The following is a 43,695-nucleotide window of genomic DNA, read 5'->3' as shown; positions in this document are numbered from 1 at the left end:
ATATTGGATAGATATCACTTAAATAAATATGTACTAAAGGCGACAGGCCACTATCCAAAGCAAAGAAGTAATCTTTGGTTGGGTTTAAATCAAGCTAAAATCAAATGGGTTAGGTCGACCTTTAAAATATTATCTGAGGAAGCGAAAAATGAGGAGCAAAAAGAGAGAGTTAAAGAAGCAAGAAATTATATATATTCTAACTGGGCAGGCATAGAAAATTACGCCAATGAGCCAAATGCTGAAGGATGTAGTGCAGAAGGTCATGTAAGTCATGTATTGGCTTCAAGAATGTCTTCCAGGCCCTTAGCCTGGTCAGAAGATGGTGCAGATCGAATGGCAAGATTAAGAGCATTTAAATATAATGGTGGTAAAAAGGCTGATTTATATCGACTGTATGAGCATAAGGAAAAAGAAAAAAGAATCAAAATGAGAACAGAAAAAATTATAGATCACAGGAAAACACTATTTCCTGTTGCTAAAGAAACAGTTCCTGCCTTACGCAAAGGCAAAGTTGCTGGTTTGCAAAGAGCAATAAAGTCTCTTGCATTCTAAAATATTTAAAGGGAGTCTTAATCTATTTCCAAAAGCTACTTGACACAATCTATCCATTATTTTATTTGACAAAAGGAATTAATTTATATATAATATTTCTTGTTGACAACGGGCTATAGCGCAGCTTGGTAGCGCGCTACACTGGGGGTGTAGAGGTCTCCGGTTCAAATCCGGATAGCCCGACCATTTTAGTAATTAGGCCCTTTTATGGGCTTTTTTGTAGTTATAGAGCTTAAAATTTGGAATTATATGATTTGATTTAAAAATTATGACACTATAAAGGAGTAAAAATGATAAGATATTCTTTAATGACCCTGGGCTGTCCCAAAAATGAAGTTGACAGTCAGCATATGAATGGTTTTTTAAGAGGAGAAAAAGAATTCAAATATACAGATAAGTTTGAAAAAGCAGAAGTGATTATTATTAATACCTGTGGTTTTATTCAGGATGCAAAAGAGGAGTCGATTGAGACAATTTTAGCAGCACTTGAATATAAAAAACATTATAACTGTAAATCAGTAATAGTTACGGGTTGTTTAACCCAGCGCTACAGTGAGGAATTAGAGGCAGATATTCCGGAGATTGATGCAGTCCTTGGTACTTCTAATTTTGATAAAATAGCTGAAGTTATAAAAGAAAGTCTGGAAGGTAAAAAGACTGGTGGAGTAGAAGCAGCCGGTTTTGATTACAGTTCTTCCCTGCCCCGCGAATTAGATAATGAGGTTTATGCTTATTTAAAGATTGCCGAAGGTTGTAATAATAACTGCACTTACTGCAGTATTCCACAGATTAGAGGTGCAGTTAAAAGCAGATCAATAGCTGATATCACAGCAGAAGCTAAAACAATTGCTGAGAGTGGAATTAAGGAGTTAATAATTATCGCACAGGATACAACTCAGTATGGGGTTGATATTTATGGACGTTCTACCCTGGCTCCACTCCTGAGAAAACTGGCAGAAGTAGAAGGTATAAAGTGGATTAGAGTTTTATACAGCTATCCTGAATTTATAAATGACGAAATAATTGAGGTTTTTGCAGAAGAGGATAAAATTTGTAATTATTTTGATCTGCCAATTCAGCATTCTTCTGCAAAGATAAGAAAGTTAATGAATCGTAAAGGAAATGAAGAAGATATCGCTAATATTATTAATAAGATAAGAAATAAAATTCCTGATGCAAAGATTAGAACTTCTTTAATTACCGGTTTTCCTGGTGAAAACGAGCGTGATTTTAATAGTTTAAAAGAATTTGTTAAAAAATATAAATTTGACAGATTGGGTGTTTTTGAATTCTCCAGAGAAGAGGGAACTGCAGCCTATAATTTAGGTCAGAGAGTTTCAGAAAAGATTAAATCCGAAAGAAAAGAAGAAATTATGCAGCTGCAGCAGGAAATCTCTCTGGCTAAAAACAAAGAGTTAGTTGGACGTAAAATTGAGGTAATAATTGAAGATCAGGACCAGGAAAATTATCTGGCAAGATCTCGTTATGATTCACCGGAAATTGATAATCAAATTTATCTTCCAATTAAAGATCACAATCTTGAAATTGGAGAAATTTATCAGGCTGTAATAAAAGAAGCCTTCCATTATGATTTAATAGGAGAGATTGAGGATGAATCTACCAAATAAACTGTCTGTTCTAAGAATTTTACTGGTCCCTATTATTATATATCTACTTTTAATTAATTCCTTAACTACCAGTATTGCTGCTCTTGTTGTTTTTATTTTAGCTGCCTTAACTGATAAATATGATGGTCATTATGCCAGAAAACATAATTTAATTACTACTCTGGGTAAAATTCTTGATCCACTGGCAGATAAATTATTAATTATTGGTGTTTTTACGGCCTTTGTAGAAATAGGTGTTCTTTCTACCTGGCCTTTACTGATTATTGTAGCCAGAGAGCTTGCAGTTACAGGATTAAGAGTTGTTGCAGCTGATCAGGGTTCAGTAATTTCGGCTAATATCTGGGGAAAAACTAAAACTACTATCCAGATGTTAACAGCAGTAGTCTTAATTATAAACCCCCTAATTCTTGAACTGCCGGTGCTTTTAACTGAAGGTTTAGTCTGGCTTACTGTAATTATTACCATTTATTCTGGCTATACTTATTTTGCTGGAGCAGAGGTTGACTATTCTTAGATAATAAATACAGGAGGAAAATCTTATGATTAATAAAATAAATCATTTTTTAGCAACCGGTTTTTTTAGTGGTCATCTTCCCGCCGCTCCCGGTACCTGGGGTTCTTTACTAATGGTAGTACTTCTATTTTTCTTTCCAGTTTTAAATAATATGTACCTAATTTCTGCTGTTTCTATCGGAGGAGCCGCAGTTGCTACTTTTGAACAAAGACAGACAGGAATTAAAGATGATAGTAGGATAGTAATAGATGAGATGGCCGGACAGCTGCTTACATTCTATACTCTACCAACAACTCTGCCGGTTTTAGTTGGGGGTTTTATTTTATTCAGATTTTTTGATGTTCTAAAACCCTGGTTAATAGAAAAAGCTGAGGTTTTACCAGCTGGTCTGGGAGTAATGATGGATGATATTCTGGCCGGGCTAACATCTTTAATTATCTTAAAAATAATAATAATTTTAATTTAATTATTCTAATCAGATTTTAATTCAATCGGCCTTAAATAGGTCGATTTTTTTATTTTAAAATGATATACTAAAATTGAGGTGTTTAGAATTGAAGACAGCCATAATAGCTACTGGATCTGAATTAATTAGTGGACTTGTACAGGACAGTAATTCTAAGTTTTTAGCTGAGAATTTAGCCAATTTAGGTTTTGAGCCTGAAAACATTTTTATTTGTGGAGATGAAAAAGAAAATATTAAAAAAACAATTTTTACTGCCAGTCAGAGTGCTGATTTGATTTTTATATCAGGAGGTCTGGGACCAACTAAAGATGACCAGACAAAAGAGGCATTTGCTGAAGCACTTGATTTAAAGCTGCTTTATTCAAAAAAAATTGAAAAAAAGCTAGAAAATATCTTCTGTAATCATAATTCGAAGATGACTTCCAATAACTTATCTCAGGCATATATTCCTGAGGGAGCAGAAATTATCAATAATGAAAAAGGGACAGCCCCAGCTTTGAAAGTTAAAACAGAACATAAAACTTTTTATTTATTACCTGGTGTTCCTTCAGAATTAAAGTATTTATTTAAAAATAAGATTTTAAAAGATCTTAAGAAGAAAAGCAAAAACACACTATTTATTAAAGAATTCAACTTTATAGGAATTGGCGAGTCAACCCTGGCTTCTAAAGTAGAAAATTTAACCTTAAACCCTGCTCTTAAGATTAGTTATCAGGCTGGACGAGCTGAAGTAAAGTTGAGGCTTAAAATTGATGAGAATAGTCAGTTAGCTGCAGAAGAAAAAAAAGAAGTTATTAATAAAGCTGCTGGCAAAATTAAAGCAGAATTTAAAGAATTTATATATGGAGAAGATCAGCAGGATATATTAGATAAAGTTCACAAATTATTAATCTCTAAAAATTTAAGTATAGCCACAGCTGAATCATTTACTGGTGGCCTAATTGCTGAAAGACTTACTTCCAGAGCAGGGAGTTCAAAATATTTTTTAGGATCGATAGTTGCCTATAATGAAGAAATAAAAAAAGAAATATTAGAAATAGAGTCTGAGCTTCTGGAAAGGTATGGAGTAGTGAGTCGAGAGTGTGCTAGAGCAATGGTCGAGAATACTGCAAGAATTTTTGATTCAGAGATTGCTGCTGCAGCTACTGGAGCTGCCGGTCCAGCCAGTCATAATGGTAAAAGTGCAGGTACAATGTTTGTTGCTCTTTTTTATCAAAATAAAATTAAAGTTTTTAAGTTGCAAAAAAACTATGGTCGGGAAATGAATCGTTATTATGCTTCACAGATTGTGTTATTTGAAATTTATAAATTAATAAAGGAAAGCGAGGAAAATTAAAATGTTCAAAAAAATAATTTATCTAATTATTATTATTTTTTTACTGTTTTCAGTTTCAAATTTTGCTCTGGCTCAGGAAGCCAAGGCAGTTGAAGAAAAAACATCTGCTGAGATTTTTTCTGAGGCGTTAAATGATTATAATTCAGAAAATTTTGCCCTGGCTCAAGAAAAATTTAATCAGCTTCTGGAAACTGAAAATTTAGATGAGGGATTACAATTTAGTGTTTTATATTATTCGACTATGACTGCAGTTAATCGATATCAAACTACTAAGGCAATAGATTCTTTAGAGAGAATGAATGATTTAGGATTTCAGAGTGGAAATTTAAACTGGCAGATTGCAGAACTATTTTTAAATGAAAAAAACCAATTTGATAGTGCAAATTTTGAAGAAGCATTGAAATATCTTGAAAAAGCAAAAAGTCTGGGTTTAAATAAGCTTGACTTTAAAAGAGACCTTGCTTATGCCTATTTAGAAAATCAAGAACTGGAGAAAGCTGAAAATTTATATCTGGAAATAATTAAAAATGAGGCCAGTGCAGCTGATTATCTAAACCTCGCAAAAATCAAAGAAAAACAGGGAAAATTAAAGCAGGCAGTAGAATATTATGAATCTGCTCTTGAATTAAATGGAACTCAATCTTCACTTTATTTGAATCTGGGTAATTTATATCAGCGTTTAAACAATTATAATTCAGCAGTATCCATTTTTAATCAGGGTATAAAAACCAGAAAAGATTTTGCACCTTACTATATTGGACTGGGAGAAAGTTATATCGAACTAGAAAATTATGAGAAAGCTCAAACCGCACTGAAAAAAGCCGTGGGAATTAATAAAAATTCTTATTATGGTTATTATTTACTGGGAAATGTAGAAAAAATAAAAGGTAATTTAAATCAGGCTTTAAATTACTACAGCCAGGCCTTAAAATATAACCCTGATTATGTAGAAGCATATTTAGCTGAAGGAAAGGTTCATTTAGAAAGAGAAGAATATTACCGTGCTATCTCACGTTTTTCACTGGCAGTAGATAAAAATCCTAATTATGCAGAGAGTCGTTATTATTTAGGAAAAGCTTATTACCAGGCGGATATGTTAGAGGCGGCCAGAGCCGAACTTAGAAAAGCTCTGCATATCAATGACAGGTACCAGCAGGCAAGAGAACTTCTGGATAGAATAGAAAAAGAATTAAATATTAATTAAAGGGTGTTATAAATGAGACTTTTTATAGCAGTTAATTTTAATTCACGCAGCAAGAAGTTAATAGAAAAAAAGCTGGAGTATTTAAAAACTAAAATAAATAGTGACATTAAATGGGTCGAAAGAAATAATTGGCATTTAACGCTTAAATTTATTGGAGAAACTTCAGATAAAGATAAGGAAAATTTAATAAAAGCCTTAAAAGAAATCAATTTTAATCAAAAAAATGAGTATATCCAATTTGCAAAGCTTGATGCATTTCCGACTAGTAAAACAGCTAAAGTAATTTATCTTGCTCTGAAGCAGGGAAAAGATATTTTGTCTAAGATGCACGATAAATTGGAAGAGGAGCTGCTTAAATATGATATTGAGAATGATCAAAGGGATTATGTTCCACATCTAACTCTGGGGCGCAACAAAAGTAAGCCCTTTAAAATTAAAGAAGAACTGCTGCAGGAGAACTTTATAAATATTTATGCAAAAATTGAAAGTATCAGCCTTTATAAAAGTGAGTTAAAAGCTAGCGGCCCAGAATATATTGAATTATTTTCCATTAAATAGAAATTAGCCCTTGCAATCATTAAACATCTGTTCTATAATATAATTAAAGACAAAAATTGCAGTTAAAATATATTTGGGGAGGAAGATAAATTTGGCAACTAGTGATAAAGAAAAAGCGCTTGATAAGGCAGTTAAGAGAATTGAAAAACAGTTTGGTAAAGGTTCAATAATGAGACTTGGGGACTCACAGAAGTTAAATGTAGAAGCTATTCCTACAGGAGCTTTACCTCTGGATCTGGCTTTAGGTATTGGTGGGATCCCTAAAGGAAGAATTATCGAGTTATATGGTAATGAATCATCAGGTAAGACAACTTTAGCCCTCCATATAATTGCAGAAGCCCAAAAATTGGATGGTATTGCAGCCTTTATTGATGCTGAACACGCACTTGATCCTAAATATGCTAAAAATTTAGGTGTAAATATTGATAATTTATTAATCTCACAGCCTGACAGTGGAGAAGAAGCTTTAGAAATTGGAGAAGCACTGGTCCGGAGTAATGCTGTTGACCTGGTGGTTATTGACTCTGTTGCTGCTCTGGTACCAAAGGCAGAATTAGAAGGAGATATGGGAGACTCTCATATGGGACTGCAGGCTAGACTAATGTCTCAGGCAATGCGTAAATTATCCGGAGCAATTAGTAAATCTAAGGCAGCAGTTGTATTTATCAATCAGATTAGAGAAAAAATTGGGGTGATGTTTGGTAACCCTGAAACAACTCCTGGAGGGCGTGCACTTAAGTTTTATTCTTCTGTCAGAATAGAAATGAGAAGATCACAAACGATTAAAGACGGAGATAAGCTAATTGGTAGTACAGCTAAAGTAAAAGTTGTTAAAAATAAAGTGGCTGCTCCCTTTAGAAATTGTCAATTTGATATTATGTATGGTACAGGAATTTCACAGCCTGGATGTGTTATTGACCTGGGAGAAGAAACTGGAATTGTAGACAGAGCTGGTTCCTGGTATTCCTATGGTGATGTTCGTCTCGGCCAGGGTAGAGAAAACTCTAAAGAATTTCTGCGTGATAATCCAGAAGTTATGGAAGAGATTGATCAAAAAATAAGAGTAAAAGTTGGTCTTATTGATGGTGAAAATGAAGATGAAAGTGAAAAAGGAAAAGAAAAGGAAGAGGAATAATTCCCAATGGATCAAATAGATAAAGAAGAATTTTCGAAAGCACGTAATAAGGCCTTTAAATTACTGAGCTACCGGGAAAGAACTATTAAAGAAATTGAAGATCGTCTGCGCAAAAAAGATTTTACTGAGGAAGTTATTAAAGCAGTAGTCGATTTTTTATTGGAAAAAGATTATTTAAATGAAGAGCGTTTTGCAGAAATGTGGATCAGGTCGAGAAAAAAGCATCATCCCCGCGGCAGAAAGTTAATATATAAAGAACTTAAAAATAAAGGTGTAAATCAAAAAATAATTAATTCCGCTTTAAATCAGTATTTAAGTGAGCAGGATGAACTAGAAATGGCTGAATATTTAATGGAAAAATGGCTGCGCAGACGGACTGAAGAAGATAGTTCCAGTTATAAATTAAAAAACTATTTAGCTAATAAAGGTTTTAGTTATGATTTGATTTATCAGATAACAGATAAATAAGTATTAAAGCCTGCTTTTAGCGGGCTTTTTCCTTTTTATACCAGATTATAGACTTTTCTTGACATAAGGTGCGAAAAAAGTTAAAATATTATTAGTAAATGTAAATATAAAATTAAAAAATTGAATATTAGACAGGAGGTGAATATTATTAATGGAGCTATGTTATATTTTATAATAGCCCTACCTCTCGGAATTGTAATTGGGTATTTAATTCGAAAATATATTGCGAAAGCACGTATGCAGTCTGCCGAAGAAGAAGCAGAGAAGATACTCCAAGATGCAGAAAGAGATGCCAAGGCAAAGAAAAAGGAAACTATTCTTGAAGCAAAAGAAGAAGCTCATCAGATTCGGGAAGAAGCAAATAAAGAAAGTCAGAAAAGAAGAGATGAGCTGCAGAAATTAGAAAATAGATTGATGAAAAAAGAGGAAAATCTTGATCGTAAAGCTGAAAACTTAGATCGTAAAGAACAGAGCATTAAAGATCGAGATAAGAATTTAGCAAAAGCTGAAGAGGAAATTGAAGAAATTAAAAAAGAACAGAAAGAAAAATTAGAAATGATTTCTAGTTTCTCAGAAAGCGAAGCAAAAAATTATCTTTTAAATAAGGTAGAATCTGAGCTGGATCATGAATATGCTAAAATGATTAAAGAAAAAGAAGCTCAGGCAAAAGAAGAATCTGAGAAAAAGGCTAGAGAAATTATTTCACTTGCAATACAGAGGTCTGCAGCTGATCATGTAACAGAATCAACTGTTTCTGTTGTTAATCTTCCAAATGATGATATGAAAGGTAGAATTATTGGACGTGAGGGAAGAAATATCAGAACTTTAGAGAGTCTAACAGGTATCGATTTAATTATTGATGACACTCCGGAAGCAGTTGTTATATCTGGTTTTGATCCAATTAGACGTGAAATTGCAAGAATTGCTTTAGAAAAATTAATTATTGATGGTCGAATTCATCCAGCTAGAATTGAAGAAATGGTCGAAAAGGCTGAAAAAGAATTAGATCAGCACATTAAAGAAATTGGAGAACAGGCAACATTTGATACAGGAGTTCACGGCTTGAACCCTGAATTAGTCAAGTTGTTAGGAAGACTTAAATTCAGAACAAGTTATGGACAGAATGTATTACAGCATGCTATCGAAGTATCCTATTTGGCAAGCATTATGGCTGCTGAACTGGGTGCTGATGTTACTCTTGCAAGACGGGGTGGCCTTCTTCATGATATTGGAAAAGCAATCGATCATGATATGGAAGGTACTCATGTTAATCTTGGTGTTGATACTGCAAGGAAATATGGTGAAAGTGAAAAAGTGATTCATACAATCGAAGCTCATCATAGTGATGTTGAATTTAAATCAGTAGAAGCAGTCTTAGTTGCAGCAGCAGATGCAATTTCCGCAGCAAGACCAGGAGCCAGAAAAGAAACATTAGATTCATATATTAAGAGACTTGAAGATTTAGAGGGAATTGGTGAGTCTTTTAATGGTGTAAAAAAAGCTTATGCTATTCAGGCAGGAAGAGAAATTAGAGTTATTGTTGAGCCTGATAAAATTAATGACATCGAAAGTACCAAAATGGTCAGAGATATTACTAAGAAAATAGAAAAGAATCTCGACTACCCTGGACAGATTAAAGTTGTTATCATTCGTGAAACCAGAGTAGTAGATTATGCTAAATAAAAATAATTAATTATGAAATTAATGGGCTCCTCTTTTTGAGGAGCCTTTAATAAATTTAGGATATTAATAAAGAGGGAAAGTAAAGTTTAATGTATAGGAGAGATTTTTAATGAATATTTTATTTATTGGAGATATTGTAGGCAGAGCTGGGAGACGTGCTGTCAGAATTTTTTTAGATCAAATAAAGACAAAACACGATATTGAGTTTGTGATTGCAAATGGAGAAAACTCTGCTGGAGGTTTTGGGATAACTAAAAAAGTTGCAGCAGAATTATATGGATATGGAATAGATTTTTTTACAATGGGTAATCATACCTGGGATAATAAAGATATTTTTAAGTTTATTGATGATGATCCTAATCTTATCCGGCCTTTAAATTTTCCAGAAAATAATCCGGGACAGGGTTGGCAGACTTTAAAAGTTAATTCCAAAAAAATTACTCTTGTCAATTTAATTGGTCAGGTTTATATGTCCGGTTATGATTCTCCCTATCACAAATTTATGGGATTATATCCTCAAATTAAGAATTCAGATATTATTTTGGTTGATTTCCACGCAGAAGCAACCGGAGAAAAAATGGCATTTGCCAGAGCTGTAGATGGGATGGTAACCGCAGTGATAGGTACCCATACCCATGTACAGACAAATGATGCTCAAATTTTACCTGAGGGAACTGGATATATTACTGATGCGGGTTTAACTGGAGCAGTTGATTCTATTTTAGGGATGAAACCTGATAAAATGATAGAAAAAATGATAAACTCTCTCCCTGTTAGATATGAAGTAGGAACAGGGGAAGTAAAAATTGAGGCCGTTTTAATTAAAGTAGATGAGAAGACTAACACTGTCAACCAAATCATGGAAATTAAAAAAAATAATTTATAATTTTTTTCTTAATAAGCAGGAATTTATTTCATTTATGGCTAATATATTATATAGAGGGAAATAATATTTTATCCAATCAAGGAGGTAATAGACGAAGATGGAAGTATTAAAAGTATCATCTAATTCTAGTCCTAACAAAGTCGCTGGGGCTCTGGCCGGTGTTCTTCGGGAAAATGGAAATGCAGAACTACAGGCTGTTGGAGCTGGAGCGCTTAATCAGGGGGTAAAAGCAGTAGCTATTGCAAGAGGATTTGTAGCTCCGAGTGGAATTGATTTAATTTGTATTCCTGCTTTCACAGATATCGAAATTGATGGAGAAGAGAGGACAGCAATCAAGTTGATTGTAGAACCAAGATAGAAATTTTATCTGTTTGCCATTCTGGCAGACAGATTTTTTTATTTTTAATCTTATTTTAACTTGTGTTATAGAGGTGTTAAGTTATATAATAGATGTAGTTAGGACTATTTAGTAGACTTGCTTAATTATAACTTATTATATTTTTGAGGTGGCAGAGTGGAAAAAATATTAGTTGTTGAAGATGAAGCAAAAATAAGAAAAATAATTAGAAGTTATTTAAATGAGTATTACGAAATTTTTGAAGCTGATAATGGAGAGGAAGCTTTAAAAATTTTCAAAAATAATTATTTTGATCTAATTATATTAGATTTAATGCTGCCTGAGATAAGTGGGGAAAGAGTATGTCAAAAAATAAGGCAGGTTTCTGAAATCCCGATTATTATGCTTACTGCAAAAAGCAGTCAAGAAAATAAAATTGAAGGTTTCAATTATGGTGCAGACGATTATCTTACTAAACCTTTTAGTCCCAGAGAACTACTGGTCCGTACCAGAGCTATCTTAAGACGCAGCAGCAATCAAGAAAAAGCAGGTATTATCATCTTAAATGATGGAGAATTCAAAATATATTCTGAGGAAATGATAGTAAAAAAAGATAATGATGATTGTCAGTTAACAAATACTGAATTTAAAATACTTATGGTGTTAATTAATAATGCCGGTCAGGTTTTAAGTCGAGAACAGCTTGCTGACAGAGTAATGGGACTGGAATTTAGTGGTTTTGACAGAACTATTGATGCTCATATTAAAAACATACGCAAAAAAATGGAGCTGGAAAAAGACCAGTATATTGTCACTGTGTATGGAGCAGGGTATAAGTTTATAGGTGATATTTAATGTCCAGACTGGGTAAAAAGTTATTTGCTGTTTTTCTGATGTTAGTTATTTTTTCATTACTGCTGGTCGGACTGTTCATTAATTTTTCTATTGGAGAAAGTTTTAATGACTTTATAAATTTACAGAGAGAAGAAACTATTAGTGAACTGGCTGCAGTGCTCAGTGAAAACTTAAAAAATAATGATTTTAATAGTGTACAAACTTTAGTTGATAATTTCAGCAGAACTAATGGAATTCCTATCTGGATTGAAAATAACAAAGGAGAATTTATTTATTTTTCTGCTCAGCATAATCAGATGTCTCAGATGATGAGAAGAATGGGGATGAATGGGAATAGTCCTATGAATATAAGACAGCTACCTGGTGAGCTTCCAGGACAAACAAAGTCTGAAGCAGTTATTGTAGATGGTCAAAAGGTACTGACCCTCTACTGGAAAAACATTAATCCCGAAAACCAACTTGATTCAGGTTTATATAATTATTTTAAGAAAAATGTCTATAAAGCAATAATATTTAGTGCTTTAATTGTAATTTTATTAATTATAATTTTATCATTTGTTTTGTCTAAAAAAATAACAAAACCTGTAATTAAAGTTAAAAATGCTGCTCTTGAAGTAGCTCAGGGAAATTATCAGCAGAATATTGAAAGCAGAGGAGATGACGAATTAGCTGAACTGGTAGATGCTTTTAACTTAATGAGTGAAAAGCTGTTAAAATTAGAGAAAATTAGAAAAGAATCAACTGCTGATTTAGCTCATGAATTAAGGACACCACTGACAACAATTAAAGGTTATCTGGAAGCGATAGAGGATCGAAAAATAGAGGCAAATCAGGAAAACATTACTGAAATGCAGGAAGAAACCCAGAGAATGACAGTTTTGATTGATAAATTAAATGAATTTGCTGATGCTCAAAATAAGATTTTTAATTTAGAAAAAAAACGGGTTAATATAACGCCAATAATAAAAAAAATAATAAAACAACAGCATAAATTTTTGAATAAAAAAAATATAAATGTTAAATTAATGTTGAAAGAAAACCTTTATCTGCGAGGGGATTCAAACAGCTTATTCCAAATTTTTAACAATATTATTGAAAATGCAATTAAATACAATAATGAAAATGGAGAAATTGAAATAAAAGCTATAAAAGAAAAAAATAATTTAGTTATTTATATTCAGGATAATGGGGTTGGAATTAGTGAAGATGATCTGCCCTTTATCTTTGAAAGATTTTACAGAGCAGACAAATCAAGAAATTCGCAAAATCAGGGTACAGGTATTGGTCTGGCAGTTGCCAGAGAATTGATGGAAGCTCATCAGGGAAAAATTAGAGTTGAGAGCGGTGAAGAGGGGACTTTATTTAAGTTGATTTTTCCAGAGACTAGAGATTAATTTAAAGGATTATTATACTTTATATTGAAACTAAAATTAGCGTAGAATATATTAATTATTATTAGATTTAAGAGGAGTGATAGGATTGGATTTAAATCGTATTTGGAATTTATTGACATTAGGTGGACCAATGACTATACCACTTTTAATTGCGTCGGTGTTTAGTCTGGCAGTAATTATTGAAAAAACAATTTTCTTTTACAGGAATAATGATAACAATTTTAGATTAATTAAGCGAATTGAAATTTTAGTTGAAGAAGGAGATATTTTAAGTGCTTTAAATGAATTAAAAGGCAAAAAAGGTACTAATGCAAAACTTTTATCAACTGCTCTGGCACATAATAGTGAAGATCCTTCTCGTTTAAGAGAGGTCTTGCAGGCTGTTGGCGAGGATGAAATAAAGAAAATGGAAAGACATCTGCCTATTTTAGATGTTGTGGCTATGATTTCTCCTCTACTTGGTCTTTTAGGAACAGTAATTGGAATTATTAGCAGTTTTAATATCCTGGGAACAGCTGCTGGGGCAGCAAACCCGGCTCAGATAAGTTCTGGGATTGCAGCAGCACTAATTAGTACTGCTTTAGGACTTATTATTGCTATTCCAACTGCTATCTTTTATTCATATTTTGCTCATAAAGTGGAAAGAAGAGCTCATCAGATGAATTTAAGTATGGTTGAGATTGTTGATGTTGTCAGCAATAATAGAGGTGACAGTGATGTTCAAAACTACTCTTAAGAAAAAAAGTTCAATCAATATTATTCCAATGATTGATGTTATATTTTTTCTTTTAGTATTTTTTATGCTCTTTACTACATTTAGAACAGCTCCTGAAGGAATTGAAATGCAGCTGCCAAAAGCTGTAACTGCTACAGAACAAAATACAGAAAACTTTATTGTACAGATTGATTCGGAAGGTAATTATTATTATCAAGATCAGTCTCTGGATTTAAATCAAATTATTTCGGAAGCGGAAGTTGCAAATAATGAAAATAATAAGTTGACAATTGTAATTAGTGCTGATAAAAATACTCGTTATGAAAACGTGGTGTCTTTAATGGATGGTCTGCGTAATGTCGGAATTACAAGACTGGCACTAGCTGCAGATAAAGAAGATAGTTAATGGGATGGTGAATTTATGCCTAATAACAATAATGATAGGAAGTTACTGGTTTATGTAATTGTTTCAATGATTTTTCATCTCTTAATACTTTATTTTCTTCCAATCGGCTTTCTGCATGGAAGTGCTAAAAGTGAGAGCAAATTAAGTGAATATGGTTATGTACAGCTGGTTGATTATCAACCTGCTCCTTTAGAGGATAAAAATTCGGAAGCAGCGGCAGAATTAACTGAAGATCCAGCCAGAGATGAAAAGGAAAAAATTGTTGAGAAAAAAGTGGAACCGGAGCCGATACCTGAGCCGGTGCCCGAACCTGAACCAGAAGAAGAAATTTCTAAACCGGAACCTGAGCCCGTAATGGAAGAGAAAAGCAAAATGAAAACTGAGGTTGATACTGAAACTGAAAAGGAAAATATAGAGAAGAAGGAATCAGTGCCTGAAGCTGAGGTAAAATCAGCTGAAGAAAAGCCAAAACCTGCTCCTGAACCAGAAGTAGAAAAAGTTGAGCCAGAACCTGAGCCAAAACCAAAACCAGAACCAGAACCGGAGCCGGAACCCGCTCCTGAACCTGAACAGAATACAACAAAAAATGAACAGGAGCTTATGGCAAGTAAGGAAAGTGAGAGCGAGGTTGAGGTAGTCCAGGAAACTAGTTCTGAGAAAAAGGTCGAAACAGAACCTGTTGAGTCCAAAGCTGAAAATTCAAAATTAGATGAAAAACCCACAGAGGAGACTATAAAAGCAGCTCCAGAGAAAAATACGCAGAAGAATATGGAAGAGACCGAAGAGCCTGCGGCAGAAGAAACTACTCAAGATAGTGCGGCAGAGCAGGAGGAAGAAGATGTTAATCCTCCACCTCCACCAACTGCAGGAGATTTAATTGGTTTAATTGAGCCTCCAACTTTCCCGAAAGATTTAGTGGGTAGTCGTTCTGAAGGTACAGTTAGATTAATGGTCCAGATTTCACCTGGAGGTGCTGTTAATAATATTCAGCTTGTAGAATCTTCTGGTCATGATTCTATGGATAGAGTAGCTCAACTGACTCTGGAACACGGATGGGAATTCAAAGAGTATCAACAGTCTTATAGAATTCCAGTTTCAGTAAGATATTATATAGATGAATCTGATAACACTCAAGTAGATGTAAATATTGGTGAAGTTGAATTTGTTTCTGGAGGTGAATGATAATTAATGTATAAGTATAAAAAAATTATTTTAATGGTGCTGCTTTTAATTCTAACTTTTAGTTTTAATACAGCAGCCCAGAACAATTTCTTTCAAAATGAAGATGAGCATAATAACCTTCGTTTTGGAAATGAATATATAGTAATTGTAGTTAATCAAAACCAAAATTCCCAGGGAAGATTTGCTGTAGAAACAACTGGAGGAGCACCAGCAAGAGAAAATGATGATAATAAATCTTTAATTTATGGTCGTCCAAATCCCTGGACTTCATATACATCACTCTGGATTAATGGGGAAAAATATGTGTTTGGTGGCTCAACAGAACGAAGAGCTGGTGATGGAGCAAAATATGGTGAGGTTATTCAGGAACCAACTGTAAAGGATAATCAAATAATTACCAGAACTCGTTTCGGAAATATTGTAGTGGAACAAATTCTCTCAATAGTAAAAAGCTCAACAACCGGACTTGCAGATAGTGCCCAAATACAGTATAGAATTATTAATCAGGGTGATCAGGAAGAAAAGGTTGGCTTGAGAGTAATGCTGGATACAATGCTGGGAGAAAATGATGGAGCTCCTTTTAGACTGGGAGAAGACACTATTTCTACTGATAAATTATATTATAGTAAACAGCTCGATGATTTCTGGCAGGCTTTTGATAGTGTTTCCAATCCTCAGGTTACGTCACAGGGTTCCTTTATTGGTCCGGATGTAAGTACACCTGATAGAGTTTATTTTTCTGACTGGGGTAGTCTGGCTGATGGTGTCTGGGATTTCGATTTTAATCCAGGGCAGGAATTTATTCGCAAAGGTGAGTATGAGATTGATAGCGCTATGGCCATGTACTGGGTCCCTGAAATTATTAAACCTGGAGAAAGCAAAACTTATATTACCAAGTATGGACTCGGTGGAATTACCATTGTTCCTGGTATTTTATCTCTGGGAGTCACATCACCAGCAGAAGTTACTTTAGACGCAAATAATCAGAGCTTTCCTGTTGTTGCTTATTTAGAGAATACATCTGAGATTAATGCCCGTAATGTATCAATAAGAATTGAACTACCTGATAACTTTAGCGCTGAACAGATAAGCAGAAATATTGGTGATATGGCACCAGAAGATATATCTCAAATAACCTGGAATGTGAGAGCTAATAATCGTAATAAACTTCCTGAAGAAATGACCTATCGGGTTAAAGTTGAGGCAGATAATACTGATTCTAATGAGGTGGAAAGAAAAGTTGAATTTTTAGGTCCACCTGAATTAAATGCAAATATTACTTTGTTGGAAGAGGTAGAATCAGTTGAAGGAAAACTGGAGCCAAATCCTTTTAGAATTCAGGCTAAAATTAATAATTCTGGAGAAAGTTCTTTATATGGGGTAGAAGCAGAATTAATTTTACCTCCTGGCTTAGTGACAGCAAGCAGTGAAAAAAGTAAAAAGAGACTTGGTATTTTAAGAAAGGAAGAAAGTATTAATATTAACTGGGCAATTGAAGCTTTAAGAGTTGATGGAACTTTACCTTTTGCCTTAAAAGTAAGCGGCTTAAATAATTATCAGAAAACTATTGTTGAGGAAATAAATCTCCCACAATTAAAACCGTTAATTTTACTTAAAGAAACTATGGGACAGCAGGATAAAGATTATTATGCAGTAGATATTATTGCTGCTAATATTGCTGAAGCGGAAAATATTAGTTTTGAACTAAATTATAATAGTGATAAACTGTTATTGACACACATTTCACGTGGAGATTTCTTTGTCGGTGATAATAATTTGTTACCTTTTAACCGACCGGACAGATCTAAAATCGGAAAAGTTATATTTAATCAGGAATTTCCCTTTAATAAAGCAAATGGTGTGATAGCTACAGTTCATTTCATTTTAAAAGAAGACAGTCCTGGAAGTATAAACATTAGTAATCTAAAGGCTGTAAATGGATCAGGAAATACCTTTCAAATTGAAATTAGAAATAATCTTGAGGAGGAAAATTAAATGTTAAATTATAAAAGTGTTTTTTTGATAACCTTATTATTAATCTTGGTTTTTAGTGCAGGTGCTCTGGCTCAGCAGTTCGATGATGTACCCCGGGACCACTGGGCTTATGATAGTGTTCAGATGCTGGCTGAAAGAGGATATTTAAGCTTATATTCTGGTGAGGATTTTAATGGTGAACAGCCATTAACAAGATATGAAATGGCCGAAATAATTGCCAATGTATTGAAAAATACCGCCGGTGATTCAGCATCTCAAAAACTTTCTGAAGAAGATGTTGATGTAATTAGAAAATTATCATTAGAATTTAGAGATGAACTCGTTAAAGTTGCTGAAAGACAGAAAGAATTTGAACAGAGACTAAATAATTTAGAAGACAAAAATCAGATTCAGGATGAAGATATAGCAAATATTAATGTTCGAGTTTCACAAATGCAGGAAAAAGTTCAAAAAGTTTCAGATTTAGAAGAAAGCGTAAATCAAATTAATAATCAGATTGCCAGTATAGAAGACAAACTAACTACTATCCAGGAAGAAGGACTATCCGGGAAGCAGCTCCAGGCACTGGAAGACAATCAGAGTATTAACAGGACAAGAATAGAGGAACTTGAAAACAGAATTAAAGAATTAGTGGCAGAAAAGGCTGCTGCCCAGGAAACCAAAAAAGATGGTAGTTCTTCTATAAATACTGGCTATATTCTTGGTGGTTTAGCTTTACTGGCCTTATTACTTTAATTTCAGGCTAGTGTTGCAAAAAATTATGATTAAGGAGCGTAGTTTATATGTCCAGGATTCATTTTAAAGAGATAATTATATCTTTAGCTTTAATTATGATATTGAATGCAGTATTCTTACCCTATACGATGCCAGCTGCTGAGCTTAAAGCTGCTTCTATTGAAAAAGAAGATATCTATACCGGGTTGGGTCTTATGTTTTTGTTAGTTGTTCTTTCCGGTGATGGAGATAATAAAAATGATGGTGTGAGAAAAGATGATTATCATAGCTATAAAAACTTTAGTGCAGAGGAAATAGAAATACTGGCCAGCATAATTAATGCAGAAGCTCGAGGTGAGAGCTATAAGGGGAAAGTTGCGGTAGGAGCTGTGATTATTAATAGAGTTTATCATCCTTCTTTTCCGAATTCTATTAGAGAAGTTGTTTATCAATCCGGACAATTTACTCCTGTAGAAAATGGGATGATTAATTATTCTCCCGATAGTGACTCGTTTAAAGCTGCCTATGATGCAGTAAGTGGTCTGGATCCCAGCAAAGGAAGTCTGTATTTTTACAATCCAGCTAAGTCTAAAAACCCATCCTTCTTTGCTGACAGAGAAAAGGTTGTAACTATAGGGAATCATGTGTTTTTAAAATAAATAATTAATAAAGAACCTCAGCCAGTTTAATTATAGGCTGAGGTTCTTTTATACATGATATTACTATTGAGTTAGATTTTTAATCAGTTTCAATGATTTTTTTTACAGCTACTATCTTTTCAAATTTTAAATCTTTTGTTACTTGATACATATTTCCACCGGCTGAAGTTTTGGGTATCTCATTAACTCTAATTTCATTAATCTCTCCATTTTTAGCTGCAATAAGTATTTTATCATCTTTAGCTGCTTTCACAGCTCCTGCTAATTTGTAATTTGTATTGGAAAAAATCCTTATCCCTTTGCCATTTCTTTTCTGAGCTTTAAAACTTTTTAGTCTAATCTTATTAGCTCTGCCATCATCGCTAATTGAGACTAAGAAATTTTTCGGATCAAAAGTGTTAAAGTACAGTACCTCCTCATTTTCTCCCAAATTTATTGCCTTACTGCCCAGAGTATTGCGTCCGGTTGTAGAGAATGTGTCACCACTAAATCTAATCAAATAACCATTTTTACTGACCACAATTAAATCCTGGACAGCATCAGTCTTTTCGACATTAATTAGCTGATCATCATCTAATTTAATTGCTCTAATGTGGCTGTAATTTGTTCTGTATTCATCAGCATTACTTCTTTTAATTAAGCCTGATCTGGTAACAAAAGTGTAATATTGATTCTCAGATTCATCTGCCTCTTTAGCTAAAATATTAAGTGAAATAATATTTTCTTTTATGGGGATCTGAAGATATTTACTTAGATTATCACCGGTAGCAAGCCCGTGATGTTCTTCGATATCATGAACCTGTAAATTATATACTTCCCCGTGATCACTAAAGAAGAGAAGCTGATCTAAAGATGAACCTTCAACAGTTGAGATTAAATAATCATTTTTGGCTGCTCTTAAATTGCTGAATTCATCATTTCTTTTTATAATCCCCCGATAGGAAAGGGAAAGGACTGCATTTTTTTCTTTAATTAAGTCATCTTTAGTAATTTCTGCCTGACTATCATCAGCAATAATATCGGTTCTTCGCTGATCGTTAAAACGTTTTTTGATTTCTTTTAATTCTTCCCGCAGAACATTATTTAATTGATCTTTATTATTCAGGATATTTTTATAATACTTTATTTTTTCAGCAAGTTCCTCTCTTTCAGCTTCCAGTTTTTCAAATTCCATTCCGACCAGCCGCTGCAGCTGCATCTCCAAAATTGACTGGGCCTGTTTTTCCGAAATCTCCAGAGCTTCCATCAATTTATCTCTTGCTTCTTTTTTGGACTGGGAATTTCTGATTACCTGAATTACTATATCCAGTTCGTCAATAGCTCTTTTTAGACCTTCCAGTATATGATACCGATTTTCGGATTTATTTAAATTATATTCAGTATGATTTTTGATAACTTCTTTGCGAAAATCTAAAAAATGATTTAAAATTTCTAAAAGTCCCATCACAACAGGTTTTTTATTATTGAGTGCTAAAAGATTGATTCGAAAGTTATTCTGTAAATTTGTATATTTATATAATCTGTTTAAAGTTAATTCTGGATCAGCACTGCTTTTTAACTCAATAACAATTCTGATACCTTTTTTATCAGATTCATCTCTTAAATCAGAAACAGAAGAGATTTTCCCTTTATTTACAAGTTCAGCAATTTCTTCAATTAATTTAGCTTTATTAACCTGATAGGGAATTTCAGTAATAATTAAATTTCGATGCCTGCCTTCTTTTTCAATTTTACTCTTTGCTCTTAAAGTGATTTTCCCTTTACCAGTCTCATAAGCAGCTTTAATTCCATCATTACCTACTATGGAAGCACCAGTTGGGAAATCAGGACCGGGTAGATGATTATTAATAATTGTATCCAGTCGGGCATTAGGGTAGTCCAGAAGGTGGATCAGAGCGTCTATAACCTCTCCTAAGTTGTGAGGAGGGATAGAGGTGCTCATCCCTACAGCAATACCGCTGGAGCCATTTACTAAAAGATTTGGTATCTTGGAGGGTAATACTTCCGGTTCCTGGAGGCTGCCGTCAAAGTTATCAATAAAATTAACAGTTTCCTCATCGATATTATCTAACAGAGCTTCGGCAATTTCTGTTAGCTTTGTTTCTGTATAACGCATAGCAGCAGCACTATCACCATCAATTGAACCAAAATTACCGTGGCCGTCAATTAATTGATAACGTTGATTAAAGTCCTGGGCCATCCTGACCATAGCATCATAAACAGCACTATCACCATGGGGGTGGAATTTACCTAAAACCTCACCAACCAGGCGGGCTGATTTTTTATGTGGTCTGTTGTGGAGCAGCCCCAATTCTCGGGCAGCAAAAAGTATTCTTCTATGGACTGGTTTTAAACCATCTCTAACATCAGGCAGAGCTCTGCCGATTATTACACTTAAGGAATAATTCAAATAAGCATCTTTCATTTTATCTTCAATTGCAATTGGATAAATTTCTTCTTTCATTATCGATCTCCTCTCAAATTAATCGTTTTCTGCTTATTTATAATACCATTTTTATCATAGATTTTGCAAATTTAAAGCTGAATAGACTGGCATTCTAAGATTCTCTTTGTTATAATAATGAAATGGAGGATGGTGAAGAACGATGGATACACTTTTTGATAATGTAGATTATAATGCTGATCAGATACAGGTGCTTAAAGGTCTGGAAGCTGTTCGTAAAAGGCCTGGGATGTATATTGGTAGTACAGGTATTAGAGGATTACATCACCTTGTCTGGGAAGTAGTAGATAACAGTATAGATGAATTTTTGGCCGGAAATGGTGATCGAATTAAGGTCACTATTCACGAAGGTGAAGAAATTACGGTAGAAGATTTTGGTCGCGGAATACCTGCTGATATTCACAAAGATACAGGTCTGCCAGCGGTTCAGGTAGTTTTAACGACCCTGCATGCGGGTGGTAAATTTAATAATAATAGTTATAAGGTCTCTGGGGGGCTGCACGGAGTTGGGGTTTCAGTAGTTAATGCTCTCTCTTCAGAACTAACAATTACAACTCACTGGAAGGGGAATAAATATCAGCAGCACTATAAAAAAGGAATTCCTGTTGATAAGTTAAAAAAGATAGGGAGTACTGACCGCAGTGGTACAGTAATCCGCTTTAAGCCAGATCCAGAAATTTTTACGGCTACAGAATTTAAGTATGAAAATTTAGCTCATCGTCTGCAGGAATCAGCTTATTTAAATAAGGATTTAACTCTTATTTTGAGAGATGAACGGGGCGAAAAAATTGAAGAAGAAGAGTTTCAGTATGATGGTGGTATCAAGGCTTTTGTTGAATTTTTAAATAAAGATCGGAATGTAATTAATCAGGATATTATTTATTTTGAATCAAAACCTGATGATTATGAGGTGGAGATTGCCATTCAATATAATGACGGTTATAATGAGCGAATTTTTTCCTATGCTAATAATATAAATACGGTAGATGGAGGTTATCATCTGACCGGTTTTAAAACTGCTCTAACCAGAGCTATCAACAACTTTGCTAAAAATAATAATCAGCTGCCGGCAAAGATTTCTTCTTTAAATGGTAAGGATGTCAGAGAAGGAATTACAGCGATAATTAATGTTAAATTACCTGAGCCGCAGTTTGAAGGACAGACTAAGTCTAAACTAGGAAATAGTGAAATCCGCAGTATAGTAGAAAGTGAGGTCTATGAGTATTTAAGCTTATACTTTGATACAAATCCGGATCTGGCAAAAAAGGTAATTGATAAGGCTGTTCAGGCTGTCAGAGCTCGCAAGGCTTCCAAAAAGGCAAGAGAGCTGACAAAAAGAAAAACTGCTCTTTCATCTAATTCACTGCCCGGTAAACTTGCTGACTGCAGCAGTAAAAAGGCCGAAAAAAGTGAGCTTTTCATTGTTGAGGGTGATTCTGCCGGTGGTTCGGCTAAACAGGGAAGAGAGCGCAAATTTCAGGCCATCCTGCCGCTTAAAGGAAAGATCCTGAATGTCGAAAGAGCCAGACTTGACAAAATTTTAAATAATAATGAGGTTGCTTCAATCATTACTGCTTTAGGAGCTGGAATTGGGGAAGATTTTAATCTTAAAAAACTCCGCTACCACAAAATTATTATTATGACTGATGCTGATGTGGATGGGGCTCACATTGCCACCCTGATTTTAACACTTTTTTATCGTTATATGCCCGAACTAATTGACAATGGACATATTTATCTGGCTAAGCCACCTTTATATAAGGTCACAAAGTGGGGGAAAAGTCATTATTTATACAGTGATCAGGAATTAAAAGAGTTTAGATCTGAGAATGAAGGCAGCAGTTTCTCTCTGCAGAGATATAAGGGACTGGGAGAAATGAATCCGGAACAGCTCTGGGATACAACAATGGATCCAGAAAATAGAGTTCTGCAGAAAGTTGAAATTGATGATGAAATTGAAGCTGATGATATTTTTACCCGTTTAATGGGTTCAAATGCTTCTTTAAGAAAAGAATTTATTTTTGAAAATGCAGAACTGGCTCAGACTATTGATGTTTAAGGCTGTTTACAATTTAATTGTTATTTAGGGCGGTGATTTTTTGTCAGTTAACAAAAAATATGTCAGCAGATATCTAAAAATATTTTTAGCTTTTTTAATAGGTTTTATTGTAGGACTAATTGCTCTACTTTATAATAATCTTTTAGATTTTTTCACTTTTTCCCTAATTGATATCGGGATGGAGCTGACAATTTATAACCGCCTAACCTTTTTATTCTTACCGGCAATTGGGGGACTTATCGTTGGTTTTATAATAAAATATGGAAGTATGACTGCTAAAGGACATGGAATTCCTGCTATTTTGTCTTCAATTGAGAGCAAAGAACGTCATTTAACTTATCGTGACCTTTTGACAGAAGGTTTTGCTTCTGCAATTACTATTTCCAGCGGAGGTTCAGGAGGTAGAATAGGGCCAATTGTAGAAATTGGAGCCGGAATTGGGGATTTAATTGCTTATAAACTTAATTTAAAGCTTTTTGATTATCAGACCTTTTTAGGTTGTGGTGCTGCTGCAGGAATTGCAGGCTTATTTCACGCACCTTTAGCTGGAATTATGTTTGTAAGTGAAATATTATTTAATAAGGTTGAAAAAAATCGTCTGCTGCTGGTTGCGATCAGTGCTATTTCTGCTGATATGGTTGTTCGCTGGAGTGGGAGAGAACTTTTTCTGGCAAATTTAAATCTGGGGCAGGTGGGAAGTGCATATAACTTTCTGACAGCGGCAGTAATCGGGATTTTTGCAGCTTTTTTTGCTGTAGCCTTTGTCCATACTCTGCGTAAACTATCTAATTTATTTGATAATTTAAAAATAAATATTGTTTTAAAACCTGCTTTAGGTGGCTTGCTGCTGGGAATGATTGCTTTTCAACTACCGGAAATTATGGGGTCAGGAAATAGAATAATTGCTTCTTTATTTAACCAGTCAGAATTTAATCTTGGTTTTTTATTTCTGCTTTTAGTATTTAAAATTATTGCAACTTCAGTAACTCTGGGTTCAGGTGGTTCAGGTGGAATATTTTCTCCATCACTATTTATCGGCAGTCTGACCGGAATTATTATTGGTACTTTATTTAATCAATTTTTTCCTTTTTTAAGCGGTTCAGCTTCTTTATATGCCTTAATTGGAATGGCAGCAGTAATTAGTGCAGTTATCAGAGCACCTTTAACAGCTACCTTTATTATTCTGGAGTTTACTCACAATTACAGTTTGACTATACCCCTGTTAATAGCTTCTCTGATCGCTGAGCGGGCAGCAAGCATGAGTGGTTTGAAGTCTGCTTATTCACCGGATTATTTTGAACGTCTGTAAATAGTAAAAACTTGACATTAAAGCTATTTTTGTTTTATAATTAGTTAGGTAAATAAATACTATAATTAGGAAGGAGCGACTCAATATGCAGAAGTATCAATGCACAGTTTGTATGTACATTTATGATCCAGAAGAAGGAGATCCTGTAGGTGGAATCGAGCCAGGTACATCTTTTGAAGATCTTCCAGATGACTGGACATGTCCTGAATGTGGTGTAGGTAAAGATATGTTTGAACCATATGATGGCTAATATTACTTATATTTAAATATTTTTAAAAAAGCTGGGGCTTTAACCCCAGTTTTTATTTTACTTTCAAAATTAATTATAGTATAATTACTTCGAATAAGAAATACGATGCAGGGAAATAAGGGCGGGGTAAAAATGAATTTAAAGAAAAAAAATTTAACACCAGCTCAGTATCTGGTGAGCGGCTATTTTGTAATTATTATGATTGGATCACTACTTTTAATGCTGCCGGTTGCAACAACTGATGGTCAGGGACTGGGAGCAGTTGATGCAGTTTTTACAGCAACTTCAGCTACCTGTGTAACTGGTTTGATTGTAGTAAATACAAAGGAAGCTTTTACAATTTTTGGTTCAACTGTAATCATGTTTTTAATCCAGATTGGTGGACTCGGGATTATGTCAATGTCTACTTTATTTGCCTTTATTGTTGGTAAAAAAATTAGTCTTAAGGAAAGATTAATAATTCAGGAAGACTTAAATCAGTATCAAATTTCCGGGATGGTTAGACTGGTTCAGTATCTTTTAGGTTTTACTTTTGCTATTGAAGGAACAGCGGCTGCAATTTTATTTTTACGTTTAAGTCAGGATTATCCTTTCTGGAGAGCTGTTTACCTTTCTATTTTCCACGCGATTTCGGCCTTTAACAATGCAGGATTTGATCTTTTTGGCAGCAGTTTAGAGAATTTTACAGGTGATATTACTATTAACCTTGTTATTATGGCCTTAATTATTTTAGGTGGTATTGGTTTTGGAGTTATGATGGAGGCCTATAACCGGGTTAAATTTAAAAAGACAACTTTACAGACTAAGATTGTAATAGTGATGACTCTAGCTTTATTAGTTTTTGGATTTATAACCTTTTTTATTTTAGAATATAATAACACGCTCAAGGGACTGCCTCTACTGGATAAAACACTGGGAGCAATGTTTCTTTCCGTTACTCCACGAACAGCAGGTTTTAACACAGTTCCGACAGGTGCCTTAAAACAATCTTCATTATTTTTAATTATTGTCTTAATGTTTATTGGTGCTTCCCCGGGTTCAACCGGTGGTGGGATTAAAACAACTACTTTTGGTGTTATACTGGTAACAATGAAAAATATGATTACCGGTAAGGAAGATATGGAGATATATAACCGCAGATTTGAAAAACAAATTGTTTACAAAGCTTTTACTATTACAATGCTTGCGGCGGGGCTGGTTATTCTGGTTACAACATTATTATTGATTATAGAAGATTTTTCCTTTATAGATACCTTATTCGAAACTGTTTCTGCTTTTGGTACTGTTGGTTTATCGACCGGTATTACAGGTCAGCTGTCTAAAATAAGCAGAGTTTTAATTACAATTACTATGTTTGCTGGACGAGTTGGACCTTTAACTCTGGCAGTAGCAATAGGAGAAAAACAGCGAAAGGGAACTTATCATTATCCAACCGAAAAGGTAATGGTGGGCTAATTGGAATGCAGTTTTATTGACAGGAGGACAAATAAATGAAACAATTTGTTGTGATTGGTTTAGGCCGTTTTTGTTCCAGTGTTGCTACAACTCTGGCTGATAATGGTTATGATGTTTTAGCTATAGATAAAGATGAAGAAAGAGTGCAGTCAATTTCAACTCAGGTAACTCATGCAGTAGAAGCTGATGCTACTGATGAAGAAGCTTTAAAAACTCTGGGAGTTAGAAATTTTGATGTTGCAGTTGTCAGTATTGGAGATAATGTTTCTGCCAATATTTTATGTACCTTAATCTTAAAAGAACTGGGAGTTCCTTATGTAATTGTTAAGGCTCCAGATACTTTACATGGAAAAGTTTTAAGCAAAGTAGGCGCAGATAGAGTTGTTTATCCAGAAAGAGATATGGGAGCAAGAATAGCTCATAATTTGATTTCTTCTAATGTACTCGACTATATAGAATTTGCACCGGATTATGGTGTTATAGAGATTATTGCTACAGATAAAATGGTAGGAAAAACTTTAAAAGAATTGGAATTTAGATCAAAGTTTAATGTAAATGTAATGGCAATTAAGCGGGGAGAAAATTTAAATATTTCTCCTGGAGCTGGTGATAAGATACTTCAGGGTGATCGTCTGGTTGTAATGGGTAAAAATGAAAGTTTAGATCAGTTAAAGAATTTTGATGAAAAGTAATAGTTTTAATTAACTACAGGAGTGAAATAATGAGTGAAAATAAATTTTATAATATAATAACCTATGGCTGTCAGATGAATGAACATGATTCAGAAAGACTGGCCGGGATGCTGGAGGAAATGGGTTATCAGCAGACCGACGATTTGGGCAGTGCAGATATAATTTTATTAAATACCTGTGTTATTAGAGAAAATGCAGAATTGAAAGTATTTGGTAAATTGGGTGAACTTAAAAGATATAAAAGAGAAAACCCCGACTTAATTATCGGAATTGGCGGCTGTATGATGCAGCAGGATGAGCCTGTTGATGAAGTATATAAAAAATACCGCCATGTAGACTTAATTTTTGGGACTCATAATATTCATCATTTACCTAATTTGATAAGAAAAATTGAAGAGACAAGAGATAGAGTTGTTGAAGTCTGGGATGAGGAAGAAGGTTTAATCCCTGATTTGCCTTCACAGAGAGAATCAGAACATTCAGCCTGGATCTCAATTATTCAGGGCTGTGATAATTTCTGCACTTACTGTATAGTCCCTTATGTTAGAGGCCGAGAGCGCAGCCGACCTGTTAAATCTATTGTGGATGAGGCAGCAAGGCTGGCTGCAGATGGAGTTAAGGAAATTACTCTTTTAGGTCAGAATGTTAATTCTTATGGAAATGATCTGGAAAAGGAAATTACTTTTCCCAAATTACTGGAAGAATTAAATAAGGTAGAAAAACTTAAGAGAATTCGTTTTATGACTTCTCATCCAAGAGATCTTTCTGATGATTTATTAGCTAAAATTAAAAAGCTGAATAAGGTGGCCAATCATATTCACCTACCTGTTCAATCAGGAAGTAATAAGGTACTTAAAGAAATGAACCGCGGCTATACACGTGAATATTATATAGATCGAGTAAAAAAAATACAGCAGGAAATTCCAGGAGCCGCTGTTTCAACAGATTTTATAGTCGGTTTTCCAGGAGAAAGCGAAGAAGATTTCGAAAAAACAATTGAATTGGTCAAAGAATTAAAGTTTGATATGGCCTATACTTTCATCTATTCTCCCCGGAGTGGGACACCTGCTGCCCGCAGAGATGATCAGATAGATGAAGATATTAAAAAAGATCGTTTAAATCGCTTAATGGAGTTACAAAATAAAATTAGTTATGATCAAAACCAGAAGTTAATTGGGAGCACCCAGGAAATATTAGTTACAGGTCCCAGCAGTAATGATCCAGAAGTATTTGAAGGTCGTACATCCACCAATAAGATCTGTTTTATCGATAAAAGAGAGGATCTGGTTGGGGAAGTAGTTAAAGTCAGGATTGAGGATGCTAAAAGCTGGACTCTGGAAGGAACAGTAATTGAATAATTATATTTAGGTACCAGGTACAAATCAGACGATTTGTACCTGGTACAGAAAAAATGATTCACAAAGTAAACCTGAAGGATAATTTAATAGATCTTTCAGGTTTTACCTTATTTATTATAAATTTTGGTTTGGAGGGATTAATTTGGCAGAGTTAACACCGATGATGCAGCAGTATCATGATTTAAAAAACAAATATCAGGATTCTATTCTTTTTTTCCGACTGGGAGATTTTTACGAAATGTTTGGTGAGGATGCTAAAAGAGCTGCTAAAATCCTGGACATTGCCTTAACCTCACGTAATAAGGGTGGAGGCGAAAAAATACCGATGGCAGGAGTTCCCTATCATTCAGCCGCCTCCTATATTGAAAAATTGATCAAAAATGGAATCAAGGTCGCAATCTGTGAACAGCTGGAAGATCCGTCAGAGAGCAGTGGAATTGTGGAAAGAGATGTGATCAGGGTTGTAACCCCTGGAACTGTTATCGAAAATGAAATTCTGGCTGAAAACGAAAATAATTATCTGGCTGCTGCTTTTCAATTTGGAGATTATTATGGTTTCTCTTATACAGATATTTCAACGGGGGAGTTTTATTTAACCGAATTTCCAGCTTCAGATCAGGATAAATTAAAAGATGAGATCAACCGAATTTCTCCTCAGGAAATATTATTAGATCAAAAAACTGCGAAAACTGAGTTAATTGATCAACTGCAGAATGTTTATAATTTCACTTTAAATATTCTGGAGGATAAAAAATATGAACGTCTATATCAGGGGCTGCTGGATCACTTTAAGCTTAAGTCACTGGAGGGTTTTGGCTGTGAAGAAATGAAAGCAGCAGTTTACGCAGCCGGTCAAGTGCTCTCCTATTTAGGAGATACTCAAAAAAGAACAGTTAATCAGATTACAGTTCTGAAATCATATCATTTAGAAGATTATATGGTTTTAGATTCAGCCAGCCGCAGAAATTTGGAGTTAACTTCAACGATAAGAGATAATCAGCGTTCAGGTTCTCTGCTTTCAATAGTAGACCAGACTGTAACCTCTATGGGTGGTAGAGAAATTAAAAAATGGATTAATCAGCCTTTAATTCAAAAAGAGGAAATAGTTAAGAGACACGAGGCTCTAGCTGAGATTATTGATAATTATATGATTTTAGAAAAGCTGAGATCTGAACTTACTGAAATTTATGATTTAGAGAGAATCATGAGCAAAATAACTTATCAATCAGCCAATGGACGGGATATGATAGCTTTAAGAAATTCTCTGGCTAAACTGCCAGCTGTCAAAGAATTAATGTCTGAACTGGAAAGTGATTTACTGCTTGAAATGCAGCAAAAATTCGATCTTTTAGAAGATATTCATGCTCTGATTGATGATTCAATTAAGGAAGAGCCTCCTACTACAATAACTGAAGGCAGTATTATTAAAGATGGATATAATACAAAATTAGACGACTTAAGAGACTTAGTTAGCAGTGGTAAGGACTGGATAACTTCTCTTCAGAAAGAAGAAAGAGAAAAAACCGGAATTAATACTTTAAAAGTTGGTTTTAATAAAGTTTTTGGTTATTATCTTGAGGTTACAAATTCACATACTGATAAGGTCCCAGATCGTTACGAAAGAAAACAGACATTAAGCAACAGTGAGCGTTATATTATTCCAGAGTTAAAGGAAAAAGAATCGGAAGTTCTGGGAGCCGAAGAAAAAATAAATGATTTAGAATATAATTTGTTTGTAGAAATAAGAAAAAAAATAGCAGAAGAAGTAGAAAGAATTAATCAGACAGCAGCTATTATTGCCAGACTAGATGTTTTATTATCGTTTTCTTATTTAGCTCTGGAAAATAATTATTGTCGACCGGAAATTAATAAGGGAGCAGAAATTAAGATTAAAAATGGACGCCATCCTGTAGTAGAGAAAATGTTTGCTGATCAGTTTGTGCCAAATGACTGCTATTTAAATCAGAGTGATCAGCGTTTTATTATAATTACCGGTCCCAATATGTCCGGAAAATCAACTTATATGAGACAGGTTGCTCTAATTGTACTAATGGCCCAGGTGGGTTCCTATGTGCCGGCAGAAGAAGCGGTTATCGGTCTGACAGATAGAATTTTTACTAGAGTTGGAGCCAGTGATGATTTGACAACCGGCCAGAGTACTTTTATGGTAGAAATGAATGAGGTTGCCAATATAGTTAACAACAGTACCGAAAAAAGTTTAATTATCTTAGATGAGGTAGGAAGAGGTACCAGCACCTATGATGGTGTCTCTATTGCCTGGTCTGTCAGTGAGTATCTGAACAACCCAGAGCGTATTGGTGCCAGAACTTTATTCGCAACACACTATCACGAACTAACACGGCTGGAAGATGAGTACCAGGGTATTAAAAATTATAATGTACTGGTTAAAGAAGATAATGATGGGGTACACTTTTTACACCGTATTGTTGAAGGTAGATCCAGTGATAGTTATGGAATAGAGGTTGCCCGCCTGGCGGGGCTGCCGGAGGAAATCATTATCAGCGCCCAAAAAATATTGCAGCGTCTGGAAGACAACAATAAAATGCCGGTTCGTAAATTAGAAAAAACTGTGACTGATGACAAACATCAGCAGCTGCCTTTATTTAATTCCGAAAGAAGTCCAATCTTAAAGAAATTAGATGAACAGGATATTCTGGAGATGACGCCAATGGATGCTATGAACTTTTTATATAAATTAAAAAAGGATTTAAAAGAAGAGGAGAATTAAAATGGGTGTTATAAAACAGCTTCCTCAGAGTGTAGCAAATCAGATTTCAGCAGGTGAGGTTATAGAAAGACCTGCTTCCATAGTCAAGGAATTGATTGAAAACTCTATTGATGCCGGAGCAAAAAATATTGAAATTAAAATTGAAGATGGTGGGAGGGAACTGATTAAGGTTAAAGATGATGGACACGGTATCCAGGTCGATGATATAGAATCAGCATTTAACCGCTATGCTACCAGTAAGATTGAAAATATAGATGATCTTTACTCTCTATATAGCCTCGGTTTTCGGGGTGAAGCCTTAGCCAGTATTGCTTCTGTAGCTGAAATAGAGATGATCAGCCGGCATCGGGACAGTGATCAGGCTGTAAAAATTAAGATCAAGGGTGGAGAAATTGTAGATAAAAAACCTGTTGGTTCAACAGTAGGTACAGAAATTATTGTGCGAGACCTATTTTACAATACTCCAGCTCGATATAAATATCTCAAAACAACAACAACTGAGTTTTCGCATATCAGTAAAATTGTAAGTGCTGAAGCAACAGCTAACAGTGATTTAAGTTTTAAACTCTATCATGATGGAAGACAGATTTTATCTACTCCCGGCAATGGTAAACTGAAAGATACTATTTATGCTGTTTACGGCAGCGAAATTGCCGAAAATTTAATTCCTATCGATATTGAAGATCGTTATATTAAACTTAGTGGTTATCTCTGTCGCCCGGAGTTAACTCGTTCCAGCAGAAGTCATGAGCTCTTTTTTGTTAATGGCAGACCTATTTACAATAATTTAACAGCAAAAGCTGTAGAAACTGCCTACAATAAGTTAATTAATCCAGGCAGAAAACCAATTGTTTTTTTATTTATTAAAGTTAATCCAATTTTAGTTGATGTTAACGTCCATCCTGCCAAACGTGAGGTAAAATTCAGCCGCAGTCAGATTATTTTTGATGTAATTAATAAAGCAGTCCGGAGAACCTTAAAACAAAATGATCCCACCACTAGGATTAAATTAAAACAGTCACCCGGTTTAAATGAAGCTGATAAAGATTCTGAAGAAAATATAGAAAGAGATCAACTTTTTACAGATGGAAAAGATAAGAATCAAAAAAGTAATCAATCTGATACCAGGAATGAGAATATAAGTGATTCTGATCAAAGTATTTCACAGAGCAGCTATAGTTCGAAGAACAGAAATAAATACAGGCGCTCAGATTCTAACAATTACAGCAAAGAAGATTATCAAAAAAATATAAATTATGGTAGTGAGAGCAGTCAGCAGCAGGAAAATGTTGCTGAACAGAAAAAAAGTTTTAATCAGCAAATAACAGAAACTGAAAATCAGGAATATTCTTTAGCTGAGGTAGAGGCAGAAGAAAGCTATTTTAAGTTTCTGGGACAAATTTTTAATAGTTACTTATTAATCGAAACTGATCTGGGTTTAAAAATTGTTGATCAGCACAATGCACAGGAGAGAATTTTATACGAAAAATTTTATGCTGAATTCAATAAAAAAGATAAAGCTTCTCAGTCACTTCTTCTGCCAGTTAAAATTGAATTATCAGCAGAAGAAAGAGAAATTGTAAGACAGTATGAAGCTGAAATCAGAGAAATTGGAATTGACTTTAGTGATTTTGGTAATAATACAATTTTAATTCAGGAAGTTCCTGTTTTACTGAAAAATAAACCAACAAGAAATATTATAGAAGAACTAATAGCAGAACTTGCAGAGGCGGGTAAGGCAAAATCTGCAGCCGAAATTCAGAAAACAATGCTTGAGTACTTAGCCTGCAGATCTTCAATAAAGGCGGGACAGCCGCTGACAAAAAAGGAAAGTATTCAGCTGGTTATGGATCTATACAGAACAGAAAATCCATATCGCTGTCCCCACAGCAGGCCAATTATGATTAATATTAGCCGCGAAGAAATCGAAAAAGGACTTGGTAGATAATGAGAGATTTAATCGTTTTAACAGGACCCACTGCAGTTGGGAAAACAGAATTATCACTTGAACTGGCTCAAAAAATTGAAGCTGAGATAATTTCAGCTGATTCCATGCAGATTTATCAGCACATGGATATTGGCACAGCCAAAGCCACTAAAGCTGAAAGAGAGCTGGTTGAACATTATTTAATTGATTTTTTAACTCCAGAAGCAGAATATTCTGTCTCCCGGTTTCAGGATGACTGTGATCAGACAATAGCAGAAATTAAAACAAGAAACAAAACACCGATGTTAGTCGGAGGTACACATCTTTACTTAAAAGCTGTTCTGGAAGGGTTTATGCTGCCTGAGATCAATCCGGATTATAAGCTGCGTCAAAAATTAGAGAAGCTGGCTGAAGCTCAGGGTACAGAAAGAGTACATGATATTTTAGCAAAAAAAGATGAAGTAACAGCCGAAAAACTGCATCCCAATGATTTACGGAGAGTCATCAGGGCAATAGAAATTTATGAACAGACGGGAAAAACTAAAAGTTATTATAAAATGAAACAACAGCAGCAGCCTCCTCGCTATACTGCTTATAAATTTGCCTTAATTAGAAGCAGGGAAAATCTATATCAGAGAATCAACAAAAGAGTCGATTTAATGATGGGAAACGGGCTATTAGATGAGGTTAAATTTCTTTTAAACAACTTTGATAATTTAAGTGACACCGCACAGCAGGCTCTGGGTTATAAGGAGTTGATTTCTTATCTTAAAGGAGAAATTAGTCTTGAAGAAGCTGTTTATGAAATCAAAAAACGGAGCAGACACTTTGCTAAAAGACAGCTTACCTGGTTGAGAAAAGAAAATAATTTAATAGTATTTAATATCGAAGAGGAAGATAAAAATGATATATTGAAGAAGATGGTAGAATTAATTAAAGGAGAAAAAGATTATGAAGAGGAATACAAAAAACGAAAAGAAATTGATTTCTAATGGAAAAGAATTTGAACGGTTATTAAAAGAAAAAGATTCCCTTTTTATTCTTTTTTCTAATGATGGCTGTGGTTACTGTCAGCTTGCAGAAAAAAATATAAATCAGGTGCTAGATTCTTTTCCTCAGTTAGAATTGTATCAATTAAAATTGACTGCTGCTCCAGAAATTTTTGAGCGTTATGGAATTAATTCTGTACCTGTCTTTAAAGTTTTTAAAAAAGGAGAGTCAGTTTATACGGGTTTTGGAGTTCGTTCACCCAATGATATATATTACCAGTTAAAGTCTTATTTTGGTAGTGGTAACTCATATTTCAAGGAAATAGCGGATAATAATTAATTTATAAGATAATATTTTTTTATCTATGCAGGAATTTTAATAATAATATTGAAATTATAATATATAAGAGCTTTAAAAATATAAAAGGGGGCTGCAGAGATGAGTAATAATAATATTAATTATCAGGATCATATTTTAAAAAATGTTCACGAAAAGGACATTGAGGTTATTGTTTACTTTGTCAATGGTTATCAGTTAAAGGGTAGAATTAAAGCCTATGATAACTTTACAGTTATTTTGAGAAGTGATGAAAGAGATCAGATGATTTATAAACACGCTATTTCTACTATTGCTCCAGTCGAAAAAACAAGTGGTCTTCTTTATTTAGACGAAGAATAAGCCCATGTTTAATGATTGATTAATAATCTAATAGGTAAAGGATGTTGAGCTATTATTGAAGAAAAAGATTTTAATTTTAATAATCATAATATTTATAATCATAGCATTTTCTATTAATACAGCTGCTAATTCTAACTATCCCTGGGAGGAATTGATTAATACTACCCGGAAACAGCTGGATCATAATAAGAACGATATTGTCTTAAATTATACTATGGCAGTAGCCTATGCTAATACTGGAGAAATAAAAAAAGCATATGATATTATAGATGTTTTTGGCAGCAGTGTTAGCCGGGAAGATTTTAATGCTGCTGTTTCTCCATATTTAGCAGAATGGGAAAATTATAGAGATCATGATAATTTATTACTTTTAAATTACGCTGCTTTTAGAGAGGTAATCAATAAAAATTATAAAGAATCAGTAGCATTATTTGAATATATTTTTGAAATTGATTCGAATAATTTATGGGCCTTAAATCATGCTGCAGCAGCTTTAGTAGAATTTGGTGAATATGAAAAGGCTCTGGACTATGCAAATCAGGCACTTTCCATTCAGGAAAATGAATATTCTCATTTAATTAAAGGATATTCCTATTATGAAAATGGAAACTATTTTAGAGCCGCAGTAGAAGCTGCAAGCGCCAGAAATTTATTTAAGGCTCTGGCGAGTGAAGAATATCAGGATTTTGCAGAATGATTTTATAGAATAATTTATGCAGGAGGAATAAGATGTTATTTGACCAGCAGGGAAACTTTAAAATTCAGCAGTTATTTTCTTATCCCAATAATGATTATCAAAATTTAAAAGAAGAGGCCTTAAAATGTCACCGCTGTCAGCTGCGCGAAGGTGCTAAAGGAGTTGTGATGGGAGAAGGAAATATAAATAATAATATAATGCTAATCGGTGAAGGTCCAGGAGCAAATGAGGATCGTTTAGGGCGCCCTTTTGTTGGCCGTGCTGGTAAATTGATGGATAAAATTTTAGCTGCTGTAAATTTAAAAAGGGAAGATCTCTATATAACTAATGTAATCAAATGCCGACCTCCGGGAAATAGAGTTCCTCATCAAAATGAATTTGAAGCCTGTGTTTCAATTCTTAGAGCAGAAATAGAACTTGTTCAGCCCAAAGTAATTGTTACCCTGGGTTCAACAGCTACAGAGTTTTTAATCGACCCCGAAGAATCAATAACCAGGGTAAGAGGAAAGTGGTTTCAAAGAGGAGACATTTATTTTTTACCAACCTTTCATCCTGCTTATCTACTCAGAAATGAAAATATGAAAAAACACAGCTGGCATGATTTTAAATTAATAAAAAAAGCCGCTGATCGGATAAATGAATTATCCAATAGCGGAGAATTATAAGTCAAATTATAATTTTTACATAAACTTTTAAAAAACACATTTAATATATTATTATAATACTCTAACCTTACTAACTAAGCATTAACTTGCTTAGTTTTTTATTATTAAACAAAATTTAATCAAATTTTCTAAAAAGACCTGTAACTCTGCCCAGAATTTTTACATCCTTAGAAATAATTGGCTCATAGGCCGAATTTTCAGGCTGCAGTCTAATATGATCTTCTTCTTTAAAAAAGCGCTTAACTGTAGCTTCATCATCAAGCAGAGCAATAACAATCTCATTGTTTTCAGCATAACTCTGTTTTTCAGCAATTACAAAATCACCATCGTGAATACCCGCTTCAATCATACTATCCCCACTAACTTTAAGCATAAAAAGATCATTATTTCCTACCTTTAAGTAGCTCAAAGGTAAGGGGAAATAATCCTCCACATTTTCTTCAGCCAGAATAGGAGCACCTGCAGTAACCTTTCCAACTACCGGAATATTAATCATTTCCTTATCATTTTTAGGTTCCTGATTATTGTTATAAATAACTTCGATTGCCCTTGGTTTAGCAGGATCTCTGCGTAAATAATTCAATTTTTCTAAAGTTTTTAAGTGACTGTGAACAGAAGCAGGAGACTTAAGGCCAACCGCCTTTCCGATTTCTCTCACAGAAGGTGGATATCCTTTGGCTTTGATTTCATCTATAATAAATTGCAAGATACTTTGCTGTCGTTTAGATAGTTCTTCCATAATTGTTTCCTCCATTCATTTTTCTTTTATTATAACATATATATAATAAATAGACAAACAATCGTTCAAATAATCCTTGACATTGAACATATGTATTGCTATAATATAAATAACAAACAATTGTTTAGTACAGGTGTTTTTAATTATAGGCATTATATTATATCAGGAGGGATTATTTATGAACGGTTTAAATACTTATACTTTAAATTATCAGGGAGCTAAGTCAGAAAAAAATAGAGAAAAGTCAATTTTAATAAAGATTTTGACAGCAGTAATCGGAATAATATTGCTGAGTATTTTATTTATTTCATTTTTTTCTCTAATTGGATCGGGAGAAAATAGCAGCAATTTTGTCAAACATGAAATAGAAAGTGGCGAATCTCTCTGGTCGATAGCTGCTCATTATTATAATTCAAATAATGTTGATCTAAGAAAAATAATATATGATATCAAGAAAATAAATAATATAGATTCTGCTGTAATTACTCCTGGAAGTAAATTGATAATTCCCTTAAACTAATACTAATATTTAAACTATAAAATATAATCTTTGTTAAATTAATAATATAAAGAGAATTTGGACTAAATAAAATGATTGTAACGCAGAGGAACTAGCTGTTTACAATCATTTTTTTATTATATTTTATTACTCTCATTAACTATAATAAATAAAGGACTGATCAATGATGAAAAAAACTATTATTTACACCAGAGTTAGCACCCAGAAAGAAAGTCAGAGTACAAGTTTAAAACGACAGAAAGAAGAACTCTTAAGCTATGCGGTGGAAAATGAATTAAAAGTGATTAAAACTGTTGAAGAAAAAGAAAGCGGCTTTGATGAAAGCAGACCAGGAATTATAGAAGTTCTAGATTTGATTAAAAAAAGAAGGGCTGATGTTTTATTAGTTCAGGACAGCAGCCGCCTGGGTCGTGGGAATGCAAAGATGGCATTAATCCATCAGGTAGAAAAAATGGAAGCTGAAATACATACTTTAGCAGACAAAGGTGCAATTGCTTTAAATGATCTAGAAAAAATGATCTTAGAAATCTTATCTGTAGTGGAAAACTATCAACAGGAATTGAGAAATCAGAATATAAGCAGGGCCATGAAAAATAAAATTGCCGAAGGTAAATTTAATCCGGCTGATAACTTAAAGAATATTGATCAGGGGGGAAGGGATCGCAAGGAAGTTCCTCTAAAGGAAATTATTCGCTTAAGAAAACTAGATTTAACTTTTAAAGATATAGCAGCTACCCTGCGAGGGCTGGGCTATGATGTTTCTAAGTCAACAGTTCACAGGCGCTACCAGGAATATAAGAAGAATAATGAAGTAGTAATTTAGCTCTTAGGTACCAGGTACAAAAAATCTTTTTTGTACCTGGTACTGGTACCTAAGTATTATATTTGTAAAATATTTAACTTTTATTCTTGATTAAAATGCTATACTTAGTAATGAGGGATAATAAAAATTTAAAGTAGTAATTAAGACAATACTTTTTAATGAGGTGATATAAGATGAATAAGAATTTAAATCCAAATAAGATCGCCGTCATTGGTGCTGGTGGAGTTGGTGCTACCACAGCTTATGCTCTGATGGTCCAGGGAGTAGGTTCAGAGATAGTATTGATAGATGTGAATAAAGAAAAGGCCGAAGGAGAGGCAATGGACTTAAGGCATGGAGCTTCTTTTGTTAATCCGGTGGATATTTATGCAGGTGATTACAAAGATTTAGCTGATGCTAAGTTAATTGTGATTACTGCTGGAGCTGCCCAGAAACCTGGAGAATCAAGACTTGATTTAGTAAAGAAAAATACTGGAATTTTTAAGAATATAATTTCTTCTATAACTGAATATAACCAGGAAGGTATTCTGCTTGTAGTAACTAATCCGGTGGATATTTTGACATATTTAAGCTACAAGATATCAGGTTTTCCGGCCAATCGAGTTATCGGATCTGGAACAGTACTTGACAGTTCTCGCTTTAGATCATTATTAAGCAAAAACTGTAATATAGCAGCAAGTAATGTTCACGGTTATATTATTGGTGAACATGGTGATAGTGAGGTACCAGTCTGGAGTTTAACCAATATTGCAGGGACAAAAATAGAAAATTACTGTCCAATCTGCAATAAAGGCTGCACAGAACACGATTTAGAAGAAATAAGTGATCAGGTTAAAAATGCGGCTTATGAAATAATTGATAAAAAAGGTGCTACATTTTATGCGGTGGCACTGGGAGTGTCCAGAATTGCAAGAGCTATCCTGAGAGATGAAAATGCTGTCTTAACAGTTTCCTCATTAATGGAGGGATATTACGGAATTGAAAATATGAGTTTGAGTCTGCCGACAATAATTAATTCCAAGGGAATAGAGAGAGTTTTAGAATTACCTCTTTCTGAAAAAGAAGAAAAGGCTTTTAAAGATTCAGCTCAGCATTTAAAAGAAAATATTAAAGAACTGGATATCTAAAAATAATATGGTACCGGGTACTTGAGAAATTTTTCCAGGTGGCCGGTACTATAATTTTTATTTTTAAAATCCCAAAAACTTAAGTAAACTTAGGATGTGAGATAAAAAACAAAGTTAATAGTATAATTGTAAAACTTCGTAAAATAATAATTTTACGAAGTTTTTACTTAAAAAAAGAAATTTCCGCTAAAATGGACTAAAATCAGCAATTTTTATTCTTTATGACCACTTTTTCTAAAGCCTCATAAATTAAAAAGCTGATCAAATCCCCATCCGAGCGAAAACTTTTTGCTTCTAGAGCCTCTGCATTATTTTACAACTAATTAATCTATCTAACTAAATTAAAAAATCTTTAAAATATCACTTTACTCTTCTTTATAAACTGCAACTACTTCTCCATAATAAAATGTGTGCATATCCTGGTTAGGATAATTTTTTTCTGAAACATCTTCATCTAAATTCTTCAGCAGCATATCCTGCTGATATTTAATCTTGCAGATAAAGTGTAAATCATTCCCCTTAATAACCGGCACATCACATTCCTTAACTTCTACCAGTTCCAAATTTAATTCATCAATTTTATTATAATCTCTACCGGATTTAGTTCCACAAAACTGCAGCTCTTTTTTTAACTGATCATTTAAGGGTACACTGACAGTAAAATATTCACTGTTTTCTATTAACTGATGTGTATGACGTGATTTTCTGACTGGTACCATTAGAATATCCTGATTCCAGATAAAACCAGTAGTTCCCCAACCCATTGTCATTGTATTTACCTCTTGTCCATCTTTTGTTGTTAAAAATACTCCCTGGGGCAGAACTTCCTTATAATCATTTAATACCTGATCAAAAGCAATTTTTTTCATTTATCTTCACCTCTATTTTAGTTTTTAGAACTTCAGATCCCGCAAACTATAATAATCCAGTTAATCATAAATAAGTTAAAATTACTGACTGTAAAAAAGCTGAATATAACTTTAGAGAAATATTCAGCCTTGTTTAATAAATATTATATTAAATTCTATAATTATTTCAATTTACCATTTTCATGTAATTCTTTAATTTGAGCCACATCCTTATCTCCACGACCGGAAAGATTAATTATGACTATCTGATCTTCATCTAAGTCAGCAGCTACTTTCATTCCCCCGGCAATAGCATGAGCACTTTCTAGTGCCGGAATAATTCCTTCTTTTTCTGATAATAGGTGGAAGGCATCCAGAGCTTCTTGATCAGAAGCAGTTGTATATTTAGCTCTTCCAGAATCTTTGAGATAACTATGTTCTGGACCTACTCCTGGATAATCTAAACCAGCAGCTATTGAATGAGTATGAGAAATCACATCTCCATCTTCATATAAGACATAACTTTTAAATCCGTGCAGCTCTCCGGGTTTACCGTAAGTTAATGGAGCAGCATTCTGACCTGGTTTATCTCCTGTACCACCAGGCTCAATACCCAGAATATTTACTTCCTCATCATCTACAAAAGGAGCAAATAAACCAATTGCATTACTACCTCCACCAACACAGGCTACTATATAATCAGGTAATTTACTTTCTTTTTCTAAAATTTGTGATCTTGCTTCTCTACCAATGACAGACTGAAATTCTTTTACCATTGTTGGATAAGGATCCGGTCCAACGGCGGAACCCAGCATATAAAAAGTATCATCAGCATGTTGTACAAAGTCTTTTAAAGCCTCATCAACAGCATCTTTTAATGTTCCATCACCAGCAGTTACAGGCTTAACTTCTGCACCTAAAAGTTCCATTCTAAATACATTTAAAGCCTGCCTTTTAGTATCAACCTCACCCATATAGATTATACAGTCCATATCAAATAAGGCACAGGCGGTTGCTGTTGCAACACCATGCTGGCCAGCTCCTGTTTCGGCAATAATTCTTTTTTTACCCATTTTGCGGGCAAGTAAAGCCTGACCAATACAGTTATTGATTTTATGAGCACCAGTATGGTTTAAATCTTCTCGTTTCAAATATATTTTTGCTCCTCCAGCTTCTTCAGTTAAACTTTTGGCAAAATATAAAGGACTGGGTTTCCCTACATAATCTTTAAATAAATATGCAAGTTCTTCTTTAAATTCGGGATTGTCTTTTATTTCATAAAAAGCCTGTTTTAATTCCTCTAAAACATCTGCTAATTCTGGGGGGACAATACTGCCACCAAAATCACCAAAAAACCCGTCACTATTCTCTTCTCTACTCTTCTTTTTCATTCTCTCAGCCTCCATCTCAAATTTTTTGAATTTAATAAAAGTTTAGCAGAAATTTTGTCAGCTGTCAACTTACGATATTTAATTGAAATTTAAAAAACTAATAACTTAATTTCTTCAACTGATAAATTTTGATCCCAGATCATAAGCTGGTCCATACTACCTGTAAAAAAGTCACCGGAAGCTGGATTTCCGCCCAGTTTAATGAAATCTTTACCTTTTCCAGGCTTAATATTATTAGTTGAGATTACTCGAAAGTTTTTATTCTGATCAATTAAATATAGGGAAACTTCACTTCTTTCAGCATTCCAGCTACCAGCTGTAAATATCCATTTGTTTTTCGGAATATTTAAAGCACCATATACTTTTTGATTTTTACCTGCAAAAACAGATAAAAAATTCCACCCTTTTTTCTCATTAATTATAATTGACCTATCATAACCACCATCATTATGGGAGATAATAGTGCTTTTGCCATCCACAGATTCTACTTTAAGCCAGAGAGCAATTGTAAGTTGAGGCATTATTTCTGGATTGATATTAACTGGTAAAGTTATGGAATCATTTTTTCCAGTAAACGATAATGCCTTTCCGATTTTCCCAAATCTATCTCTGGTGCTGCGCTCCTTATTTATTTGCTCACCATGCAGCTTATTTGGTCCTTGATCAATTGTATTTCCGTCCAGGGGATAATAGGCGTAAATTTCCTGCATTAACTTTTCTTTTTGAGCTGAAACAGCAAACGAAAAACTAATAATAAATATCAATAAAAATAGAATTAATAATTTATTTTGAAGCATCTTAACCACAACCCCTTTTTACACTAAAATTTCTAATAATTTTTAAAATCAAACTGAAAATTATATTTAGCTGGAGTTAAACTAATCCTGTTAAGACTATTATATCTAAATTAATTTAAATTATCCACTTTTAGCAGCCACTCTTTTACTTCCTGGCTTGCTGATCCTTCTTTAAAAAATAAATCGGATAGATCTGAGTGATGTTTGTTATCGTAAATCTTTAGTTTTGTTTCTGCCTGAGTTCTTGTCTTAATTTCTTCTATAAAATCAATAGAATGTGCTTTAGGAACCAGAGGATCTTTTGCACCATGGAGACAAAATATGGAGGTCTTAAAGTCTGGTCGTATATAATTAGTAGGATTTGCTTGTTTTCTTTTATGAGATGTCGGAACAAAATCAGATAAATATTTCTTGGCTCTGATAGTTCGGCAGGGACGAGAAAGATCGAGCGGCCCACTAATAGATAAGAAAGCACTAAGCCGATCTTTATTAATTTTATACTTTTTTTGTAAACTTTTATTTAAAAGTAATAAAGATCCCAGATGAGCACCAGCTGATTGACCGGCGATAATTATATTTTGACTAAGATTTGACTTTTCTAAAATATCAAAAGTCTTTTTTAGAGCCTTAAAAACATCAATCTGCTGATCTGGAAATTGAGAGTCAGGTGCTAACCTATAAGTCGGCATAACTGTAATAAAACCAAGTTTAGTAAAGTAATCTGCCACAAATTTAAAAAATTCCGGACTACCTTTGTTCCAGCCACCTCCATGAATAAAGAAAACAATATTATTACGTTTGCTTTCCGATTGAGAATTATACCAGAGCAAATATTGTTTTTTATCTTCTCCGTATTTATATTTTTTTGCCTGCAGAATATCAGCAAGTTTTCGGTTTTTGATTTTAGCTTTTAAAATTGATAAGAATGTCGTTAAATAGTCCTGGATCTGCCAGAGAAGCATAATTGCACCGCCTTCTTATTTTTAAATTTTCTTTTAACTATATTTTGTTCAGTATTATTTATGGCGATAGACAGTAATTTTTAACAATCCATTTTCATAACTGTATTCAGCTCGATCTATCATCATTCCTACCAGTGTTAATTCCTGATAATTATCACTTTCACCAGCTAATTCCCAGTAGTAATCTTCTACTTCACTCTGGCGTGGTGTATATAAACCCTTTAAAGTTTCAAGTTGATCTGGGGTTATATCTTTAAGTTTTGACTTAATTGTTATTTCTATTCCTTCATTTTTTTCTTTAAAACTAACATCAAATTCGTCCCCGCCAGCTTTAAATACAAAAGCTGCTAATTCACCAATTAGTTTTATTGATTTAAGATCATTTTTCATTTTTAACCTCCCTGAAAGCAGAACGTTACGTCAAATCTAATAGTTTTTTTAAAAATATTAATAGTTATCATGGTTGTCAGGTTAGAAATCTGCATTAAATGCAGGAATCCCTCCCCCT

The 43,695-nt window shown here is 33.9% G+C and carries 43 protein-coding genes and 1 tRNA gene; 37 read left to right on the top strand and 7 right to left on the bottom strand.

The genetic code is table 11. The features are described from left to right. The 21 genes from DFR79_RS13210 to DFR79_RS13105 all read left to right on the top strand — a co-directional run. On the top strand, nt 1-552 hold a 552-nt coding region (locus tag DFR79_RS13210), incomplete at its 5' end, for a UPF0236 family transposase-like protein (protein WP_208107551.1). A gap of 109 nt (nt 553-661) precedes the next feature. Then, nucleotides 662-738 (top strand) — tRNA-Pro (locus DFR79_RS13205). Nucleotides 739-842: 104 nt separating this feature from the next. Next, entirely contained in the window at nt 843-2,180 is a 1,338-nt protein-coding gene (rimO, locus tag DFR79_RS13200) for a 30S ribosomal protein S12 methylthiotransferase RimO (protein WP_133515946.1), read from the top strand. Further along, complete coding sequence (gene pgsA, locus DFR79_RS13195) at nt 2,164-2,694, top strand: CDP-diacylglycerol--glycerol-3-phosphate 3-phosphatidyltransferase (RefSeq protein WP_133515945.1); 531 nt, start codon at nt 2,164-2,166, stop codon at nt 2,692-2,694. Before rimO ends, pgsA begins: the two co-directional genes overlap by 17 nt. Nucleotides 2,695-2,719: 25 nt before the next feature. Then, nucleotides 2,720-3,160 (top strand): phosphatidylglycerophosphatase A family protein, encoded by a 441-nt coding sequence (locus tag DFR79_RS13190; protein WP_133515944.1) that lies wholly within the window; start codon nt 2,720-2,722, stop codon nt 3,158-3,160. A gap of 88 nt (nt 3,161-3,248) precedes the next feature. Continuing rightward, complete coding sequence (locus DFR79_RS13185; protein WP_133515943.1) at nt 3,249-4,496, top strand: competence/damage-inducible protein A; 1,248 nt, start codon at nt 3,249-3,251, stop codon at nt 4,494-4,496. 1 nt (nt 4,497) lies between these two features. Further along, nucleotides 4,498-5,700 (top strand): tetratricopeptide repeat protein, encoded by a 1,203-nt coding sequence (locus DFR79_RS13180; protein WP_133515942.1) that lies wholly within the window; start codon nt 4,498-4,500, stop codon nt 5,698-5,700. A 12-nt stretch (nt 5,701-5,712) separates the two neighbouring features. Beyond that, nucleotides 5,713-6,258, top strand: a complete 546-nt coding sequence (gene thpR, locus DFR79_RS13175) for an RNA 2',3'-cyclic phosphodiesterase (RefSeq protein WP_133515941.1) — start codon at nt 5,713-5,715, stop codon at nt 6,256-6,258. Nucleotides 6,259-6,349: 91 nt separating this feature from the next. After that, nucleotides 6,350-7,393, top strand: coding sequence for a recombinase RecA (recA, locus tag DFR79_RS13170; protein ID WP_133515940.1), 1,044 nt, complete (start codon nt 6,350-6,352; stop codon nt 7,391-7,393). A 6-nt stretch (nt 7,394-7,399) separates the two neighbouring features. Beyond that, the gene (locus DFR79_RS13165) at nt 7,400-7,861 is read left to right on the top strand and encodes a regulatory protein RecX (protein ID WP_133515939.1); all 462 of its coding nucleotides are present in this window, start codon (nt 7,400-7,402) and stop codon (nt 7,859-7,861) included. A gap of 159 nt (nt 7,862-8,020) precedes the next feature. After that, on the top strand, nt 8,021-9,544 hold the full coding sequence (gene rny / locus DFR79_RS13160; RefSeq protein WP_133515948.1) for a ribonuclease Y: 1,524 nt from the start codon (nt 8,021-8,023) through the stop codon (nt 9,542-9,544). A gap of 109 nt (nt 9,545-9,653) precedes the next feature. Next, nucleotides 9,654-10,430 carry a TIGR00282 family metallophosphoesterase gene (locus tag DFR79_RS13155; protein WP_133515938.1) on the top strand — a complete coding sequence of 259 codons (777 nt, stop codon included), beginning with the start codon at nt 9,654-9,656 and terminating at the stop codon, nt 10,428-10,430. Nucleotides 10,431-10,527: 97 nt separating this feature from the next. Further along, nucleotides 10,528-10,788 carry a stage V sporulation protein S gene (locus DFR79_RS13150; RefSeq protein WP_111571335.1) on the top strand — a complete coding sequence of 87 codons (261 nt, stop codon included), beginning with the start codon at nt 10,528-10,530 and terminating at the stop codon, nt 10,786-10,788. A 156-nt stretch (nt 10,789-10,944) separates the two neighbouring features. Continuing rightward, the gene (locus tag DFR79_RS13145) at nt 10,945-11,622 is read left to right on the top strand and encodes a response regulator transcription factor (protein WP_133515937.1); all 678 of its coding nucleotides are present in this window, start codon (nt 10,945-10,947) and stop codon (nt 11,620-11,622) included. Next, nucleotides 11,622-13,016 (top strand): sensor histidine kinase, encoded by a 1,395-nt coding sequence (locus DFR79_RS13140; protein ID WP_133515936.1) that lies wholly within the window; start codon nt 11,622-11,624, stop codon nt 13,014-13,016. The genes DFR79_RS13145 and DFR79_RS13140 overlap by 1 nt, the downstream gene beginning before the upstream one ends. A gap of 76 nt (nt 13,017-13,092) precedes the next feature. Continuing rightward, nucleotides 13,093-13,752 (top strand): MotA/TolQ/ExbB proton channel family protein, encoded by a 660-nt coding sequence (locus DFR79_RS13135; RefSeq protein WP_243727799.1) that lies wholly within the window; start codon nt 13,093-13,095, stop codon nt 13,750-13,752. Next, complete coding sequence (locus DFR79_RS13130) at nt 13,733-14,137, top strand: ExbD/TolR family protein (protein ID WP_133515934.1); 405 nt, start codon at nt 13,733-13,735, stop codon at nt 14,135-14,137. Before DFR79_RS13135 ends, DFR79_RS13130 begins: the two co-directional genes overlap by 20 nt. Before the next feature lie 15 nt (nt 14,138-14,152). After that, complete coding sequence (locus DFR79_RS16150) at nt 14,153-15,319, top strand: TonB family protein (RefSeq protein ID WP_166638055.1); 1,167 nt, start codon at nt 14,153-14,155, stop codon at nt 15,317-15,319. Between the two features lie 6 nt (nt 15,320-15,325). Then, nucleotides 15,326-17,314 (top strand): hypothetical protein, encoded by a 1,989-nt coding sequence (locus DFR79_RS13115; protein WP_133515932.1) that lies wholly within the window; start codon nt 15,326-15,328, stop codon nt 17,312-17,314. After that, nucleotides 17,315-18,049, top strand: coding sequence for an S-layer homology domain-containing protein (locus tag DFR79_RS13110; protein ID WP_133515931.1), 735 nt, complete (start codon nt 17,315-17,317; stop codon nt 18,047-18,049). It abuts the gene before it with no gap. Between the two features lie 47 nt (nt 18,050-18,096). Then, complete coding sequence (locus DFR79_RS13105; RefSeq protein WP_133515930.1) at nt 18,097-18,687, top strand: cell wall hydrolase; 591 nt, start codon at nt 18,097-18,099, stop codon at nt 18,685-18,687. Nucleotides 18,688-18,766: 79 nt separating this feature from the next. On the opposite strand, the gene gyrA is transcribed toward DFR79_RS13105, so the two are convergent. Continuing rightward, complete coding sequence (gene gyrA / locus DFR79_RS13100) at nt 18,767-21,151, bottom strand: DNA gyrase subunit A (protein ID WP_133515929.1); 2,385 nt, start codon at nt 21,149-21,151, stop codon at nt 18,767-18,769. A gap of 142 nt (nt 21,152-21,293) precedes the next feature. Between gyrA and gyrB the strand changes: the two genes are divergently transcribed. From gyrB to DFR79_RS13035, 13 genes are all read left to right on the top strand, one after another. After that, entirely contained in the window at nt 21,294-23,210 is a 1,917-nt protein-coding gene (gyrB, locus tag DFR79_RS13095; RefSeq protein WP_133515928.1) for a DNA topoisomerase (ATP-hydrolyzing) subunit B, read from the top strand. A 40-nt stretch (nt 23,211-23,250) separates the two neighbouring features. After that, a complete protein-coding gene (locus tag DFR79_RS13090; RefSeq protein ID WP_133515927.1) occupies nt 23,251-24,519 on the top strand; it encodes a chloride channel protein in 1,269 nt (422 codons plus the stop codon). An 85-nt stretch (nt 24,520-24,604) separates the two neighbouring features. Next, nucleotides 24,605-24,769, top strand: a complete 165-nt coding sequence (gene rd / locus DFR79_RS13085; protein ID WP_005488503.1) for a rubredoxin — start codon at nt 24,605-24,607, stop codon at nt 24,767-24,769. Nucleotides 24,770-24,901: 132 nt separating this feature from the next. Continuing rightward, nucleotides 24,902-26,224 carry a TrkH family potassium uptake protein gene (locus DFR79_RS13080; protein ID WP_133515926.1) on the top strand — a complete coding sequence of 441 codons (1,323 nt, stop codon included), beginning with the start codon at nt 24,902-24,904 and terminating at the stop codon, nt 26,222-26,224. A gap of 35 nt (nt 26,225-26,259) precedes the next feature. Further along, nucleotides 26,260-26,916, top strand: coding sequence for a potassium channel family protein (locus DFR79_RS13075; RefSeq protein ID WP_133515925.1), 657 nt, complete (start codon nt 26,260-26,262; stop codon nt 26,914-26,916). A 29-nt stretch (nt 26,917-26,945) separates the two neighbouring features. Then, the gene (gene miaB / locus DFR79_RS13070) at nt 26,946-28,274 is read left to right on the top strand and encodes a tRNA (N6-isopentenyl adenosine(37)-C2)-methylthiotransferase MiaB (protein WP_133515924.1); all 1,329 of its coding nucleotides are present in this window, start codon (nt 26,946-26,948) and stop codon (nt 28,272-28,274) included. A gap of 142 nt (nt 28,275-28,416) precedes the next feature. Continuing rightward, nucleotides 28,417-31,023 carry a DNA mismatch repair protein MutS gene (mutS, locus tag DFR79_RS13065; protein WP_133515923.1) on the top strand — a complete coding sequence of 869 codons (2,607 nt, stop codon included), beginning with the start codon at nt 28,417-28,419 and terminating at the stop codon, nt 31,021-31,023. A 1-nt stretch (nt 31,024) separates the two neighbouring features. Beyond that, nucleotides 31,025-32,971, top strand: a complete 1,947-nt coding sequence (mutL, locus tag DFR79_RS13060; protein ID WP_133515922.1) for a DNA mismatch repair endonuclease MutL — start codon at nt 31,025-31,027, stop codon at nt 32,969-32,971. After that, nucleotides 32,971-33,942, top strand: a complete 972-nt coding sequence (gene miaA / locus DFR79_RS13055; RefSeq protein ID WP_133515921.1) for a tRNA (adenosine(37)-N6)-dimethylallyltransferase MiaA — start codon at nt 32,971-32,973, stop codon at nt 33,940-33,942. The genes mutL and miaA overlap by 1 nt, the downstream gene beginning before the upstream one ends. Beyond that, entirely contained in the window at nt 33,902-34,279 is a 378-nt protein-coding gene (locus DFR79_RS13050) for a thioredoxin family protein (protein WP_133515920.1), read from the top strand. The genes miaA and DFR79_RS13050 overlap by 41 nt, the downstream gene beginning before the upstream one ends. Nucleotides 34,280-34,378: 99 nt before the next feature. Then, nucleotides 34,379-34,618 (top strand): RNA chaperone Hfq, encoded by a 240-nt coding sequence (gene hfq, locus DFR79_RS13045; RefSeq protein ID WP_133515919.1) that lies wholly within the window; start codon nt 34,379-34,381, stop codon nt 34,616-34,618. A 55-nt stretch (nt 34,619-34,673) separates the two neighbouring features. After that, nucleotides 34,674-35,315, top strand: a complete 642-nt coding sequence (locus tag DFR79_RS13040) for a tetratricopeptide repeat protein (RefSeq protein WP_133515918.1) — start codon at nt 34,674-34,676, stop codon at nt 35,313-35,315. A gap of 32 nt (nt 35,316-35,347) precedes the next feature. Continuing rightward, entirely contained in the window at nt 35,348-35,980 is a 633-nt protein-coding gene (locus DFR79_RS13035) for a uracil-DNA glycosylase (protein WP_133515917.1), read from the top strand. Between the two features lie 115 nt (nt 35,981-36,095). On the opposite strand, the gene lexA is transcribed toward DFR79_RS13035, so the two are convergent. Then, the gene (gene lexA / locus DFR79_RS13030; RefSeq protein ID WP_133515916.1) at nt 36,096-36,719 is read right to left on the bottom strand and encodes a transcriptional repressor LexA; all 624 of its coding nucleotides are present in this window, start codon (nt 36,717-36,719) and stop codon (nt 36,096-36,098) included. Between the two features lie 178 nt (nt 36,720-36,897). Between lexA and yneA the strand changes: the two genes are divergently transcribed. The 3 genes from yneA to DFR79_RS13015 all read left to right on the top strand — a co-directional run bounded on the left by yneA (nt 36,898) and on the right by DFR79_RS13015 (nt 39,189). After that, a complete protein-coding gene (gene yneA, locus DFR79_RS13025) occupies nt 36,898-37,239 on the top strand; it encodes a cell division suppressor protein YneA (protein ID WP_133515915.1) in 342 nt (113 codons plus the stop codon). A gap of 166 nt (nt 37,240-37,405) precedes the next feature. Then, nucleotides 37,406-38,062, top strand: a complete 657-nt coding sequence (locus DFR79_RS13020; protein WP_133515914.1) for a YneB family resolvase-like protein — start codon at nt 37,406-37,408, stop codon at nt 38,060-38,062. Nucleotides 38,063-38,235: 173 nt separating this feature from the next. Continuing rightward, a complete protein-coding gene (locus DFR79_RS13015) occupies nt 38,236-39,189 on the top strand; it encodes an L-lactate dehydrogenase (RefSeq protein WP_133515913.1) in 954 nt (317 codons plus the stop codon). Nucleotides 39,190-39,554: 365 nt separating this feature from the next. Here the strand turns inward: DFR79_RS13015 and DFR79_RS13010 are convergent, their stop codons facing one another. The 5 genes from DFR79_RS13010 to DFR79_RS12990 all read right to left on the bottom strand — a co-directional run bounded on the left by DFR79_RS13010 (nt 39,555) and on the right by DFR79_RS12990 (nt 43,577). Further along, complete coding sequence (locus DFR79_RS13010) at nt 39,555-40,058, bottom strand: flavin reductase family protein (RefSeq protein WP_133515912.1); 504 nt, start codon at nt 40,056-40,058, stop codon at nt 39,555-39,557. Nucleotides 40,059-40,219: 161 nt separating this feature from the next. Continuing rightward, nucleotides 40,220-41,428, bottom strand: a complete 1,209-nt coding sequence (gene trpB / locus DFR79_RS13005; RefSeq protein WP_133515911.1) for a tryptophan synthase subunit beta — start codon at nt 41,426-41,428, stop codon at nt 40,220-40,222. A gap of 89 nt (nt 41,429-41,517) precedes the next feature. Further along, a complete protein-coding gene (locus DFR79_RS13000; protein ID WP_133515910.1) occupies nt 41,518-42,225 on the bottom strand; it encodes a LamG domain-containing protein in 708 nt (235 codons plus the stop codon). A gap of 110 nt (nt 42,226-42,335) precedes the next feature. After that, nucleotides 42,336-43,187, bottom strand: coding sequence for an alpha/beta hydrolase (locus DFR79_RS12995; RefSeq protein WP_133515909.1), 852 nt, complete (start codon nt 43,185-43,187; stop codon nt 42,336-42,338). 54 nt (nt 43,188-43,241) lie between these two features. Beyond that, a complete protein-coding gene (locus tag DFR79_RS12990; RefSeq protein WP_133515908.1) occupies nt 43,242-43,577 on the bottom strand; it encodes a hypothetical protein in 336 nt (111 codons plus the stop codon). Nucleotides 43,578-43,695: the final 118 nt, after the last annotated feature.

Source organism: Halanaerobium saccharolyticum (assembly GCF_004362045.1).
GTDB classification, from domain to species: domain Bacteria; phylum Bacillota; class Halanaerobiia; order Halanaerobiales; family Halanaerobiaceae; genus Halanaerobium; species Halanaerobium saccharolyticum_C.
The sequence above is the reverse complement of the archived record's forward strand: the minus strand, read 5'-3'. Positions and strand labels throughout refer to the sequence as shown.

Bases quoted from the DNA above. Each gene is read 5' to 3' on its own strand.
- miaA (WP_133515921.1), top strand. From the start codon at position 32,971: ATGAGAGATTTAATCGTTTTAACAGGACCCACTGCAGTTGGGAAAACA.
- DFR79_RS13180 (WP_133515942.1), top strand. From the start codon at position 4,498: ATGTTCAAAAAAATAATTTATCTAATTATTATTATTTTTTTACTGTTT.
- lexA (WP_133515916.1), bottom strand. From the start codon at position 36,719: ATGGAAGAACTATCTAAACGACAGCAAAGTATCTTGCAATTTATTATA.
- rny (WP_133515948.1), top strand. From the start codon at position 8,021: ATGTTATATTTTATAATAGCCCTACCTCTCGGAATTGTAATTGGGTAT.
- rd (WP_005488503.1), top strand. From the start codon at position 24,605: ATGCAGAAGTATCAATGCACAGTTTGTATGTACATTTATGATCCAGAA.
- gyrA (WP_133515929.1), bottom strand. From the start codon at position 21,151: ATGAAAGAAGAAATTTATCCAATTGCAATTGAAGATAAAATGAAAGAT.
- hfq (WP_133515919.1), top strand. From the start codon at position 34,379: ATGAGTAATAATAATATTAATTATCAGGATCATATTTTAAAAAATGTT.
- DFR79_RS13035 (WP_133515917.1), top strand. From the start codon at position 35,348: ATGTTATTTGACCAGCAGGGAAACTTTAAAATTCAGCAGTTATTTTCT.
- DFR79_RS13050 (WP_133515920.1), top strand. From the start codon at position 33,902: ATGAAGAGGAATACAAAAAACGAAAAGAAATTGATTTCTAATGGAAAA.
- DFR79_RS12995 (WP_133515909.1), bottom strand. From the start codon at position 43,187: ATGCTTCTCTGGCAGATCCAGGACTATTTAACGACATTCTTATCAATT.
- mutL (WP_133515922.1), top strand. From the start codon at position 31,025: ATGGGTGTTATAAAACAGCTTCCTCAGAGTGTAGCAAATCAGATTTCA.
- DFR79_RS13075 (WP_133515925.1), top strand. From the start codon at position 26,260: ATGAAACAATTTGTTGTGATTGGTTTAGGCCGTTTTTGTTCCAGTGTT.
- gyrB (WP_133515928.1), top strand. From the start codon at position 21,294: ATGGATACACTTTTTGATAATGTAGATTATAATGCTGATCAGATACAG.
- DFR79_RS13105 (WP_133515930.1), top strand. From the start codon at position 18,097: ATGTCCAGGATTCATTTTAAAGAGATAATTATATCTTTAGCTTTAATT.
- DFR79_RS13150 (WP_111571335.1), top strand. From the start codon at position 10,528: ATGGAAGTATTAAAAGTATCATCTAATTCTAGTCCTAACAAAGTCGCT.
- DFR79_RS13000 (WP_133515910.1), bottom strand. From the start codon at position 42,225: ATGCTTCAAAATAAATTATTAATTCTATTTTTATTGATATTTATTATT.
- rimO (WP_133515946.1), top strand. From the start codon at position 843: ATGATAAGATATTCTTTAATGACCCTGGGCTGTCCCAAAAATGAAGTT.
- DFR79_RS13010 (WP_133515912.1), bottom strand. From the start codon at position 40,058: ATGAAAAAAATTGCTTTTGATCAGGTATTAAATGATTATAAGGAAGTT.
- DFR79_RS13020 (WP_133515914.1), top strand. From the start codon at position 37,406: ATGAAAAAAACTATTATTTACACCAGAGTTAGCACCCAGAAAGAAAGT.
- DFR79_RS13130 (WP_133515934.1), top strand. From the start codon at position 13,733: ATGTTCAAAACTACTCTTAAGAAAAAAAGTTCAATCAATATTATTCCA.
- miaB (WP_133515924.1), top strand. From the start codon at position 26,946: ATGAGTGAAAATAAATTTTATAATATAATAACCTATGGCTGTCAGATG.
- DFR79_RS12990 (WP_133515908.1), bottom strand. From the start codon at position 43,577: ATGAAAAATGATCTTAAATCAATAAAACTAATTGGTGAATTAGCAGCT.
- DFR79_RS16150 (WP_166638055.1), top strand. From the start codon at position 14,153: ATGCCTAATAACAATAATGATAGGAAGTTACTGGTTTATGTAATTGTT.
- DFR79_RS13155 (WP_133515938.1), top strand. From the start codon at position 9,654: ATGAATATTTTATTTATTGGAGATATTGTAGGCAGAGCTGGGAGACGT.
- DFR79_RS13015 (WP_133515913.1), top strand. From the start codon at position 38,236: ATGAATAAGAATTTAAATCCAAATAAGATCGCCGTCATTGGTGCTGGT.
- DFR79_RS13140 (WP_133515936.1), top strand. From the start codon at position 11,622: ATGTCCAGACTGGGTAAAAAGTTATTTGCTGTTTTTCTGATGTTAGTT.
- thpR (WP_133515941.1), top strand. From the start codon at position 5,713: ATGAGACTTTTTATAGCAGTTAATTTTAATTCACGCAGCAAGAAGTTA.
- DFR79_RS13115 (WP_133515932.1), top strand. From the start codon at position 15,326: ATGTATAAGTATAAAAAAATTATTTTAATGGTGCTGCTTTTAATTCTA.
- DFR79_RS13110 (WP_133515931.1), top strand. From the start codon at position 17,315: ATGTTAAATTATAAAAGTGTTTTTTTGATAACCTTATTATTAATCTTG.
- pgsA (WP_133515945.1), top strand. From the start codon at position 2,164: ATGAATCTACCAAATAAACTGTCTGTTCTAAGAATTTTACTGGTCCCT.
- DFR79_RS13165 (WP_133515939.1), top strand. From the start codon at position 7,400: ATGGATCAAATAGATAAAGAAGAATTTTCGAAAGCACGTAATAAGGCC.
- trpB (WP_133515911.1), bottom strand. From the start codon at position 41,428: ATGAAAAAGAAGAGTAGAGAAGAGAATAGTGACGGGTTTTTTGGTGAT.
- DFR79_RS13080 (WP_133515926.1), top strand. From the start codon at position 24,902: ATGAATTTAAAGAAAAAAAATTTAACACCAGCTCAGTATCTGGTGAGC.
- DFR79_RS13190 (WP_133515944.1), top strand. From the start codon at position 2,720: ATGATTAATAAAATAAATCATTTTTTAGCAACCGGTTTTTTTAGTGGT.
- yneA (WP_133515915.1), top strand. From the start codon at position 36,898: ATGAACGGTTTAAATACTTATACTTTAAATTATCAGGGAGCTAAGTCA.